Here is a 46,606-nt window from a genome sequence, read left to right on the forward strand (position 1 = left end):
CCAACTGGACCGCGTCGGCTTTGAACTCCGGCGTGAACGTCCTGCGATTCGTAGACATGATTCCCTGTCGTGCCTTCCTGGTAACGACTGTCTACGAGAAGTGTCACACCCCATGGGGGCGCAGGCGACGATGCCGTCCGCGAGGTCGGCGGTCAGTGCTGGCTGGGGGACCCAGGCGCGCCGGTGATCCGGGCGGGCAGGATCGGCTGCCGGTGCCCGGGGTGTCCATCACGTCGTGAAGATCGTGTCCTGCCACGCGTGATGCGGATCCTCATGCTGGTCGACGAAGACGTGTTTGATCTGGGTGTACTCGTCGAACGAGTACTGGCTCATGTCCTTGCCGAACCCCGAGGCCTTGTACCCGCCGTGGGGCATGTCGGAGACGATGGGGATGTGCTCGTTGATCCACACGCAGCCGGCCTCGATGTCCGCGGCCGCCCGCAGGGTGCGGTTCGTCGACCGCGTCCACGCGCTCGCCGCGAGACCGTACGGGGTGTCGTTGGCCAGCGCGATCGCCTCGTCATCGGTGTCGAAGGGGACTGCGACGAGCACAGGTCCGAAGATCTCCTCGCGCCACACCTCGGCGTCGGTGCCGATGCCGGTGATGAGCGTCGGCGCGTAGTACGCGGTCGTCTCCGGGGTCCCGGGCAGATCCTCGCCGAGGTGGTTCGTCGTCGGGATCGTCCCGCCGGTGCGGATCGTCGCCCCATGGTCCCCGGCGCGGGCGACCATGGCGGCGACCCGGTCGCGGTGGGGGAGTGAGATGAGCGAGCCCATGTCCGTGGCCGGGTCGGCGGGATCGCCGAGGCGGACGCCGCCCATGAGCTCGACGACCCGGTCGGTGAACGCCTCGAAGTGCTCGGCGGCGACGATCGCCCGGGTCGCAGCGGTGCAGTCCTGCCCGGAGTTGATGAGCGAACCGGCCACGGCGCCGCGGGCGGCTGCCTCGATGTCGGCATCGGCGAAGACGACGAGCGGGGCCTTGCCGCCGAGCTCGAGGTGGACGCGGCTGCCCTTGGCGGCGGCGAGCTCCATGATCCGCCGGCCGACCGGTGTCGACCCGGTGAAGGAGGTCATGACGACGTCGGGGTGGGTGACGAGGGTTTCGCCCGCCTCCCGGCCGTCACCGGCGATGACGTTGATGACCCCGGGCGGGAAGCCCGCTGCGGTGGCCGCCTCGGCGAGGATGAGCGAGGTGCCCGGCGTCATCTCCGAGGTCTTGAGCACGATCGTGTTGCCCGCCGCCACGGCGGGCAGGATCTTCCATGCCGCCATCTGCAGCGGGTAGTTCCATGGGGCGATCGAGCCGATGACGCCGAGGGGCTCGCGGCGGATCATCGACGTCGACTGCTCCCAGTACGTGCCCGCCGACAGCCCGGTCAGCTGTCGGGCGGCTCCGGCGAAGAAGCGCGCGTTGTCGATCGAGCCCGGGACGTCGAATTCGGTGGCGAGGCGGATCGACTTGCCGGTCTGCTGCGATTCGAGCGCGGCGATCTCGTCACTGCGCTTCTCGAGTTCCTCGGCGAGGCGCAGCAGGAGCTCGGCGCGTTCGCCGGGCGTCAGCGCCTTGAAGCCGGGGTAGGCGGCTTTCGCCGCGGCGACGGCGTCGCGGACATCGGCGGCGTCGGCGAGTGCGTACTCGCCGGTCGTCTCACCGGTGGCGGGATTGGTGAGGGTGAACGGTGCTCCGCGTCCCTCGTGGTGTTCGCCGTTCCAGTAGTGCATGCATATCGATTCCCGCCTTGTGCGTGTCGACCCGATGCCGACGGAACGTGTGGCACGGATCACTGTTGCCGATCACTGTAACGGATTTCGATGGTGAGGTCTACTAGATCCGTTGTGCGAGACAAGGCGCCCGCTGTGAACAGTGACGGTCCGCGCCGAACACCTGCGAAACCAGTGGCACCGCGCAGCTCCGGCGCCGCGTGGGCCGGCGAGGCGGCCGCGAACCGCCCCTCAACAGACTTCAGGACGCAGAGTGTCGACCGCGCGCGCCGCGGTCGACACTCTGCGCCCTGAAGTCGGGCTCAGGCGGGGAAGGTCTCGCCGGTGAGCGTTTCGAAGGCCTCGATGTAGCGTGCGCGGGTCTTCTCGACGACCTCCGCGGGCAGAGCCGGCGGGGGAGTGTCCGACGCCCGGTCCCAGCCGGACTCCGTCGTCAGCCAGTCGCGGACGAACTGCTTGTCGAAGCTCGCCTGTGCGGTGCCCGGGGCGTAGCTGTCGGCGTCCCAGAAGCGCGAGGAGTCGGGAGTGAGCACTTCGTCGGCGAGGACGATCGTGCCGTCGGGCAGGGTTCCGAACTCGAACTTCGTGTCGGCGAGCACGATGCCCCGCTCCCGGGCGATGATCTCGGCGCGCCGGTAGATCTCGAGGGTGAGGTCGCGGATCGCGCTCGCCTGCTCCTCGCCGATGGTCTCGGCGACCTCGTCGAAGGAGACGTTCTCGTCGTGGTCGCCGAGCGCGGCCTTCGTCGCCGGGGTGAAGATCGCCGGTTCGAGCCGGTCGGCCTCGTCGAGCCCGGCGGGCAGGGCGACTCCGCACACGGCGCCGGTCGCCCGGTAGTCGGTGAGCCCTGAGCCCGTGAGGTACCCGCGGGCGACGGCCTCGACGGGGATCATCGCGAGGTTGCGCACGATGAGTCCGCGTCCGCGCACCGCGTCGGGGACAGCGGAGCTGATGACGTGGTTGCCGATGACGTCAGCGAGCTGGTCGAACCACCACAGGCTCAGGCCCGTGAGCACGCGGCCCTTGTCGGGGATCTCCGAATCGAGCACCCAGTCGTAGGCCGAGATCCGGTCGGAGGCGACCATGAGGAGGCGGTCGGCCGAGGCGATGTCCGCGGCGTCCTCGGGGATGTAGAGGTCGCGGACCTTGCCCGAGTACGCGTGCGTCCACCCGGGCAGCGTCGGGGCGTCCGCGTCGAGGCCTGCAGAAGGGGCTTTGCCCGCGGCAGGAGCGGCATCCGACGACGCAACGGCACCCCCGTAGATGGGAGCGAGCGCGATCCGTCCCCGGGCGGCCGCCTCGGCGATGTCATGGCGGTGCTGCTCACCGTCCCACGAGATCTCAGCGACCGCGGCATACGCCCGGGCCCGCGCCTCGTCGAGGTCGGTTCCGAGCGCGACGACGGAGAGGACCCGCCCGCCCGCGGTGACGATGTCCCCGGTCTCGGCGACGTCCTCGGTGATGATCGTGTCCTCCGGCGCGTACCCGGCGCCGGGCCCTGTCGCGAGCGCCGTGCCGGCGTGGAGGACATCGATGCCCTCGCGCGCATCGGCGGCGTCGAGACCGCGGATGATGTCCCCGGTCGTCGGCCGGTCGGGGTAGTTCTCGGCGGCCATGACGACGGTCACCGAGGTGCGCGGATCCCAGTCGAGCTCCCCGACCTCGTCGAGACGGCCCTCGGCGGCGGCGAGCAGCGTCTGCCCGAGCGGGGTCCTCAGGCGGGCGAGGACGGACTGGGTCTCGGGGTCGCCGAAGCGGACGTTGAACTCGACGACGCGCAGGCCCTTCGAGGTCAGCGCGAGACCGCAGTAGAGGAGGCCGGAGAACGGGGTGCCGCGGCGGGCCATCTCATCGACGACCGGCTGGGCGACGGTGGTGACGATGTCGTCGACCATACCCGCAGGCGCCCACGGCAGCGGCGAGTAGGCGCCCATGCCGCCGGTGTTCGGTCCGGTGTCGCCGTCGCCGATGCGCTTGAAGTCCTGTGCCGGGGCCAGGGGGACCGTCCGGGTGCCGTCGCAGAGGACGAAGAGGGAGACCTCGGGGCCGTCGAGGTAGTCCTCGATGACGACGCGGTCGGAGACCTCGAGGCACGAGCGGGCGTGGGCGAGCGCTGCCTCCCGGTCGTCGGTGACGACGACGCCCTTGCCCGCGGCGAGACCGTCGGCCTTCACGACGAAGGGGGCGCCGAAGTCGTCGAGGGCAGCGGCCGCCTCGTCGAGGGTGTAGGCGACGACGGTCCGGGCCGTCGGCACGCCAGCAGCCTCCATGATCTCCTTCGCGAACGCCTTCGACCCCTCGAGGTGCGCGGCGGCCGCGCTCGGACCGAACACGGGGAACGAGGCCTCCCGCAGGGCGTCGGCGACACCGGCGACGAGCGGGGCCTCGGGTCCGACGACGACGAGATCGACGTCGAGGCGCTCGGCCAGCGCGGTCACCTCGGCGGCATCGGAGGCGTCGACGTCCGCGGTGTGCGCAATCGCCGCGATCCCCGGATTCCCGGGGGCGGCGATGACGGCGTCGACCTGGGGGTCGCGGCTGAGAGCAAGGACGAGGGCGTGTTCGCGGGAGCCCGACCCGATGACGAGAACCTTCACACGACCAGCCTATAAGGTCGTACGCTTGAGTGCGTGAGTCTCTCCACCTTCACGCCCGCCGAGGCGGCCTGCCTCGCCGTCGTCGAACGCAGCGGATTCGTCGAGTCACGCCACATCGGGTCCGCCGTCGTCGTCGGCCCCGACGGCGACGAACTCCTCCGCCTGGGCGCCCCGCAGGCCCCGGTGTTCACCCGCTCGAGCCTCAAACCGCTCCAGGCGCGCGCCGCGCTCTCCCTCGGCGCGCAGCTGGCAGGTCCGGCTGCCGCTCTCGCCACCGCCTCCCACCGCTCCGAGGCCGGACACGTCGCCGTCGTCGAGGAGATGCTCGCCTCCGGTGGCCTCAGCGCCGCCGACCTCCGGTGCCCGTCCGTCCATCCCGCCGACGGGGCCTACCGCCGCAGCCTCGCCGCGGCCGGCGATCCCCGCTCTCCGGTGCACTTCAACTGCTCGGGCAAGCACGCCGCGTTCCTGCTCGCCGCCCGCGCCCAGGACGCCGACACCGCGACCTACCTCGACCCGTCCCATCCCGTGCAGCAGTGCGTCGCCGAGGTGGTCGCCGACTTCGCCGGCGAGACCCCCGCCGCGGTCGGCGTCGACGGGTGCGGGGCGCCTGTGTTCGCGCTCAGCCTCACCGGCCTCGCCCGCGCCATCGGCCGGGTCGTCGGCCCCGGCGCCGACGCGGACTCTCGGACGATCACCGACGCGGTCTTCGCCGACCCGTGGGCGATCGAAGGGCACGAGCGACCGAACACGACGGTCATCGACCACCTCGGAGTCTTCGCCAAGGGCGGCGCCGAAGGGGTCATCGTCATGGCCACCCGCGACGGTCACGCCGTGGCGCTCAAATGCCTCGACGGGTCCTCACGGGCCACGGGGCTCGTCGCCCTCACCCTGCTCGACCGGGTCGGGGCGCTGTCCGACATCGCCGCGGCCGACCTCGCCGAGGTGGCGGCGGCGATCACCGACCCCGTCACCGGCGGCACGGATTCCGAGGGGCGGACAGCTGTGGTCGGCACCGTGCGGGTGAGCGAAGATGCAGCTGAAGGAGCGAGGTTCTGACGATGGCGATTCGACGACGAATAGACCCTGAACAGGGACGACGCGCACTCGAGATGTGGGTGGCCCAGGGCGATGCCGACGGCGCGCCGGCGGACCGGACGACGGTGGCGACCGCGGTGCGCTTCACCCTCGAGGAGCTCGCCTCCCGCGCCGAGGGCAACAGCGTCGAAGTCCGCGTGCCGCCCTTCGGGGTCACCCAGTGCATTCCCGGCCCCCGGCACACCCGCGGCACCCCGCCCAATGTCGTCGAGACCTCCGCCGAGGTGTGGCTCGGCCTCGTCACCGGACGGGTCGGCTTCGCCGAGGCGCTCGCCGCCGGCACGGTCGATGCCTCGGGCACACGCGCGGATCTCAGCGGCTACGTGCCGCTGTTCACGACCGCGGACCTGGAGGGACCCCGATGAGTGCGCAGATCACCCAGACGACCTCGTTCATCGGCGGCCGACATGTGCCCTCCCTGACGACGTACGCGAACATCGACCCGGCCACCGGCGACCACCTCGGCGATGTCTCCCGGGGTGGGGCCGAGGAGATCGATCGAGCGGTGACGGCCGCGGCGAAGGCCCAGCGGGAGTGGCGGCGCTCGAGTCCCGAGCAACGCTCCCGCCTCCTCGTCGCCACGGCCGCGGCGATCGGCGCCCACCGCGACGAGCTCGCCCGGATCGAATCCGAGGACACGGGCAAACCGCTCACCCAGGCCTATGCGGACGTCGACGTGTGCGCTCGCTACTTCGAGTTCTACGGGCACACGATCGAGGCCTACCACGGGCAGACGATCCCGCTGAGCGACGACATGCACGCGTACACCCGCCGTGAGCCCTACGGGGTGACCGGGCACATCGTCGCGTGGAACTACCCGCTCCAGCTCATCGGCCGGGCCGCGGCGACGAGCCTCGCCACCGGCAACTGCGCGGTGGCCAAACCCGCCGATGAGACGCCGCGCTCGACCGTGCGGCTGGCCGAGCTCATCCACTCCGTCGGCTTCCCCGCGGGCGCCTTCAACGTCGTCACCGGCCTCGGCGCCGAGGCGGGTGCGGCCCTCGCACAGCATCCCGGCATCGCGCACCTCGGGTTCGTCGGGTCGACGCAGGTGGGTGCGCAGATCGCCCACGCCGCCGCGGATCGCGTCGTGCCCACCGTCCTCGAACTCGGCGGCAAGTCCGCGAACCTCGTCTTCGCCGACGCCGACGTCGACGAGGCGATCCCCTCCCTCGTGCGCTCGATCATCCAGAACGCCGGACAGACGTGCTCGGCCGGATCCCGCCTCCTCGTCCACCAGGACATCCACGCCGAGGTCATCGAGAAGACGGCGGCGGCACTGGCCGAGGTGACGATCGGCCACGGCCTCGACGACCCGATGCTCGGCCCGCTCATCTCGACCCGGCAGCAGGAGCGCGTCGAGGGCTTCCTCTCCGACGTCGGCGCCGCCCGCATCGTCACCGGCGGCTCCCGCCCGACCGGGCTCGCCGCCGACCTGGAAGGCGGCGCGTTCATCGCCCCGACGATCGTCGACAACGTCGCCCCGGGGTCGACGATCGCCCAGCAGGAGGTGTTCGGCCCCGTCGTCGTCGCGATGACCTTCGCCGACGACGATGAGGCGGTGGCCCTGGCCAACGGAACCGACTACGGGCTCGTCTCCGCGCTGTGGACCCAGAGCCTGTCCCGGGCGCATCGGCTCGCCGCCGAGGTGGAGGCCGGGCAGGTCTTCGTCAATACCTACGGGGCCGGTGGGGGAGTCGAACTGCCCTTCGGCGGGTTCAAGAAGTCCGGCTACGGTCGCGAGAAGTCGATGGAGGCCCTCGACGAGTACACGCAGACGAAGACCGTCGTCGTCAAGCTCTGAATGGCTCTGTTCGTAGCGGCCCTGCCCGCGCGGGCTCTGCCCACCTCACGGCACTGCGGGCGCAGTTGACGCCGGGAGTCCTCGCGCTCGTCCTCGGGGCCGCGGTCGCGCACGCTCTGTGGAACCTCGCGGCGAAGACGGTGGCCGGCCGTGGCTACGCGTTCGTCCTCGCCTACCACGGCCTCAGTGCGCTTCTCCTCGCCCCGGTCGCGATCTGGCTCATCGCCTCCGGTCGTCAGTCGATCGACGGGAGCCTGCTCGCCGCGGCCCTGCTCAGCGCACTCCTCCACATCGGGTACTCGGTGTCGCTGCAGGCAGGCTACGATCATGCGCCTCTCGGCGTCGTCTACCCGAGCGCCCGCGGCATCGGGCCGGTGCTCACGATCATCGTCGCCGTCACCGTCCTCGGGGAGCGGCTGAGCGCCGTCGAGATCATCGGGGCGCTCACCGTGCTCGCCGGCATCGCCGTCGTCACCGTGCGGCCGCGTGGCGGCGTCGACCCGTCCGGCGGGGCTCAACCGTCCGGCGGGGTGGCCCGCGGTCTCGCGTGGGGTGCCCTCATCGGGACATTCATCGCCGGGTACACGCTGTGGGACGACTTCGCCGTCAACCACGTGACGACCTCGCCGCTGCTCTACTTCGCCGTCTCCGAGGCCGTCGTCGCCGGTCTCATGGGCGCCGGTCTCGTCACGCTGCCCGGCGGCCGCGCCAGACGCGCCGACCTCCGGGCCGTCGTCGGGGAGCATCGGTGGGCGCTCGTCACCGTCGCGGTGCTCTCACCCCTGGCCTATCTCCTCGTCCTCTACGCGATGCAGTCCGCGCCCGTCGCCCTCGTCGCGCCCGTGCGGGAGACCTCGATCATCATCGGCACTCTGCTCGCGTGGTGGCTCTTCGGGGAGCGGAACATCGCCGCGAAGCTCACCGGCGCCGTCATCGTCGTCGGCGGCATCGGACTCATCGCCCTCGGCTGAGCGCAGCATCGCCCTCGGCTGAGCGCAGGCGAGGGTCTCAGCCCTGGGCGGCCTTCGGGTGCTTGTCCGCCTTCGTCCGCCGCCCCACCCGGACGACTCGGGTCGGGCAGAGCGAGTGGGCGAGCACGCCCTGCGAGGTCGACCCGAGGAGGGTCGCGACGAAGCCGCCGCGCCCCCGGGAGCCGATGATCATCTGGTCGGCGGTCTGCGACGCGGACACGAGCACCTCGGTGGCCGGGGCATCGAAGACTGACCAGCGGATGTCGAGGTCGGGGAACTCGTCGCGCAGGGTCGCCACGGCGAGTTCGTCGGCCGCGGCCGCCTCGTCGTAGAGCTTCGTCAGGTGCTCTTCGCTCGGCAGCCACTCGGGGGAGAGGATGTGCGCGGCGGTGACGCCGACGATGTGGAGCGGCTTGCCGTAGAGCTGCGCCTGGACCGCGGCCTCCCGGAGCACGGGGCTGTCGGTGTCGAACGGGTCGACGCCGGCGACGATCTGACCGGTGAAGTCGGGGCGCTCCTTCGAGTCCTGCGAGGCATCGACCCGGGGACCGTCCTGCGAGGTGCGCACCGGCTGGTCGATCGGCTGGTGCTCGTCGGCGGCGGGACGATCGGGCCACGTGCTCGGGATGACGACGGTGGGGCTGTGGGCGTGCGCGGGCATCGCGAGCGCGACCGAGCCGAGCAGCCGACCGGAGAACCCGCCGTGTCCGCGGGCCCCGACGACGGCGAGATCGGCCGTCGACGAGCTGTCGATGAGGACTCCCGAGGCGTCACCGACGGCGACGATCGTCGTCACGGGCACACCCGCCTGCCGGGCCACCTCGGCGGCGGACTCGCAGAGCTGCCGGGTCGAGTCCTTGACGGAGTTGTCGAAGTCGGCCGGGTAGACGATGTCGGCGCGGCTCATGTTCATGCCGGGCACGGTGTAGGCGGCGACGAGGCGCAGCTGGGCACCGGTGAGCTTGGCGTGCTCGATCGCCCATTCGAGGGCGCAGCGGCTGTTGGCGGAACCGTCGATTCCGACGATGATCGTGTGTGACATGTCCACCCCTGTGTGTGAGAGCCCATCCGTGTCCTCCTGCCAGTCTATGGGAAGAGTCGGTCGCTGTGGGATTGTCTGGGAGCGGGTCTGCGGGGCCTCGTCTAGACTGGAGCCGATCGAACTCGCTGACCTTGCCCCAAGGAGATCATGAAGGACCAGATCGACGTCTCGGTGCGTCGCAGCCCCAAGTTCGCGGCATTCATGGCCGCCGGTGCGATCGCCGGCGTCCTCCTCGCGGGACTGCTCACCCTGGTCATCGACCCCAGCGAGGTCCCCGCCGAGTACACGGTGGCCAAGGGCGCGGGTCTGCTCCTCGTCGTCCTCGGCGTCGGCGGTCTCTTCGTCGGCGGCCTCGTCGCCCTCATCCTCGACTGGCGGGGGCGCAAGCGGGCCCGCGAGTACCGGGTCGAGGCGCAGATCGACCTCGTCGATGATCCGAAGGTCATCGCCCAGCGTCGGATCGCTGAGATGCGGGGTGAGGAGATCCCCGCCGAGGCGGCCGCGGAGACCCCTGCCGAACCGTCGTCCGCGACCCCTGCCGAACCCCTTGCCGACGACCGGCGCACCACCGGTGACCAGGGCGGCTCCACCCGCCCAACGACCGGGGCCTGAGGCGGCCGTCAGCCCCTTCGCGCGCGTGTGAGACAATTCTTTCCGTGGCAAGAGGAGACGGGCAGCTGACCCACGAAATCGACCCCCTGGACCGCGGACCGCAGGATGCCTGTGGGGTATTCGGAGTCTGGGCTCCGGGCGAGGAGATCGCCAAACTCACCTACTTCGGGCTCTACGCCCTCCAGCACCGCGGGCAGGAGTCCGCGGGCATCGCCGCGAGCAACGGCAACCAGATCCTCGTCTACCGGGACATGGGCCTCGTCTCGCAGGTGTTCCACGAACGCGACCTCGAACTCCTCCAGGGCCACATCGCCGTCGGCCACACCCGCTACTCGACGACGGGATCGCCGTCGTTCGAGAACGCGCAGCCGACGCTCGGCCCCACCCCCTTCGGCACCGTCGCGCTCGCCCACAACGGCAACCTGACGAACTTCGACGAGCTCGAGCAGCTCGCCGACTCCCGCCGCGACCACGCGAACAAGGTCGTCGCCGAGGCGACGAAGAAGCGCAGTCGCACCCGCGCCTTCCGCGACTCCTCGAACGACACCTCACTCGTCACCGAGCTCTTCGCGACCGAACAGGGCGAGGACCTCACCGACGCCGCGCTCAAGCTGCTCTGCGAAGTCGACGGGGCGTTCTCACTCGTCTTCATGGACGAGAACACCCTCTACGCCGCCCGCGACCCGCAGGGGGTCCGCCCGCTGTCGCTGGGCCGGCTGTCCAACGGCTGGGTCGTCGCCTCGGAGACTGCGGCCCTCGACATCGTCGGCGCCTCGCATGTGCGCGACGTCGAACCCGGTGAGCTCATCGCCATCGACGAGGACGGGCTGCGCTCGTTCCGCTTCGCCGAGGCGAAGCCGGCCCGCTGCGTCTTCGAGTACGTCTACCTCGCCCGCCCCGACAGCGTCCTCGACGGGCAGATCGTCCACGGCGCCCGCACGGAGATGGGGCGCAAGCTCGCCCAGGAGTTCCCCGTCGAGGCCGATCTCGTCATCGCCACCCCGGAGTCGGGCACCCCCGCCGCCGTCGGCTACGCCGAGGAGTCGGGCATCCCGTTCGGCCAGGGACTGATGAAGAACGCGTATGTCGGCCGGACGTTCATCCAGCCCTCGCAGACGCTGCGGGAGCTCGGCATCCGCCTCAAGCTCAACCCGATCCGCGAGAACATCGAGGGCAAGCGCCTCGTCGTCGTCGACGACTCGATCGTGCGCGGCAACACGCAGCGTGCGCTTGTGCGGATGCTCCGGGAGGCCGGTGCCAAGGAGATCCACATCCGCATCTCGTCTCCGCCCGTGAAGTGGCCGTGCTACTACGGCATCGACTTCGCCACCCGGGCCGAACTCATCGCCAACGGCCTGAGCACCGAGGAGATCTGCACCTCGCTCGGTGCGGACTCGCTCGGCTACATCTCGCTCGACGGGATGATCGAGGCGACGAAGCAGGAGCGCAGCCAGCTGTGCACCGCGTGCTTCTCCGGCGAGTACCCGATTCCCGTCAACACCACCCCCGCCGACAAAGGATGCTGAGTTGAGCCCAGACGAGACCGACACCGCGAAGACGACGACCTACGCCGCCGCCGGCGTCGATGTCGAGGCCGGCGACAGGGCCGTCGAGCTCATGAAGTCAGCGGTCGCCGCGACCCACAACGCCAACGTCATCGGCGGGGTCGGCGGCTTCGCGGGCCTCTTCGACGTCTCCGTGCTCAAGGACTACGAGCGCCCGCTGCTCGCCTCGTCGACCGACGGCGTCGGCACGAAGGTCGCGATCGCCCAGGCGCTGGACAAGCACGACACGATCGGCTTCGACCTCGTCGGCATGGTCGTCGACGACATCATCGTGTGCGGGGCGAAGCCGCTGTTCATGACCGACTACATCGCGTGCGGCAAGGTCGTGGCCGAGCGCATCGCCGACATCGTCCGCGGCATCGCCGAAGCGTGTGCGCAGGCCGATGTCGCCCTCGTCGGCGGTGAGACCGCGGAGCACCCTGGCCTCCTCGGCGTCGACGAATACGATGTCGCCGGGGCCGCCACGGGCGTCGTCGATGCCGACAAGCTGCTCGGACCCGACAAGGTCGAGGCCGGTGACGTCCTCATCGCGCTGCCGTCCTCGGGCATCCACTCCAACGGGTACTCCCTCGTCAGGCACATCATCGCCGAGGCGGGCTGGGACCTGGGCCGGGAGGTCCCGGAGTTCTCGCGCAGCCTCGGCGAGGAGCTCCTCGTTCCCACGCATGTCTACACGGGCGAACTCAACGCCCTCTTCACGGCGCTGCCGGGTGCCGTCCACGCCGTCTCCCACGTCACCGGCGGAGGCCTGTCGGCGAACATCGCCCGGGTGCTGCCGCCCGGTCTCGTCGCGACGATGTCACGGGACTCGTGGGAGATCCCCCCGGTCTTCACCGTCCTCGGCGACCTCGGCGGGGTGCCGCGCGCGGACCGCGAGCGGACGTGGAACCTCGGTGTCGGCATGGTGCTCGTCACCGCCGCCGATCGCGTCGACGAGGTGCTCGCGGCGAGCCCGGGATCGTGGATCCTCGGTGAGGTGCGCTCCGATGACGGTTCGCTGTCCGGGGAGCTCGACTACGTCCAGGGCGCCAAGGGCGTCGACGGCGGGGCCGCGATCCTCCGCTGAGACACATGATCCGCTGAGACACATGAGGAGGGGCGGAGACTTCACGTCTCCGCCCCTCCTCATGCGTCTGGGGTCAGCTCAGGAGCGGCGCTCCGTGTACTCGTCGTCGCCGTCTTCGTCGTCGACGTTGTACTTGTCCGCGTACTCCGAGTAATCGGGTTCGTCGTCATAGGCGTCGGTTGAGGAGGACTCATGGGAGTCCGTGCCAAGTTCCTGTTGGAGACGATTGAGATCAGTGTCGGGGCTGTAGTACTTGAGCTTCCGAGCTACCTTGATCTGCTTTGCCTTTGCGCGGCCGCGACCCACTGGCGTGACCCCCTCCGTCGTCATGTGGGGCAGCTCGCCCCAGACTAGATCTCTGCTATGCGCTTAAATCCTACCTGTTCGCGGTGGGAAGTTCCATTTCGGGAAGCGACCTTGGATAGGCTGAACCCATGTCCTACAGTCGCGAATATCTCGTCTCCCTGCGGATCTTCGAACCCACGGTGGTTCATTCCGAATTGCAAGACAGGCAGGTCGAGGACAACCGTGCGCGCATCGAAGCGCAGGTGGCGGCGGACGCGGATCAGCGCTTGATCTCGCTTCCCCCGAACCCGGTGGCCGAGTCGTTCCGCAACACCCCGATCTTCCTCCCGGCGTCTCAGACCCCGGACGGGGTGGACCGCTTCAGCCCCACCCAGGAGGACATCCGCGGGTGGGAGGCGCTCGAGTCGCTGACCGAGCACACGTCGAAGGCGACCCTTGACATCATCGCCCCGAAGTCCGCCCGACGGCGGGCGGCCGGCCACCGCGCCGAGTGGCTCCAGGACACGAAGGACACTCGCATCTTCACCCGGGTCTCGGCCTGGGACGTGCCCCCGGCATGGTGGCTCTTCTTCTCCCTCGGGGAGGACCAGGTCATCACCGAGGAGACCGAGGCCGGGATGCGGGTGCTCATCCGCACCGACATCCTCGCCGCCTCGGCGCGCATGGAGTGGGCCGCGGAGACCATCGCGGAGAAGTCGAAGGTCGTCGACATGGTCGAGCAGACCGGGGTGCTCGCGCAGTGGATCGACAGCTTCGACATGAACTCGATCCTCGAACTCGACCTCGGCGGGATGAGCGAGGTGCTGTGGCCGAACGAGGGCCCGGAGCTCGTCGACTCGTGGGTGACGGCGCTGAGCAACGACGACATCGAGTCCGCGACCGCGGCGTTCCAGAAGTACGCCGCGGCGTGGGAGCAGCTCAACCTCTACGCCCGCGGTTCGTGACCGCCCCCCTCACTTGCTGAGAAGGCCACCCTCCGGCCACCGGTGCGCCGCTTGCTGAGCGTCGATGCTGGTGCGGGACGCTACGATTGTCTCCGAGATCGCCGAGGTGTCCGCCCCGGCATCGTCTGAGCAGACCGTCCGCGCACCCAGAGTGCCGGACCGGGCGACCGACCGCGGCACGAGAGGATGAGCCCCGCAGCACATGGACGAGAAGAAGCGCCGACTCCTCACGAACACCCCGCCGGGCAGCGCGACTGAACCCGCTGACGCACCCGAGCCCGCTGACGCGACCGGGCCCGCTGACGCACCCGAGCCCGCGACCGCCTCGGCGAGGGCACCGCTGTCGCGGATCGGGACGGGGTGGCGGATCGCGGTGACCGCGGTCGCCCTCGTCATCCTCACGGCGGGGCAGTTCCTCAACACGAACGACTTCTTCCCGCTCGGCTCCCTCACCCAGTATGCGACGGCGAAGGATCTCAACGGCGAGGTCAACTCGACGTGCATCGCCGCCCGGTTCCCCGGTGAGGACGAACCGACCCGGCTCGCGTTCAACACGGCCACCGTCGGCATCGAGCGCGGTGACGTCGAGTCCCAGCTGCAGCGGGTCATCGACAATCCCGAGCTGCTCCAGACGCTCGCCGACTCCTACATCCGGCTCCATCCCGGTCAGCCCGAGCCCGAGGAGATGATCCTCTGCCGTGACACGACGCAGCTCGACAACGGCCGCAGCGTCGGCGAACCTGTGACCCGGACCCTCGCGACGTGGGAGGTGCAGTGACCATGGCCTCCTCGACCACGACCGCGACGACCGCCGGGACTCTGTCGCCGACCCTGCCCGACCACCGCAATGCCTTCCTCCGCTGGTTCATGCCGCAGGTGCCGCTGGCGCGGGTCGCGGTGTTCCGCTTCATCATCTACGTCTTCATCATCATCGACGTCCTCACGATCTCCGGTGACGTCATCCCGCACGGGTGGACGCCCGAGCTCTACCAGCCGCTGTGGCTGGCCCGGGTGCTCGGCATCCCACCGGTGAGCGTCCTCGGCGCGCAGATCCTGCTCGCCCTCATCATCACCTTCTGCGTGCTCGCCGCGATCGGGATCCTCCAGCGCACGAGCGGGATCATCGTCGCGATCACCTTCGGGGCGTGGATGTTCTACACGCAGGGCTACGGGTACGTCGCCCACGATCACATGGCGCTCGTCATCGCCGCCGTCGTCCTCCCCACGGTCGGCGTCGCGAGGTTCCGGGAGGTGGGGACCACCTCGGCGAAGGCAGGCTGGGCGCTGCGGGTCGTCCAGATCTCCGTCGTCCTCACGTACTTCTACTCGGTGCTCATGAAGTGGATCGCGTCCGGCGACATCACCGACTGGGCCAACGGCGCGGTCATCATCTGGGCGCTCATGCGCCGCGGGGCGGAATGGTCGAAGCCGTTCCTCGAGATGCCGGGACTCCTCATCGCCGCCCAGTGGGCGACGCTCGTCTTCGAGTTCCTCTCGCCGGTCGCGCTGTTCGTCAAGGGCAAGGCGATCTACTTCATCGTCGCCTTCTTCTGCCTCTTCCACCTCATGACGTACTTCGCGCTCGGGATCCACTTCCTCCCGACCGTCATCTGCTGGGCGGCGTTCCTGCCTCTGGAGAAGCTCGTCCCTCGTCGCTTCGCGTCAGCGCGTCGAGCACGCGCCTGACCGCGACGCGTTCGGCGGTGTCCGGGCGCATGACGGCGACGACCCAGCGCATCGTCGTCACCCCCGACAGCGGGACGAGGGTGAGCCCGGCGTCCCGCGGCGTCGTGAACCGGGGGAGGAGGGCGAGCTGATCGCTCGAGGCGACGATCGCCTCGATGAGCCGGTTGTCGCGGATGCGCTGGACGACGTCGAGGTCGCGGCCGGTGACGTGGGCGAGGGAGAGCAGCACCGAGTTGAACGGGTACCCGTGCGGCACCCCGACCCACGGCCAGTCGACGACATCGTCCGGGGTGAGCTCGGTCCTCCCGGCGAGCGGGTGGGCCGTGGCCATCGCGACGTCGATCGGCTCCTGCGCGAGCGGCACGACGGTGAGTCCGTCCGTGCCGGCCGGGCGGTCGGAGACGAGGCTGTGGGCGATGACGATGTCGACATCACTGGTCAGGGCCGCGAACTCGTGTTCGGCGAGGTCGACATCCGAGGTCCGCAACCGCAGACCCGGGTGCGTCCGGTGGAGTTCGCGCAGGGCGTCGGGCAGGAGGTAGGTGAGCGCGCTCGGGAGGCCGGCGAGGGTGATCTCCCCGACGGGCTCGCCGAGGTGGCCCTCCCAGTCCGCCTGCACGCGTGCGAGCGTTCGGGCGAGGTCGCGTCCGCCCGCGGCGAGCAGCCGCCCCGCCGGGGTGAGCGCGAGTCCGCGTCCGGCCGGTTCGACGAGGGCGTGCCCGAGCTCCCGGGTCGCCTGCCGCAGCTGCTGGGAGACCGCCGAGGGGGTGCGGTGCGTGACGCGCGCGACCTCGGTGACGCTGCCGCGCTCATCGAGGAGGCGGAGGAGCTCGAGGTGCCGCGGGTCGATGACCATGAAGCAATGCTACAAGGACAGTTCAGATCTTTGCGATTGTGCTCATGAATGAGCCGGCCAAGAATGGAGTCATGACGTTCCGACACTGTCTCCTCGCCGCCTCGGTGGCCGTGATGTGGGGACTGAACTTCCTCGCGATCGACCTCTCCCTCGACCAGTTCCCGCCGTTCTTCCTCGTCGCGCTGCGCTTCTCCCTCCTCGCGATTCCCGCACTCCTCTTCGTTCCCATGCCGCGGGTGCGGTTCCGGTGGATCCTCGGCTACGGGCTCGGCTTCGGCATCCTCCAGTTCGCGTTCCTCTACTGGGCGATGGCCGCCGGCATGCCCGCCGGACTCGCCTCCCTCGTCCTCCAGGCTTCGGGGCCATTCACCGTCCTCCTCGGGATGACGGTGCTGCGGGAGCGGGTGCGCGGCTCGCAGATGGCGTTCCTCCTGCTCGCGATGGCCGGACTCGGTGTCGTCGGGTGGCAGCGGCTCGACTCGAGCGCGAGCTTCCTGCCGTTCCTCCTCACGCTCGCCGGCGCCTTCGGCTGGGCGATCGGCAACATCTGCAACCGGCAGGCGCATTCGGTCGAGCCCGTGAAGTTCACGATGTGGATGTCGGTCGTCCCGCCCGTGCCCATGCTCCTCCTCGCCCTGCTCGTCGAAGGCCCTGACCGGATCGGGGCCTCTCTGACGACGCTGGCGACGCCGACCGGTCTGCTCGGCATCGCCGGGCTCGTCTACACCGTCGTCATCGCCACGGTCATCGGGTCAGGCGTGTGGTCGTGGCTGCTCTCGCGCAACCCCGCCGGCGTCGTCGCACCGTTCTCGATGCTCGTGCCCATCGTCGGCATGAGCGCGGCATGGTTCGTCTTCGGGGAGACCGTGACCGTCGGCGAGCTCTGCGGGGCAGCACTCGTCATCATCGGCGTCCTCGGCGCGGGGCTGCGGGCAGGTGCCGGGCAGCGGGCAGGTGCCGGACTGCGGGCAGCCAAGGGGACGATCGCCGAGGCGGTGCCCGATCCCGTGCCCATCGTGCCGGAATCGGCCGGCCCCGTAGCTGGTGTCGGGTCCGAGACCGAGTCACGCCGCGCGTCTGAGGCTCGTTCAGCGCGGCAGTGCACTCCCGCCGTCGAGTAGGGCATCTCTGACTGCGGCGACGGCACGGCTCGGGGTGCAGTCGTGGGTGAGAAGGGTGATGTCACGATGGGCGGCAGGGGTAAGCCGGCGGTAGACGATGTCCTCCGCATCGGCCGGGGGAGAGCTGAAGGGCAGGCAGGCGAGCCCCAGCCCCTGTGCAACGAGCGTCTTCTGCGTGTGAGGGTCGGCGACGAAGTGTCGGATGACCGGATCGACCCCGGCGGCGCGGGCGATCTGCACGAGCGCCGCGTGGTCGCGGGAGTCCCGTGCGCAGGTCGACCAGACCTCGTCGGCGACATCGCGGATGTCGACGGTCGCGTGTGCGGACGCAGGATGGTCGGCGGGCAGCGCGAGGTAGCCGCGCTCGCGGAACAGCACGGCGGCGGTGACACCGGCCGGCAGGGGCAGCGGGGCCGCGCCCCACGATTCGGCGATGACGAGATCGAGACTCCCGCGCGTCAACCGGTCGAGGTGGGCATCGGTCTCCCCGTCCTCGAGGGTGACGACGACACCGGGGTGCACCGTTCGCAGGGCGACCAGCTCAGGTGTGAGGAAGCCGCGAATCGCCGAGGCGATCGCCCCGATCCGCACCGTGCCCGAGAGATCGGCGCCGTCATCAAGATCGTTCTTCGCTTGCTGGGTCAGCTCGGCGACCTGGGCCGCGCAGTCGGCCAGGAGGCGTCCCGCGTCGGTGAGCTTGACTCCCCGCCCAGCGGCGACGACGACCGGTCGGCCGATCTCCGCCTCGATCCGACGCAGCTGCTGGGAGACGGCAGGCCCGGTGAGGTGGAGCATCTCGGCGGCGTGCGTGACCGATCCGGTGCGCGCCACCGCGTCGAGGATCCGCAGGCGGCTCCACTCGAGATCCATCGGTCGTCCCCTTCGCCTCAGTCCGTTCGCGTCGATAGTTCGACTACTAAGAAATTCCTATCATCCTAGGTAATGAATGAGAAGTAGTGCTGATCAGTCAATGAGCCTAGTGTCGAATCATGAACGACAACGGGGCACCGTCGGCCCAGGCAGACACTGAGTCGGCTCGCGGCACCGGCTGGGCGGTTGCCGCGGTGCTCAGCGGCGCGGTCTGCCTGTCCGTCTCGGCGGTCGTGGTCAAGCTTGCCGGCATCGACGCGGCGACGACGGCAGTGCTGCGCTGTGCGATCGCCATCGTCCCGCTCATTCCCCTCGCCCTGTGGGAGGGGCGCCGCAAGACTCGGCTCACGGCCCGGGGCATCGCGTGGTCGATCGCGGCGGGGGTGGCCCTCGGCATCGACTACAGCGCGTGGACGGCGTCGATCTTCCTCGTCGGCGCCGGAGTGTCGACAGTGCTCATCAACATCCAGGTCATCGTGCTCCCGCTGCTCGCGTTCCTCATCGATCGCGAACGCCCGCGGCGGCGATTCCTCGTTGCGGTGCCGCTCATGCTCGTCGGCGTCGGCCTCGTCAGCGGCCTGGGCGGCAGCGGCGGCGAAACGATCGGCGGACCGGGACCCGGCGGGATCCGCATCGATGGCGTGCTCCTCGGTCTTCTCGCCGGGCTCGGCTACGGAACCTACCTCTTCCTCAACCGCCGGGCGACGGGGACCGGTGCGCGCCTTGCGCTCCAGCCGCTCACCTGGGCGACCGGGGCGGCCGCCCTTACCTCGGCGGGCATCGCCCAGTTCTCCGGCGGACTGCAGTTCTCCGGGATCTCACCGAGGTCGTGGGGCCTTCTCATCGTCCTCGCCCTCGTCGGGCAGGTCGCGGCCTGGCTGTTCATCCACCACGGCAGCGCGCGACTGTCGGCGAGCGTGACAGCGAGTCTTCTCCTCCTTCAGCCGGTGCTCGCTCTGGCGGCAGCGGCGATCGTCCTCGGAGAGAGGTACGGACGCGACCAGCTCCTCGGTGCCGCGCTCGTCGTCGGGGCGGTGGCCGTGGTCACCGGCGCCGTTCCGCGACGCCGACCCCGGCGCCGGCCTCACCGTCCGTAGGTGAGCCGGCGCAGCACCACCTCGGCGGGGCCTTTCGCATTCTTCCTCTCCAACCACGTCGCGAGGCCGAGCGAGACGAGCCACACGCCGATGGCGAGGAGGAACGCCGGGGTCGTGTTCCACGTTTCACCGAGGCCGACACCCCACGCGGCGAGCAGCGGGGCGAAGACCACCGACTGGAGCAGGTAGAAGCTCAGCGAGCGTTTGCCGAGGTAGGCCACGGGCAGCAGCAGTCTCGGCGGGCGGTTCTGGACGCGCAGCCCGATGAGGCCGAACAGAGCCGCGTACCCGATGCCGGCGCAGGCGCCGGTGAGGGCGCCGAGACCGCCGAAGAGCTGTACGAACGCCGCGTCCTCCGGCACCCAGCCGAGGTACGCGAGAGCCCGGGGCAGCGCACCGAGGACACCGACGGGAATGCCGATCGCGGCGACGAGGCCGAGACGGGGACGGCGGACCGCCTCGGCGTCGGGTGCAATCCCCGGCACCGCCGGTCGCGGTTCGATCCACCAATGCCGGGCGGCGAGTCCGCCGAGGATGATGGCAATGGGCACGGTGAGCGCGAGCATGCCGAGCACGGTCGCCATCACCCAGACGAGGAGGCGGATGCCGATGGTCATCAGGTAGTTCGGTTCGTCAGCACCCTGGGTGAGCATGCTGCTGAGGATCGCGTTGGCGGCGACGAAGTCCTCCCCATCGGACTCAGCGGCCACCTCGGTGCCGGCCCCGCCTCCCAAGGCCAGCGCCAGTGCGACGAACCCGATCTGGGCGAGGATGAAGAGGACGAGGACGCCGGTGAGCACCCACACGGTGATGGTGAGGATGCGGTCGCGCGCGTTGACGATGAGGTAGCCGAGGACGAGCCCGCACAGGCCGTACGCGCCGAGGATGTCGCCGCCGAAGAGGAGCGCGGCGTGGACGAAGCCGAAGATGACGAGCCAGAGGTGGCGGTGCAGGAGCATCCGCGTGACCGACTGGGGGCTGTCGCCGGCGGCGGTGCGGTTGCGGGCGAACTGGACGATGCCGTAGCCGAAGAGGAACGCGAACATCGGGTAGATGCTGCCGTCGACGAAGAGGATCGTGAGCACGGACAGCACGACGTCGAGGGCAGAGTCGCTCGGCGGATGGCCGGACAGGGAGTTGACGCCCGACGTGCCCCACAGGTAGGTCGAGACATTGGCGATCCCGATGAGGCAGAGCATGAAGCCGCGGGCGAGGTCGGGGGCGAATGCGCGCCGAGGCGGTGCCGCGGTCGGTGGGGGAGCGGGGTGTGGGTGGGGCTGTGGGCTTGGCGGGATGTGCGGCTGGGGCGGATGGCTCATGCGGTGCCTAACGTGCGGGGATGGGCAGAGTCAGAGTCGTTGGAAGGGCAGGGGCAGTTGTCGGTGGTGCGGGGGTGCGGTCGTCGCCGGCGCGGCTACCGGGTGACGGTCTCCGGGGCGAGGCTCGGGGTCTCGTCGATGCCGAAGCGGTGCTTGAGCGCGCGCTGGGCGGCGAACCAGCCGTTCATGCCGTGGACGCCGGGGGCCGGTGGGGTGGCCGCGGAGCAGAGGTACGCGCCGGGCACGCCGAGGCTGTAGTTGTCCCAGTTCGTCCGCGGGCGGGCGAGCATGCGGTAGAACGTGATGATGCCGGTGGCGATGTCCCCGCCCTGGTAGTTCTGGTTGTGCTCGGCCATCTGAGAGGCGGGCACCGATCGGTAGTCGACGATCGTGTCGCGGAAGCCGGGGGCGAAGCGCTCGAGCTGCCTGATGATGTAGTCGGCGGGGTCGATCGGGCAGTCGAAGGGGACGTGGCAGTACGTCCACAGCGGCCGCAGTCCGTTCACCTCGCGGGAGGGGTCGAAGACCGTCGGGTCGGAGACGAGGCAGACGGGGTGGGCAGGCATGCGGCCGGCGACGACGTCGCCCTCGGCCTCGGCCATCTGCGCCCGGGTGCCGCCGAGGTGGACGGTGCCGGCGCGGGCGACGTTCGGGTCGGCCCAGGGGACGGGGCCGCCCAGCACGAAGTCGACCTTCGCCGCGGCGTTGCCGTGTTTGAACGCCCGCAGGGCGCGGTCGACGTGGGCGGGCAGGAGGCCGGAGAAGATCTGGGCGGCATTCAGCGCCGAGGTGTCGAGGATGTAGGCGCGGGCCGCGGGCATATCGGAGACGTGGCTGATCCGGGCGTCGGCGGTGACCCTGCCGCCGTGGGCTTCGAGGTCGGCGACGAGTTCGTCGGTGATCGCCTGCGACCCGCCGATCGGGGAGGGCCAGCCGCCGGCGTGGGCGATCGTCGCGAGCATCGTCGCCGTGGCCGCGGTGCCCATGCCCGGCAGGGGGCCGATCGCGTGGGAGCCGACACCGGTGAAGAGCGCCTGCGTGGTCTCGTGGGAGAGCGGAATGTTCCACGCGGGACTCGCCTGCGAGAGCAGCCGCATCCCGAACTTCACGATGTTCGCGACCCCGTCGACATCGCGCAGGGTCGGGGGAATCGAACGCTTGTCGCCGAGGGAGAGCCAGATCGTGTCGTCGACGCGCTCGAGGAGGGGACGGAAGAACCGGTCCCATTCCGGGCCGGCGTCGCCGAGGTGGTCGACCGTCGTCGCGAGATCGTGGAACGCCAGCGCGGCGGGCTGCCCGTCGAGCGGTTGGGCGTAGGAGATCTCCGGGGTGGTGAACTTCAGGCCGCGGGCGCGCAGGTCGAAGTCGACGAAGAAGGGGCTGGCGATCGCGAGCGGGTGGACGGCCGAGCAGATGTCGTTCGTGATGCCCGGTGCGAGCCCGAGGTCGAGGGTGCGCGCTCCGCCGCCGATCGTCGGCTGGGCCTCGAAGACCTCGACGGACAGTCCCGCCCTGGCCATCGTCACGGCGGCGGCCAAACCGTTGGGACCCGATCCGACGACAGCGACATCCAGCTCAGTGCTCATGGCTTCAGTCTCTCATGTCGGGATCGGGGTGGCGCGTGGAGCGCAACCGCGGTCGGGTGAGGTCGGTGTTGTCAATGACCCAGGTCGCTCTCTCCCAGGGAGCGCACTCCTCGAAGTAGAGGCGTTGTCCTCCGACGTAGCGATGGTTCGAGGCACCTTCCGGGTCGGGATCGTGGTCTCCGGTGAAGCGTTCGCTGCCGCGCGGGACGGATACGTCGAAGGGGACGTCGATCCAGATGCTGGCGTCCCAGAGTTCGCGCAGCTCGGGGCGGTGGAGGAAGATGCCGTCGACGATGAGCACGCAATCGGCTGGCAGAGACAGCCGTGTCGTTGGCATTGGTTCATCAGCGTCGACATCCCAGATCGCCCGGACGGGCGACTCGCCTGCGCGGAATGGAGAGATGACGGAGTCGACGAACGCGTCATAGTCGTACGAGTCACGGTAGAACGATTCCGGGCCCATCCCTTGCGCGTATCGACGTGCCTTCGGGAAATGGAACCCATCGATGCTGAGATTCGCCAGGCGCCGCCCGTCGTCCTCCGCGGCGAGCTCCTCGAGCTCGTCGGCAAGCATCGTCTTCCCCGCACCATCGACCCCATCGACGGCGATGACGGCGCGGTTGCCGGGACGGACGCCGCGGATACTCCTGACTAGCTGCCAGAGAACTGTCTGCCGGGTGGTCACCACACGACTGATGCTAACGCTCCCCGGTTGAAGAATACGCCGAAAGCGTCAAAGCTTCGGCCGGTGCTCGTCGGAGGATCCGGAGGATTGGTCACACCGGTCAGAACTCGCCGAGGCCGTTCTGGAGAAGGTCGCGCAGAGCCGAGCGGAGGAGGCCGAGCTCTTCGAAGCCGTCGAACTCCTCATCGCCGATCGCGACCGCATCCGGTGTCGTCACCCAGTCGCAGAGGACGGTGCTCGACCCGAGACGATCGGTGCCGAAGAGGAGGAGACTCGCGGCGATCGGGGTCTCGCCGGCGGGCAGGGCCCGAGTGGCGAGCGTGGCGACCCGCGGATCGAGCGGACGCGTCGGTGAGTCGTCGGGGACGAGGGAGCTGAGTTCGGGCAGTGTCTCCCGCATCAGACGCGTGGGGTCGTCGTCATCGTCGAAGCTGTCGAGGAGTCGCGCCTCGACCTCGAAGGTCATCCGTGCCAGGGCACCCGCGAGGACATTCTCATCGAGCAGGGGCGTGCGCCGGGTGTACCGCTGGATGCCGCCGTCCGAGTCGGTGGCGAGGAGGAGCGACCAGACGGCGCTGACATCGGCGTCCTCCGGCAGCGGCAGGAACACCCAGCCGGCGAAGAGCTCGCCGAACGTCGTCACGTCCGGCAGGGACGTCACGGGCGAGTCCGCGCTGCCCTCGTTGTCCTCCGATTCCTCGTCGTCGTCATCGAACGGACTGAACGAGAACGTCTCGGCGAACCGCGCCCGAGCCACCCGGAGCAGCCCCTCGACGAGATCGCTGCTGACGTCCTCGGTGAGGAGTTCGACGTTGCCGGACTCGAACGGATCGTCATCGCAGATGAGGGCGACGTAGCGGCCGGTGGCCTCGTGCCCGTCAGGGAACGGGTACACCATGAGGTTCGACAGCGCCGCAGAGGCCTCTGCGACGAGGACGTCACCGCTGGACACCGGCGCGATGGGAACGTCAGGGTCATCCGCATCATCGTCATCGACCGGCACTTCGTCGTCGACCCACGCATTCGCGGCTTCGGTTTCGACGAGGAAGCCCGAGATCTGCGAGAGGATCGTCGCGTACGACGCCCCGTCGGAGGTGCGCTCGATCCACCCGGTCTCCCCGTCCGCGTTCTCCGTCTCGAAATACCCCCACACGGCGGTGGGGAAGAACCTCGGCGGCACACTCTCGATGATCTCAGGGCAGAGCAGCCCGAACGGGATGCGCTCGGACTCGACAGGGGAATCGTTCATCGGACAATAGTGCCACGTGGTGCCCGGCATGACCGGACGTTAGGCTGGCCGTCATGAACGCGTTCTTCGTCTCGTCCACCCCGATCCCCTCAGCGCTGGCCGGGTTCGCCCGGGCCCACGGGGACCTCGTCGCGCTCAACACCGACCCGCTCTACGTGAGCGCGACAGCGCAGTCCCCGACGCGGACGGTCGGCCTCGTCTCCGGCGGCGGCTCCGGTCACGAACCGATGCACGTCGGTTTCGTCGGCCCGGGCATGCTCGACGCCGCCGTCCCCGGCGAGGTCTTCGCCTCACCGCACAACGCGCAGATCTTCGCGGCGTCGAAGGCGGTGGCCGGTCCCGACGGCGTCCTCCACATCGTCAAGAACTACACGGGCGACGTCATCAACTTCGGCATCGCCGCCGAACGTCTCCGCGCCGCCGGTATCCCCGTGGCGACGGTGCTCGTCGACGACGACATCGCCACCGACAGCGACGACACCGAGACCGGTCGACGCGGCACCGGCGCCACCGTCATCGTCGAGAAGATCCTCGGTGCTGCCGCCGACGCCGGATGGGGTCTGGACGACCTTGCCGATCTCGGCGCCGAGGTGGTCGCCCGCTCCCGGAGCCTCGCCGTGGCCGCTCGCGCCCAGACCGATGCCCACACTGGTCGACCCGCGTTCGACCTTCCCGAGGGCACCCTCGAATACGGCGTCGGCATCCACGGTGAGCGCGCCGCGACCTCGATTCCGCACGACGGCTTCGAGAGCCTCATCGACCGGATGTGCCGTGAGCTCCTCGCCGCGGTTCCCGGCACCCCGGCCGACGGCGACCTCCTCGTCCTCGTCAACGGCCTCGGCGCGACGACCCAGATCGAGCTCCTCAACGTCTACGACGCCCTCGGCGCCGCGCTTGAGACCGCAGGCGAGTCGATCGCCGCCTCCCTCGTCGGCAGCTTTGTCACCGCGCTCGACATGACCGGGTTCTCCCTCACCCTCACGCGCCTGCAGCCGTCCTGGCTCGACTGGTGGACCGCCGCCTCCCGCACCGCGGCGTTCCCGGCACTCGGCGGTGAGCCCACGCACGCCGAGGCGGTGGCGACGACAGCGGCGACGCGGAGTGCGCAGGAGCCGACGGCTCCCGCCGTCTCTCTGCGGCAGCGGACGGCAGCTGGTGGGGACGCGGATCTCGAGACCGCTGTGCTCCGTCGGTTCGCCGAACTCGTCGAGGAGCAGCACGCCCACCTGACGGAACTCGATCAGGTCGGCGGTGACGGGGACTTCGGGGACAACCTCCGCGGTGGACTGCGCCACGCGACTCGACTCGTCGACTCCTCCGAGGCCGCGGGCTTCGCCGCGGCCGAAGCGGCATTCCTCGGCGGCGTCGGCGGCACGAGCGGACCGCTCCTCGGACTGCTCTTCCAGGAGCTCAGTGCCGGTTACGCCGAACTCGACCCCGACACCCACCGCGAGACCGCACAGGTCCTCTGGGAGCGGGCGACGGCGGCCGGATGCGAGGCGATCCAGCGCGTCGGCGGCGCAGAGACCGGAGATCGGACAGTCGTCGACGTCCTCCATCCCACCGCCTCGGCGTTCGGGAAGGGATTCGCCTCAGCCGCGCAGACCGCCGCCGAGGCCGCACAGGCGACGGCCGACATGCAGGCGAGGCGGGGTCGGGCGAGCTACGTCGACGGCCGTGGAGCCGGCACCCCCGACGCCGGGGCCGTGGGCATCTCGCTCCTCTTCTCCGCTGCCGCCGAGGTCTACGAGAAGTAGCCTGGCCGGTACGAGAGGCAGCCTGGACCCGGCAGCGCGGTCACCGGTACGCCTCGTCGAAGAAGGCGCGCTCGAGCCCGACGGCCCGCTGCCACAGATCGGCCAAGCGCTGCCGGGCGGCGGCCGACGCCGCATCGTCCCCGCGCGGGTACACCCGTTCGAGTTCGTCGACGAGGAACTGCACCCAGCCGGTGAAGGCCTCTCCGCGGTGGAGGTCGATCCAGTCGGTGTGGAGGTCGCGGCTCGGCATGGCTCGATCCTGCTCACCCCACTCGAGATAGAGCCATTCGGCGATGACGAGGACGACGAGGACGTCGGGATACGACGCCGCGGCGACCGCCTCACGCATGACACCGCGGAACCCCGCGGTCACCTCGGTGAGCTGGGGATCGGTGTAGTCCGCAGGCTCCACCCCCACCTCGGCGAAGGCGCGGAGGAAGTACGAATCCTCATCGGCGGCGAGGAACCCGAGCTGCTGGGCGAACCGGAGCTTCGCGGAGATGGTGTCGGCGTGGGCGACGCTGGCGCCGAGCATCGAGAGGAAGTCATCGAAGAACTGATAGTCCTGGACGAGGTACTTCGCCATCACCGCGTCGTCGACGGTGCCCGCGAAGAGCTCGGCGACGAACCGGTGATGGGTCGCCGCGGTCCACTCCGCTTCGGCACTCGCCCGCAGTCCGGCCACGGCCCCGCCGGTCGCGACTGTGATCGTGATGAGCCTCCATCTTCCTCCGCCGGTGTCACCCGGATCAGGTTCAAAGGGTCTGCGTGCGCACTCTCAGCGCCGGTCGCGGCGCTCCCCTGTGGTGGTTGAAGACTATCAGCCGACGGGTGCCGCCTCCGCTGCGTCACGACGAACGGCTGCGAGCTTCGCGCCGAGCACCTCGGCGATCCGGACAGCGGCAGGCTGGCGGCCGGCCGCACGCTCCCCGGCCTCGACCCCGGCGTTGTAGTTCGTGTTCGTGTTGATGTCGTAGACGACCTGCCGGCCATCGGCCGTGTCGATGAACTCGACTCCGGCGAAGTCGATGCCGAGCTCGGTCAGCAGCGCCTCGAGTCGACCGATGAGCGGGGTGTCGGCGGTGATCTCCTCGCGCCGGGTGAACTGACTGCCGCCGAGGCTGCCGGCCGTGCCCGGAATGACGCAGGCATCGGCGGGGCAGAGTTCGAAGGATCCGGCGGAGACGTCGACGGCGACCGCGTAGTGGAAGCGGCCGCCGATGAACTCGGCGCGCGTGATGAACGGCGCGGCCGGCTGCAGATACTCCTGGACGAGGGTGATGCCGTCGATCGCCTCGGTGGACCCGCCGGGGGCGAAGTCGGCCACCGCTGCCTCGAGCTCGGCGTGCGAGTCGAAGCGGCGCACGCCCAGTCCCTTGCCGCCCTGGTTGTGCTTCGTGATGAACGGGGGCGTGAACCCGGCAGCCACCTCGGTGATCGCCGCTGATCCGAAGGCCGCCGAGGTGGTCGGCACGTCGATTCCGTGCGCGGCGAGGGCGCGGTGCTGGCGGATCTTGCTGACCTCGAGCTCGAGGACCTGCGAGCCGTTGACGACGGCGCGGCCGGCGGCCTCGAGCCACGCGAGGACCGCTCGCCCGTACTCCTTGACGTGGGGGTCGGTGCGGGTGTGCGAGGATGCCGAGAGTCGGGACCAGAAGACGCCCTCGGGCGGGGCGGCGGCGAGGTCGATCGCGGCACCGGGCAGCAGCCATTCGACGAGCTCGACGCCGAGTTCAGCGAAGGCGTCGGCGAACGGCGGGATCCACTCGGGATTGTCGTGGATGACGTAGACCGCGGGACCGTCCGCGACCGGCAGGGTGTGCGTGCTCATCGATGTCCTCTCATGGGTGTATTGCTCAACAATTCTATCGAGACGGTGATTCCCTGGGTCGTGTCGGCCCTGCGGCGTAGACTCGGGACCATGGCTATCGCAAAGCAGCCCGTGGTCGTTCTCGATGCTCCGGATGCTGGTGAGCTCGCCCAGTTCTACGGCGAACTCCTCGACTGGCAGGTCCGCGTCGACGACGACGGCACATGGGCAGAGATCACGTCCGATTCCTGGCCGCCCATTTGCTTCCAGCAGGTCGAGGACTACCACGCCCCGAGCTGGCCCAGCCAGGAACACCCGCAGCAGATGCACATCGACGTCATGGTCGATGACCTCGATGCCGCCGAGGCGCAGGTCATCGGACTCGGCGCCGGGAAGGCCGCCGTCCAGCCGGGGGAGACGTTCCGCGTCTTCCTCGACCCGGCCGGTCACCCGTTCTGCCTGTGTGTCAACTGAAACACTGCGTCAACTGAAACGCTGCGTCAGCTGAAACGCTGCGTCAACTGAGGCTCAGTGACGCCGGAGACCCAGCACGTCGTCGACGGCGTCGACGACGGCATCGGGGCGTTCATGGGTGATGAGGTGCCCGGCATCCTCGAGGACGACGAGCGTGCCCTGCGGCATCGCGTCGGCGATCGCGGCCGCCGCCGCGTTCTGCCGCGTGCGCATCCTCCGCTCGAGCAGTCCCCGCTGCCGGCCGCCCTGGAGGACGACGCCGGGCACGTCCGGTCCGCCGTCGCGTTCGAGCATCCGGATGAGCGCGATCGACGAGGTGACGTGCCGTTCCTCGCTCAGCGCCATGCGCATCGCCCGCTGGGTCAGCGAGTCGCGCCAGAACAGGGCGAGGTCTGCCTCGGTGATCTGCGGTGATGCCCCGTCGGGCAGGAGCGTCCGGGTGAAGCGATCGCCCTGGCCGGCCCGGATGAGCAGCGACCCGAGCCGCATCGAACCGGCGTTGAGGGCTGCGACTGCGGGGGAGAGGATCGCCGAGGCGGTCGCATCGACGAGCACCATCCCGGCGACCCGGTCGGGGTTGAGGTGCGCGAAGAATCTCACGATCGGTCCGCCCCAGCTGTGGCCGACGAGGACGACCTGCTCGTTCCCGGCGACCCGGTCGACCACCTCGGCGAGGTCATCGACGATCCGCTCGAGACTGCGCGGACTCCGGTCGTCAGCGCTGCCGCCGATGTTCGAGCGGTCGTAGGACACGGTGCGGGCGCGGGTGGCGACCTCCCGTTGGATGTGCGTCCAGGCGGCGGCCGAGGCACCCATGCCCGCCTCGAAGACGACGCACGGACCGGGCGCATCACCTGCGGTGACGGTGCGGATGCGACGGCCATCGGTGAGCGTGACGACCTCCTCGGTGAGGCCGACACCGGGATCGAGGTGCGGCGAGCCTGACATGTCAGACGAGTCAGGGCGGGGTTGAACGGTCATCGCTGCTTCCTTGCCGGAGGTCCGTGTGCTCCCAGGCTAGCCCCTCGCCCGTGATGGCCGCTGACGAGGAGGCCGCGCTGACGACGGGAGGCGACCTACGATGGACGGCATGGAGATCATCGCGTCGTTCGTCGATATCGTCCCTGTTCCCTGGGCCAACGGCGCGGGCGAGACGACCGAGCTCGTCTCCCTCGACGCCTCCACGGCGCTCACCCCCGACCGGCGTCCGTGGCGGCTGAGCATCGCCCGCCTCGAGCGGACCGGTCCGTTCTCGTCCCTGCCCGGCCTCGACCGGACGTTCCTTCCCACCGACGCCGAGGTGGTCCTCGACATCGCCGGCACCGCGCACCGGGCCGGCCCGGGATCTCCGCTGCGCTTCTCCGGGTCCGACGCCGTCGCGCTCACCGACCTCGCGGGCCCGACCTTCGCCGTCAACCTCATGGTCGTCGCCGATGAGGCGGCGCTGCCGCCGCTGACGATGACCCTCGATCCCGAGGCGGCGGGGACGAGTGAGTCCGCTCGCCCGCGGTTCGCACTCGCCCTCGCCGACGGTCCGGATTGGCGCCGCTTCGATCTCCTCCGCCTCGGCGACGGCGATGCCGTGGGGCCGGGGGACCGCCTCGGCGGGATCGGATTCGCCTGACGCCTGACGAATGACAAGGTTCCTGGACAAACCATGTCAGTCGGCTGTTCCGCCCGTCACACGACCGCGCATCGGTCCAGGTCATGGGGGACGGGGCGGAGATCGGCTTCCAGACGGTTCACAGGTTCAGGGGACCCCGGTCAGCGTCTCCGGACCTCGGCAGAGAATACTGGGGAGAGTCACACAGTCTTGGAGGTACGTTGGCGCCGCAGAACAGAGATCCGCACGACCAGAACGATCCCGCAGCGGGATCGACTCCGCAGGAGAGCCAGCCGTCCCAGGCCCTGCCGATGGTCACGGAGGAGATGACGGCTGCCCATCAGCCGGTCCTGCCGCCCAACCCGATTCGCCGTGACGCTCCCGCCACGGAGAGCCGGCCGACGCAGACCGAGCCGGTCGACGCCCAGCCCACGGCAGCACAGCCGACGAGCACACAGTCGACATCCGTCGCGCCCGCAGTGGCCGCGGAGACGACGAAGCTCGACACCGCCGACGGCGACGGGGACACGGACGAGAAGAAGGAGAAGGGCGGCAACGGGATCTCCGCGACCCAGCTGCTCGCCGGCGCCGGTGCGGCCGCGACGTCGTCGATCGTCGGCGGTCAGCTCGGTGTGGCCGGAACCGTCATCGGGGCGGGCATCGCGAGCATTGTCACTGCGCTCGCCGTCAGCCTCTACAGCAAGAGCCTCGAGAAGGGCAAAGAGGCGGTTCGGGAGGTCGGGTCGAAGCTCGCTCCCGCCGTGAAGAAGGGCGCGACCCTCCCACTCGTCGGCCCTGGCGCCGGTGCCCCCGGCACCGCGAACCCCGACGCTCCCGGCACCGGCCAGAACGACAGCGGTACCGGCCAGAACGGCAGCGGCCAGCCCGGAACCGACCAGACTGCCGTCTACGGTACGGTTCCCGGGAGCACAGCACCCGGCAGCACAGCACCCGGCAGCACCGCACCCGGCAGTACGGCACCCGGCAGTGCGGACCCGGACGCCACAGCGGTCTACGGTGCGGTCGACGGCGATCCGTCGCGCACCGACTCGGCGTTCGGCAACCTCGACGAGACGGAGGCGAACACCGAGGCGGCCGCGGGCACGGACACCGACGACGAACCGAAGTCGTGGCTGCAGAAGCTCAAGCGCAAGCGCGTCCTCTACCCGGTGGCCATCGGCGTCGCCGCGTTCGGCATCGGCCTCGGCGGCGTCGTCATCGCCGAGAACCTCACGCAGGCCGACATCTCGCCGGGCACCTCGCAGATCTCGCGCTCGGTGACCGGTGACTCCGGCAGCGGCGACGAGTCCGGATCGTCATCGAGCGACGGCGGCAGCGACGGCGGATCGAACTCCGGGAACTCAAGCGGGGAGAGCGGCAGCAGCGACAGCAGCTCCTCGACGTCGGCGGAGAGCGATCAGAGCTCGACCTCTTCGTCGAACAGCGACCAGACCGGTGCGGATCAGGGCACGAACTCGAGCAGCGACACGAGCGGCACGTCCTCGGACACCTCGGGGTCGAGCAGCTCGAGCTCGGACTCCTCGTCGACCTCGGACGGCTCGGGCAGCAGCACGAGCGGCGACTCGGGAACCTCCGGCTCGGGCAGCAGCGGCAGCGGCTCGGATTCCGGTGGCAGCGGGTCGAGCAGCGGCGGGTCCGGATCCAGTTCCGGCTCGAGCGGCAGCGGCTCAGGCGGATCGGGCGGTTCCGGCAGCGGCGGCTCCGGGTCCGGCAGCAGCGGCTCCGGCGGCAGTGCCGCCGGCTCCCAGGGCTGAGCCGCTCCGGGGCTCAGCTAGCCCCGGAGCTCAGCTCGCCCCGGAACCCGGCCAGGCCCCGGGACGTTGCTGTTCCACCACGCCCCCATTAGCCTTGGACGCGTGAGCACACCAGAAGCATCCAGGACCGGGCTGTCGGCACGCCGATAGCCCGGAGATCCTCATCCCGGCACCGGCAGTGCCAGACGGTTCACCCCTTACGCTGCTGTGTCCGAAAGGCTGCTTCATGCCTGTGCTGCTCTATCTCCTTGCCCTCGCCGTGTTCGCGCAGGGCACCTCCGAATTCGTCCTCGTCGGTCTGCTCACCGACATCTCCCGTGATCTCGACGTCTCCCTCGCCGAGGCGGGCCTGCTGACCACCGCATTCGCCGTGGGCATGGTCGTCGGCGCCCCGGTGATGGCGGCGGCGAGCCGCCGGTTCTCGCCGCGGTCGGCGCTGACGGGCTTCCTCGTCGTCTTCGTCCTCGCGCACGTCGGCGGTGCGCTCACCGACTCGTTCCCCGTCCTCGTCGCCACCCGCAGTCTCGCCGCTGTCGCCAATGCGGGGTTCCTCGCCGTCACACTCGCGCTCATCCCCCGACTCGTCGCCCCCGGGCGGCAGGGACGGGCGATCGGGGTCGTCCTCGCGGGGACGACGCTCGCGCTCATCGCCGGGGTGCCGGCAGGGGCGTTCCTCGCCGCCGGCTTCGGCTGGCGGTCAGCGCTGTGGGTGATCGCCGCACTCTGCGTGCCCGCTCTCCTCGGTGTGCTCGCGGCCGCCCCAGGAGGGACCGCGCACGCGGGCGAACGGATTCCGCTGCGCGCCGAGCTCGCGACGCTGCGCTCCCCGGACCTTCTCATCGTCATCGCCGTCGCGGTGCTCGTCAATGCTGCGACGTTCGGCGCGTTCACCTATCTCGCGGCGATCGCCGAGGCGGCATTCGGACTCTCCGGGGCTGCCGTGCCGGTGCTTCTCGCAGTGTTCGGCATCGGCGCCTTCTGCGGGGTCAGCATTGCCGGACGGTTCGCCGATGCGCAGTGGAGGCGGCTCCTCTGGGTGCTCGGCCCTGTGCTCGTGCTCACCTGGGTCGGGGTCGCCCTCACGGTCACGGGGCCGGAGACGGACGGCCGCCTCGGCGCGGTGATGTTCTGGGCGCTCACCCCGCTGGTCGGATTCCTCTCGTTCGCGACCGGTAGCACTCTCATTGCGCGCATCGTCGCCACTGCCGCCGGTGCACCTGCGCTCGGCGGATCGTTCGCGACGGTCGCGCTCAACCTCGGTGCGGCGGTCGGACCCATCCTCACCGGGCTCGCCTTGCAGCGGTTCGGTCCGGTCGGGCCGTTCGGCGTCAGCGCCGTCTGCGCAGGTCTCGGTCTGGTCGTCATCCTCCGGCGGCTCGCCCTTGTGCGCGACTGAGGCGGGGGCATACTGGACTCATGCCGGAACTGCCCGAGGTCTCAGCGCTCGTCGACTTCCTCACCCCGCGTCTCGTCGGTGAGTTCATCGCGCAGGTCGACATCGCCGAGCTCTCGCTGCTCCACACCGCCGACCCGCCGCTCGACGCCGTCATCGGACTCGAGATCACCGGGGTGAGGCGGGTCGGCAAGGCGCTCGTCATCGACTTCGACGGGCTGTCGCTGGTGTGCCGATTCGCGCGCGCCGGCTGGCTGGTCTGGCACGATGCCGTTCCGTCGGCGCCGGTGCGGATGGGAAAAGGGCCGTTGGGGATGCGGGTCACGCTCGCTTCTGGCTCAGGGTTCGACCTCACGGAGGCGGGGACGAAGAAGAACGCGTCCGTGTCCCTCGTCCGCGACCTCGGCGACGTCGCTGCGCTCGCCGGCGCGGGTCCCGACGCCCTGGAGATCACGGCGGAGCAGTTCGCCGCCGCGCTCGCCAGCACGACCTCGCGGATCAAGACCGTGCTCGACGATCAGAGCGTCGTCGCGGGAATCGGCAACGCCTTCTCCGACGAGATCCTCCACACCGCGAAGATCTCCCCGTTCGCGACGGCGAACAAGGTCGATGCCGAGGCTGTGTACGCGGTGATGACCTCGGTGCTCGGAGCGGCACGGGACGCGCTCTCGGGGCTGCCCCCGGCGAAGATCAAGTCCGCGAAGAAGAAGCTGCTGCGCGTGCACGGGAGGACCGGTCAGACGTGTCCGGTGTGCGGCACGACGATCGCCGAGGTCTCCTTCGCCGACCGGTCGCTCCAGTATTGCCCCGGATGCCAGACCGGTGGGAAGCGACTGAGCGACCGGCGCATGGACCGCCTCCTCAAATAGCGGCGGCTGACGGTGCAGTGATCCCGTCGGCGATGCTCCCCCTCACTCCGCGCAGCAGTGGCTGCCGGACTCGGGGGCCGGCACGTCGAGGACCGGCGAGCGGTCGAAGAAGCCCTCGGGGCGCAGCTTGAAGCCGACGGTGTCGACGGGCATGATCGGCCAGTCCTCGACGCGCGGGAAGTGCGTGAGCCCGAAGGTGTGCCACACGACGATGTCCTCACCGTCGACGCTGCGGTCGGCTTGCGTCCACGTCGGCAGACCGGCATGACCGGCGTGCTGGTTGGGAAAGTCGCCGGTCGGGTACCGTTCGTCGACGTCGTACTGGCTCACCCACAGCGCCTTCGACGCGAACGTCGCCCGCTTGTGGACCGAGGATTCCTCGGCGGCGAGCAGCGTCGGCAGGCCGGCCGGGTGGAGTTTGTAGGCGACGGGTTCGCCGAGGCGGTTGATCGACTCGGGATTCGACACCACCCACGTCCTCGCCACCGACTGGTCGGCGTCGCGCTGGGCCTCGAGCTCCGTGGCGAGCAGGGTGCGCTTGCGGGTGAAGGCGTTGCCGCGCGGGTTCTCCTCCGAGACCGGCAGCCGGACGACGTCCTCCTCCTCGACCCGGCAGCCACCGCCGTCGAGGGCGAAGTCGAGACGGGCGCCGAAGAGATGCTGGTGGAACGGGGCGCCGAGGCCCGGCGCGATCTCCGAGGCGAACTCCGTCGACCCGTGCGGCAGCGCCGAGGTGAAGACCACGCCCGTCGCCTTCGCCTCGAACTCGATCGTCCCGTCGAGGTAGAGGTACCAGTAGAAGCCGTAGTCGTAGTTGCCGACGGTGGTGAAGAACGAGACGACGAAGCGCCGATTGCGCCGCGTGTAGGCCACTCCCGACCACAGATCCGAGTGCTTCGCGAGCACCCCGGCGTCCTCTTCGTGCATGCAGATGCCGTTCCGGATCTGCCGCGGCTCGCCGAGGTTGTTGACGACCCACGGGGAGAGGTAGGTGATGTCGCCGAGGCAGTCGCACCCGAGTTCGAGCGAGTTCGCCCACTGGCCGACGAGGTATTCGCCGGTGTCGAAGTAGTTCTGCCACGACCGCACGGGGGAGGGGTCGCCGTAGGGGACGACCATCTCCGCGATCGCCGCCCGGTCGAGGATCCGCCGGGTCTCATCCCCGTCGGTGAAGGCGATGTTGTGGAGGACGAGGCCCTCGCGCATGTCGAAGCCGACGTCGAAGGACCACTTCTCCCAGTCGATGTGGTTGCCTTCGGTGACGGTGAAGCTCGGTCCCTCGGGCTGGGTGATTGAGATCGGCTTCTGCGTCGTGCGCAGCGGACCGGTGAGGTCGGGGTCGGTGTAGTTGCCGTGCTCGGCCGGGATGGGCACGTCCTCAAGGTCGAGGACCTGGTCGACGCTGCGGTTCGTCACATCGACGTAGGCGACGAGGCCGTCGATGGGGTGCGCCCACGCGCTGTCGGACGGGTGCTGCTGGTGGAAGGCGAGCCCGCGGAGGATCCGCCGTCCCGCCTCATCGGGGTATTCGAAGACACCGGCCGACAGGGGCGCGACCCTGACCTCGTCAAGGGCGAGACCGCGTCGGGCGATCGCCTCCTGCCACGCGGGATCGGCGGCGAGCACCTGCTCGACGACCTCGAACTCCTCTTCCATGACGGGGAACTCACCGGCGACGGAGGAGTCGACCTCGGTGACGGATTCGACGCTGCGCCGGGTTGCGGACACGACGATGTCACGGGCGGTGCCGGCCTCCTTGTCGCTGACGAGGACGCGGAACCGGCGGTCGACATGGGTGGCATCGCGGGGTGTTCCGCGGACGGGATCGAGGAGGCCGAGGTAGGCGATCCGCGCCGCGGCGGGGAAGAGGTCGGCCTCACGGAGCGTGTCGATGACGGTCGTCATCTCGTCATCGGTGGCCAGGGAGTAGGGGGTCTGGGCAGACATCGTGCACCTTTGCATTCCGAGGGTTCACTGCATTGCGGGGTTGGCGTGAGCCGGATCACGTTATAATCTACACTCGTAGGAAATAAAGTCAATGGAGATGGAGCAACGGTGCCCAAGATCGTCGACTACGCCCAGCGTCGCCGCGACATCGTCGAGGCGACGCTGCGGATCATCGCGCGCCAGGGCCTGCCGGGAGCGACGATGCGCGACATCGCCGCCGAGGCCGGATTCGCCAACGGCGTCGTCAAGTCGTACTTCGGATCGAAGGCCGACCTCCTCGCCGCGACCTACGTCGATGTCTATGAGGCGACGAATCGCCGCGTCGTCATCGCCACGGCCGGGCGCACCGGGCTGACCGCCCTGCAGGCGTTCGCCGCCGAGGTCGTTCCGCTCACCCCCGAACTCCGCGACGAGGCCCGCGTCGTCCTCTCCTTCCTCGCCGAGGTGGCCCAGGATCCCGTCCGGGCCCGCGAGGTCCGCGCGACGATGGCCCGCTGGCGCGAGTGGATCCGCGGGTGGCTCGCCGAGGCGGCCGCTGCGGGAGAGATCTCCGACGACGTCAGCATCGACGTCGAGACCGACATCCTCGTCACGTACCTCTACGGGGCGCAGACGACGTCGATCCTCGGCGGGGAGAGCTTCGACTTCGAGGGCTTCCGGACTCAGCTGAGCTACCTCATCACGCGACTCGGATCCACCGGAACGCGTGAACCCCGGACAACAGCACAGGCAGGCAGGTGAGAGCGATGACGCTGCTGGAGAGCACGGCCGCGGACTTCGACGATTGGCGGAGCCTCGTCTCCGACTCGTTCGTGCCCTTGGAGACCGAGCCGCAGCGCCGCGGCGGCTTCGCCGGGTCGATCAGCGCCCGCGACTACGACGCCGTCGTCATGTCCCACATCTGCGCGAACCCCCACGCGGTGCTGCGCACCCCGCGGCTCATCGCCGGTGGGGGAGAGGACTACTACAAGGTCTCCCTCCAGGTCAGCGGGCATGGTCTGCTCATACAGGACGGCCGGGAGGTGCCGTTGGCCCCGGGCACGCTCGCCCTCTACGACACCTCCCGACCGTACACGCTCAGCTACGACACCGACTCGACGTCGTACGTCATGATGTTTCCCCAGTCGCGGGTCACCCTGCCGCAGGACAGCGTCGCTCAGCTCACGGCCACGGCGATCGGAGCCGGCCACGACCTCGGCGCCGTCGCCTCGGACGTCATCGTCCGTGCGGGCACGCTGCTGCCGACCCTGACCCGCGCAGTCGGGATCCGGTTCGCCGGGAACATCGTCGACCTGCTCACGACCGTCATGGCCGATGAGCTCAGCGTCGGCGCCGAGGTGCCCGATGAGCGGCAGCAGCTGTGGGCTCGGGTGATCGCCCACATCGACGACCACCTCGGCGATCCGACCCTGTCACCGGCGACGATCGCGGCGGCGCACTTCATGTCCGTGCGCGCCCTCCACCAGCTCTTCGCCGGTGGCGAGAGCGTGGCCGGGGAGATCCGGCGCCGGCGCATCGACCGCTGCCGGATCGACCTCGCCGATCCCCTCCAGAAGCACGTGCCCGTCGCGGCCATCGGTGCGCGGTGGGGGCTGCCGGACCCCGCGCACTTCTCCCGACTCTTCCGCAAGGTCGTCGGCCAGCCGCCGGCGGTCTACCGGCGGACGCATCTGGGCTGAGCTCTGTGCACGGGAGGTCAAGGGGACTGCTCGGAAAGCCAAGACGCGCCGGTCCGCGGTGCGGCAGGGTGAGGAGAACAATGACGTCTGTGAGGTGAACGACATGAGCGCTGCCACCGGGAACTCCCACGGCACCGGCCAGTCCAGCGGCCCTGGTGGTCGAAGCGGCACCGGTCACCCAAGCGAATCCGGGCGCTCGCACGGTCACGGGCCGGCGGCTGCGAGCCTCGATGCGCGGCGGATCGGCACCCCGGCACTCGTCTTCATGATCATCGCCGCCTCGGCGCCGCTGACGGTCGCCGCCGGCGGACTGCCGAGCAACTTCGCCGTCACGGGGCTCCTCGGGATCCCGCTGTCGTTCATCGTCCTCGGCGTCATCCTCATCCTCTTCGCGATCGGCTACGGAGCGATGAGCCAGCACGTCCACAACGCGGGAGCGTTCTTCGCCTACATCGCCAAGGGGCTGGGCAAGCGGATCGGCGTCGGAGCCGCGCTGACGGCGCTGATGTCGTACAACGCGATGCAGATCGGCATCGTCGGGATGTTCGGCTTCGTCTTCTCCTCACTCCTGAACTCGTTCTTCGGGCTCACCGTCTCGTGGGTCGTGTGCGCGCTCATCGGCTGGGTCGTCGTCGGTCTCATGGGCATCGCCCGGGTCGACTTCTCCGCGAAGATCCTCGGCATCATCGTCACCACGGAGTTCCTCGTCGTCGTCATCTACGACGTCATCGGACTCTCGAACAGCCCCGAGGGCCTGTCGACGGCCGGCTTCGTCCCCGGTGACCTCTTCGTCCCCGGGATCGGCGCGGTGCTCGCGTTCTCGATCGCGGCGTTCATGGGCTTCGAGTCCGGGGCGATCTACAACGAGGAGGTCAAGGACCCCAAGCGCACGGCCGGACGGGCGACGATCATCGCGGTGTGCCTCATCGCCGTCTTCTACGCCTTCTCCGGCTGGGCGATGGTCATGGCCGAAGGTCCCTCGCAGCTCGTGCCCCGCGCCCAGGAGCTCGGCCCCGACCTCATGTTCGCCTACCTCGGCGAGCACGCCCCGGTGTGGTTCGTCGACCTCGCGAACCTCCTCTTCCTCACCTCCCTGCTCGCCGCTCTCGTCGCATTCCACAACATCGTCGCCCGGTACTTCTTCGCCCTCGGCCGCGACCGGGTGCTCCCGTCGTTCCTCGCCCGCACCTCACGGCGTTCGGGCGCCCCGGTCGCCGGATCGCTCACACAGTCGGCGCTCGCCCTCATCGTCATCCTCGTCTTCGCGGCCGCCGGCGCCGGCAGCACGGACCCGCTCTTCCCCGTCGTCACCCTCTTCACGTGGCTGACGAACATGGGAGCGTTCGGCCTCGTCCTCCTCATGGCGCTCACCGCGCTCGCCGTCATCGGGTTCCTCCGGACCCAGCGCGGGGAGTACTCGACGTGGGTTCGGCTCATCGCCCCCGGCATCGCGGCCATCGGACTCTTCGTCCTCTTCTTCGCGATCGTCGCGAACTTCGACGTCCTCATCGGCACGACCGAGCCGACCGTGCTCTCGTGGCTGCTGCCGCTCCTCGTCCTCGTGCCCGGGCTCATCGGCACCCTCTGGGCCTACTGGCTGCGCGGCAGCCGGCCCGAGCTCTATGCAGGAATCGGATCCGGTGGAAGTCTGGGATGAGGACCTGGATGAGAACTTCCGATCCTGACCGCCTGCTTCCGCCTGACCGCCTGCTTCCACCTGACCGCACCCGTCCCACTCACCGAATCCGAACCGAAGGAGCATCATGAGCACCGACCTCACGACCTACGATGGACTGCTCGCCGCGATCACCGACCCGGCGGGTCGCGAGATCACCGACCCGGCGACCGGCGATGTCATCGGCCGCACCCACGAGGGCACCGTCGCCGACATCGACGCGGCGGTCAGCGCCGCGGTCGCGGCGCAGCCGGCGTGGGCCTCGCGCCCCGTCGCCGAACGCAACGACCTGCTCAACAAGGCCGCCGACGCCGTCGAGGCCTCCGCCGAAGCGCTCGCGCAGCTGCTCTCCCGCGAGGCGGGCAAGCCGCTCAACGGGCCCAACGCGCGCTTCGAGGTCGGAGCCTGCGCGGCATGGCTGCGGGCGAACGCGGCCTTCGTCCTCGAACCCGAGACTCTCGTCGACGAGGACGGCACGCACGCCGAACTCGTCTATGACCCGGTCGGCGTCGTCGGCGCTGTCGGTCCGTGGAACTGGCCGATGATGATCACCGTGTGGCAGCTCGCTCCGGCCCTGAAGATGGGCAACGCCGTCGTCGTCAAGCCCTCGGAGTACACCCCGCTGTCGGTCCAGGGCCTCATCGCCGTGATCAATCAGGTGCTGCCCGCCGATGTGCTCTCCGTCGTCGCCGGTGACGGGGCCGTCGGTGCGGCGCTGACCGACCACGACGACGTCGACAAGATCATGTTCACCGGCTCGACGAAGACCGGCCAGGCGATCATGCGCTCGGCCGCCGACAACCTCGCCCGGCTCACCCTCGAACTCGGCGGCAACGACGCAGGCATCGTCCTCGAGGACGCCGACCCCAAGGCGATCGCCACCGATCTCTTCTGGGGTGCGTTCATCAACACGGGTCAGACCTGTGCGGCGATGAAGCGACTCTACGTGCCCGAGTCCCTCTACCAGGAGGTCTGCGACGCCCTCGTCGAGGTCGCGGCGCAGATGCCGATGGGTGTCGGCCTCGATGAGAACAACGTGCTCGGTCCCCTGCAGAACAAGCAGCAGTACGACATCGTTGCCCGGCTCGTGCAGGCGGCGAAGGACGGGGGAGCGACGGTGCTCGTCGGCGGAGACCCGCAGGAGGGGCAGCCGGGGTACTTCTACCCGACGACGATCGTCGCCGACATCGACAACGACAACCCGCTGGTGGCCGAGGAGCAGTTCGGTCCCGCCCTGCCGATCATCAAGTACACCGACCTCGATCAGGCGATCACCTGGGCCAACGAGCTCGAAGTGGGGCTCGGCTCCTCGGTGTGGGGATCCGACCTCGAGGAAGCGAAGAAGGTGGCTGCCCGGCTCGAGGCCGGGTCGACGTGGATCAACAAGCACGGCGCCGTCGATCCCCGGGTGCCCTTCGGCGGGGTGAAGAAGTCCGGATACGGCCTCGAGTTCGGTGTCGAAGGCCTCAAGCAGGTGAGCGTCCCGCACGTCATCTCCTGGTGACCAATCCGCTGTTGCGCAGCAGTCGAGGCCCCCGGTCGGGTGCCTCGACTGCTGCTTCGTGAGCGAGGGTCGTTCTCAGAACGGCGGCGGCTCGCCGCTGTCCCAGACCCATTCCTGCTGATGGGCCGTCGTGCGCCGGGTGCTTCTCGTGCGTTTGACCCAGCCAGGTCTCCCGATCTCGCCCTGCGCGCCGGGACAGTCGTCGGAGATGCGCGTGTCACCCGGTTCCGGCGGGGGCGGCCCGGGCAAAGGCGGTTCGGGCAAAGGCGGCTCCGGCGGTGGCGGCTCCGGCGGGGATGGCTCGGGCGGTGGCTCGGCGGTGGCGAACTGCCGGGCGTGCTCGGCGTTGACAGGGTTGTCCCCTGCGGTGAGAAGCGCGCTCACTCCGTGGGCGAAGCGGTACCGGAGGAGGCCGGCGGACTCCATCCACACGGCGTACTTCCTGTCCGTCTTCGCCTGGTGGTGCGATTTGCAGAGGGGATGGAGGTTGCCGAACACGGTGAGCCCGCCGTGTTCGGGGTCATCGTGGTCGAACGGAATGATGTGGTCGACTTCTGAGGATTCCGCTCGCCGCCGGCATCCGGGGACGGTGCACGACTGCCATTGGGCGATGAGCGTCTGTCTCACCGTCTGCGGAATGTAGTAGCTCTTGGCCTGGGCATCGACCGGAGTGCCGGTGGCGGGGTCGGTGAGGATCCGCGACCACGTCGAGCAGTGGCCGGCGACGCGTCGCGCCATGTCCGCCGGAACCGGTGAGCCGTCGGAGAACGTCCCCGGAAGCTCGGATTGGTCGAGCAGTGACATGAGCGGCACCGTCATGATCATCCGGGCCTGATTGGCGAACCAGAACCCTGTGGTCGGCAGGGAGAGGTTGAGACCGAGGAGAGGGCGACCCTCCTCGTCGCGGTCGACGTCGGCCGCCTCCTCGAACCGATCGGCCACCGCGGTGAGGGCATCGGCGATGTCGGCGACGCTGCGCACGTGCTCGGTGTCGAAGGGGATCTCCCGGGTGGTGACCTCACCGGTGTCGGTGTCGTGGGCCCGCACCTCGATGCCGACCTGGGGCCTCGTCTGGGTGAAGATGTCGAACATCAGAGCCATGATCGTGCGGTCGTCTTCGATGACGGCACCGGACGGGAGCATGTCGGCGAACGGTGCCGTGCTGTTGTTCCGGATCGCTTTGGCGAAGGCTTCGATGCGGAGGAAGCAGGCTTGGAGTTCCGCTGAGGGGCCGGTGATCGTCAGGCACGACGTGCCGTCCGGATGGGTGGTGAGGTCGACGCGGCGGTGGTCGAAGGCACGCTCGCTGCGCTCCTCGACGGGTTCGACCACGCTGATCTTCATGGCCAGGGACTTGCGGAAGGTCTCGATCGTGACATCGGCTCGCCGCCGCGCGAGGTAGCAGTCGATCTCCGGCAGGTGGGCGAACCCGATGTCCTTGCACAGGCGCGCGGCGGCGATGACGTGGGCGTAGGTGAAGTCGCCGGCGAGGCAGCGCTCGTGGAACTTCGGCAGTCCGTGGATGAGAAGCATCGCCGTGGTGATGTGGGTGTAGGTCGTGGTGATCGAGTTGCCGAGGATGGTCGCGAGCTCCGCGATGTCCTCGGCGTGGGAGTGCGCATGGACCCAGCCGTCGATCGACTGGGTCTCGCGGAAGCGCGGGAAGCCGGGCAGGAATGCCGTGTCAGGAAGTTCCGCAGAGCCGAGTTCTCCGGCATCGCCTTCCGCCGCCGCACTGGCACTGTCCACTACCGCATCACCCTGGTCGTCGCGGGTGCGCGCCCGCGCGAAGCGCCGAGCGGTCTCGGTCAGGCTCGCGTGCCGGTACGGTTCGTTCGCATCGGGATTCATGAGGTTGAGGTGGTCGATGACCTCGTCGTGGAAGAGCGCGGCAGTCGTCTCGAGCGCGCTGAGCTGAGCGCGATCGCACGCGGAGTAGACGTCGACGGCAGCGGCGAAACGGGAGTCCGGATCGACGTCGATGCGCCGGCTGTTTCGGCCAGGCTGGGCTCCGGAGGGGACTGATTCGGTTGTGTCGGTCACGGGGATTCACCTGTCTTCCCACGTCAACGTGGTTAATGACATCAGTGTAGTTCACGACGCAAGCGAAGTCAATGGGTTTCTCGAAACTGATTCGAACGCAAAAATCGATAGATTCTCTGTGCTCAGCGATTTTCGGAGCCCGCGATGACATGCGAACGCCCTCCCACCTCGGCGAGCGAGGGGAGAGGGCGCGCGGATGGGAGGGGAGGGTCAGTCCTCCCGGTAGGCGTTGTCGATCGTCTCCGGCATGCCGTCGATGACGTCGACCTCTTCGACGTGATCGTCGGCGAGGGCGTCGACGTCGAGATCGTCGCCGCTGAGCTCGGCGACCTCGGAGTCGTCGTCGCCGTACGAGACCATGTCGTCCCCGTCGCGGTTGCCCTGCTCGGCGGCGGTCGTCGGGTCGGTGTCGAGGTCGCCGTCGAGCGCGGGGGCGTCCTGTTCGTCGTCCCAGCCGGCGTCGGCGATGAGGGCGTCGTCGGCGCCTTCGATGCCGGTGCCCTCGGGCCCTTCGGCGCCAGGTTCGACGTAGGGCTCGCTGTCCTCGTCGTCGATCTCGTCGAAGTCGTCCGATTCGGCGTCGTCCTCGGCTTCGTCGGCGGTCTCCTCGAGACTGGTGAGGTCGACCCCGGTGGGCTCGGCGTCGTCCTCTTCGAGCTCTTCCTCGTCGAACTCGTCGTCCTGCGTGAGGAAGTCGTTGTCAGCGGGATCGGTGTCGTCTGCCCAGGTGTCGCCGGTGCTCATGGTCGCTCCTTGGTTCGGGTCGGTACATCCTTATTCTTGCACCGTTGCGCGGCGGTGGGCACCGGCGGCGGAAAGTGCCCGGGAATCGGTCGCGCCGGACGGATCCCCTGCAGAGATCTCCGGGATCTCCCCAGCTCGCCGAGGTGGTCCCGCGATTCCCGCGCCCGCCCGGTCCGGGGCCGGCGCGGTCCGGAGCCGGCGCGGTTGGGGAAGCTCCGCGCCGGGCCCTCTCCACGTCTCGAGCGTCCTCAGACGGTCACGCCGTTGACTCCTGCCGCTGCGACCCCGTTCGACTCGGATGCGCCGAGGCGCGACCCTGACCCCGCAGCCGACCCTGACCCCGCACCCTGAGACCCCGGCGTCACTGCGAGCAGCGAGTCGAAGACCCGGCCTAGTTCGCGGTCGGCGTCGGGCACGCCGGCGACCGAGCGGTAGGCGACGTAGCGGTCGGGGCGGACGATGACGACGCCGGAGGAGCTGATGCCGCGGTTCTTCATCCACGCCATCCGCACGTCGACGAAGTCGCAGCCCTCGAGGCCGACGGTGTGCGCTCTCAGCGGCAGGCCGCGCTCGGCGGCCAGCCGGTTCGCGGCATCGACCCATCCCTGGCCGTCCTCGCCGGCGAGGACGAGGAAATGCCCGCCGGCGACGAGGTCACCGAGCGCGATGCGCTCGTTCGACTTCTCGACGAAGGCGTGGGGGAGCGGGTGCCCCGGTTTGGTCGAGGGCTCGTAGAGCCGCACGGGGTCGATGGGGGAGTAGTCGGGCGACCCGTCGGAGACGATGGCCGCGGAGTCGTACCGATACCCGAACTCGACGTTGTGATGGCGGAACTCCATCGTCTGCGTCCCGATCGCCTTGTTGAGCGCGTGGCGCTTCTCCGCGGCGTTGGGCAGCGAGTCGTCCCAGATCGGCTCGAGTTCGGCCCAGTTGTCCGCAGCGGAGGCCTCGGGGGAGAGATTGAGCGCCTTGTCGATCGTGAAGTGATTCATCGCCGAGGCGACCGCGGCGTCGACATTGTCCTGATCGACCGGCTGGCGCTCGGCTTCGTAGGTGTCGAGCAGTGCGTCGTCGGCCTTGCCTGCGAGGACGAGGGAGAGCTTCCATGCGAGGTTGTACCCGTCGTGGATCGCGGAGTTGAGCCCGAGTCCGCCGGTCGGCGGGTGGCGGTGGGCGGCGTCGCCGATGAAGAAGACGTCGCCGGCCCGGAACTTCTCGGCCACGACTCCCTCCATGATCCACGGCGAGACCTTGTGGACCGTGAGCGCCGAGCGGTCGACGCCGAGGACGGTGCACAGGCGCTCGATGACGAGATCGTCCCTGAGCGCGTCCTTGTCGTGCGTCGCGTAGTCGAGGTGCACGACCCACTCCTCCGAGGTCGTGCCCCAGTGCTCCGGTCCCATCGCCACGAGGACGCCGGAGGACCACGATCCGCCGAACTCCGGATTGACGAGCCAGCGGATGAGCACATCGTCGTCGCGGGCCGACTGGGAGAGGTCGGCGGAGAAGTGGACGGAGACCATCATCATGAGGTCCGTCGGGCCGGTCATGCCGACGCCGAGGGCCGGGCCGATCGTGCGCCCGCGGTCGGCGGCGATCGCATAGCGGGCGCGCACGGTGTACTCGGTGTCGGTGTCCTTGTCGAGCACCGTCGCGCGCACTCCCTCGTCGAGCTGCTCGATCGCGGTGACCTCGTGATTGAAGCGCACGCCTCGGGGGTCGGGATGGAGCTTCCGGGCGTGGTCGAGGAGGAGCGGTTCGAGCCGGAGCTGGGGCAGATTGCACGTGCGCTTCGCGCTCGCCGCGATGTAGTCGGGGTCGGTGTAGCCGCCGCCCCATACCTCGAGATGGCCGAGTCGGCGCCCGGAGTACCGGTGGTCGCCGACGAGGCCGGCGTACCACCCGGTGGCCTTCATGTGCTCGGCGGGCGTGCTGCGCTTCTCGACCTCGGGGGCCACGCCGACCTCCTCGAAGATCTCCATCGTGCGCTGATTGAGCACGTGGGCCTTCGGCAGCTTCGAGGTGTAGGGCAGCGAGCTCACGAGCAGGTGATCGACGCCGAGCTTCGACAGGTTCATCGAGGCCGAGAGTCCGGCTCCGCCGCCGCCGATGATGAGAACGGGTACTTCGATATCAGCCATGGTGCCTCCTTGCATCCCGGCATCGGCGTTGCGATGCCACAGGCTCTGATCCGACTTCTGCGCCACGATCGGTCGTCGCGTGGTGTCCACCGTATGAGCTGAATCACGACATTGCAAGAGAAAAAAGATATTTTCAGCAAACGTCGACAGATGGCTGTTCCATCTATACTGGCGCTATGCCTGCACCTCGAGCCGGAAGCACGCTCTCCGCGGAAGCCTATGATCGCCTGCGCGCCGAGCTGCTGCGCGGAAGCTTCACCCCGGGATCGAAGCTGCGCATCGGCGAGATCGCCCGCGGATTCTCCGTCAGCGCCTCGGTGCTGCGGGAGGCGATGACCCGACTGGCCCAGGACGGGCTGCTCAGTGCGAGTCCGCAGCGCGGCTTCTCGGTTCCCGAGCTCACCGTCGGAGCGCTCGAGGATCTCACTCGGGCCCGCCGGATCATCGAGGCCGCCGCCCTGCGCGAGTCGATCGCCGATGGGAGCCTGTCGTGGGAGTCGGATGTGCTCGCGGCTCACCACATGCTCGAGCGCACGCCCTTCACCGACGGGGGCGGGCACATCACCGAGGAGTGGGGGCATGTGCACCGGGCGTTCCACGAGGTGATCCTCGCCGGCGGCCGCAGCGAGACGCTGGCGAAGGTGGCGACGGACCTGCGGGCGCGTTCGGCGCTCTTCGTCCACTGGTCGCGCGAGCTCGTCGTCGACGAGTCCCGTGACGTCCCCGCTGAGCACCGGGAGATCGCCGAGGCGACAGTGGCCCGTGATGTCGAGCGCGCCGTCGATGCCCTCGAGTGCCATATCCAGCGGTCGGCCGATGTGCTCATCGCCAGCGTCACCGCGAAGGCGAGTGCCTGAGCCTCGCGCCTGTGGCAGCCGCAGGGTTATAGGCCAAAATGTGTGTACAGGATGGTCCGCTCGCCCAGTAGGCAGTAGGGCAAGACCGAGTTGAACATGCCCTGCAACCATGTTCAGTGCCCAATCCCAGAAATCA

General features: G+C 69.5%; 40 protein-coding genes and 1 riboswitch. Of the genes, 23 read left to right on the plus strand and 17 right to left on the minus strand.

Annotation, left to right across the window (positions count from 1 at the left end; genetic code table 11):
* Positions 1-228 precede the first annotated feature (228 nt).
* Both FFS20_RS10675 and purD read right to left on the minus strand, forming a co-directional pair.
* Complete coding sequence (locus FFS20_RS10675) at positions 229-1,725, minus strand: aminobutyraldehyde dehydrogenase (RefSeq protein WP_137825834.1); 1,497 nt, start codon at positions 1,723-1,725, stop codon at positions 229-231.
* 302 nt (positions 1,726-2,027) lie between these two features.
* The gene (purD, locus tag FFS20_RS10680) at positions 2,028-4,322 is read right to left on the minus strand and encodes a phosphoribosylamine--glycine ligase (RefSeq protein WP_137825835.1); all 2,295 of its coding nucleotides are present in this window, start codon (positions 4,320-4,322) and stop codon (positions 2,028-2,030) included.
* A 33-nt stretch (positions 4,323-4,355) separates the two neighbouring features.
* Between purD and FFS20_RS10685 the strand changes: the two genes are divergently transcribed.
* From FFS20_RS10685 to FFS20_RS10700, 4 genes are all read left to right on the plus strand, one after another.
* Positions 4,356-5,381 (plus strand): asparaginase, encoded by a 1,026-nt coding sequence (locus tag FFS20_RS10685; protein WP_137825836.1) that lies wholly within the window; start codon positions 4,356-4,358, stop codon positions 5,379-5,381.
* Positions 5,382-5,383: 2 nt separating this feature from the next.
* The gene (locus FFS20_RS10690; protein ID WP_137825837.1) at positions 5,384-5,785 is read left to right on the plus strand and encodes a sterol carrier family protein; all 402 of its coding nucleotides are present in this window, start codon (positions 5,384-5,386) and stop codon (positions 5,783-5,785) included.
* Positions 5,782-7,224 (plus strand): aldehyde dehydrogenase family protein, encoded by a 1,443-nt coding sequence (locus FFS20_RS10695; protein ID WP_137825838.1) that lies wholly within the window; start codon positions 5,782-5,784, stop codon positions 7,222-7,224. Before FFS20_RS10690 ends, FFS20_RS10695 begins: the two co-directional genes overlap by 4 nt.
* 65 nt (positions 7,225-7,289) lie before the next feature.
* Positions 7,290-8,195, plus strand: a complete 906-nt coding sequence (locus FFS20_RS10700) for a DMT family transporter (protein WP_137825839.1) — start codon at positions 7,290-7,292, stop codon at positions 8,193-8,195.
* A 37-nt stretch (positions 8,196-8,232) separates the two neighbouring features.
* On the opposite strand, the gene FFS20_RS10705 is transcribed toward FFS20_RS10700, so the two are convergent.
* The gene (locus FFS20_RS10705) at positions 8,233-9,237 is read right to left on the minus strand and encodes a universal stress protein (protein ID WP_137825840.1); all 1,005 of its coding nucleotides are present in this window, start codon (positions 9,235-9,237) and stop codon (positions 8,233-8,235) included.
* A gap of 147 nt (positions 9,238-9,384) precedes the next feature.
* Between FFS20_RS10705 and FFS20_RS10710 the strand changes: the two genes are divergently transcribed.
* Genes FFS20_RS10710 through purM form a run of 3 tightly spaced genes read left to right on the plus strand, consistent with a single transcriptional unit; the run spans position 9,385 to position 12,480 of the window.
* A complete protein-coding gene (locus tag FFS20_RS10710) occupies positions 9,385-9,849 on the plus strand; it encodes a hypothetical protein (RefSeq protein WP_137825841.1) in 465 nt (154 codons plus the stop codon).
* Positions 9,850-9,893: 44 nt separating this feature from the next.
* Positions 9,894-11,375, plus strand: a complete 1,482-nt coding sequence (gene purF, locus FFS20_RS10715) for an amidophosphoribosyltransferase (RefSeq protein ID WP_137825842.1) — start codon at positions 9,894-9,896, stop codon at positions 11,373-11,375.
* Position 11,376: 1 nt separating this feature from the next.
* Positions 11,377-12,480, plus strand: a complete 1,104-nt coding sequence (gene purM, locus FFS20_RS10720) for a phosphoribosylformylglycinamidine cyclo-ligase (protein WP_137825843.1) — start codon at positions 11,377-11,379, stop codon at positions 12,478-12,480.
* Between the two features lie 78 nt (positions 12,481-12,558).
* On the opposite strand, the gene FFS20_RS10725 is transcribed toward purM, so the two are convergent.
* Entirely contained in the window at positions 12,559-12,786 is a 228-nt protein-coding gene (locus tag FFS20_RS10725; RefSeq protein WP_137825870.1) for a DUF3073 domain-containing protein, read from the minus strand.
* 128 nt (positions 12,787-12,914) lie between these two features.
* Between FFS20_RS10725 and FFS20_RS10730 the strand changes: the two genes are divergently transcribed.
* From FFS20_RS10730 to FFS20_RS10740, 3 genes are all read left to right on the plus strand, one after another.
* Positions 12,915-13,730 (plus strand): hypothetical protein, encoded by an 816-nt coding sequence (locus FFS20_RS10730; RefSeq protein ID WP_137825844.1) that lies wholly within the window; start codon positions 12,915-12,917, stop codon positions 13,728-13,730.
* A gap of 202 nt (positions 13,731-13,932) precedes the next feature.
* Positions 13,933-14,508: a hypothetical protein gene (locus tag FFS20_RS10735; RefSeq protein WP_137825845.1), complete on the plus strand. Its 576-nt coding sequence runs from the start codon at positions 13,933-13,935 to the stop codon at positions 14,506-14,508.
* Positions 14,509-14,510: 2 nt separating this feature from the next.
* Positions 14,511-15,416: a hypothetical protein gene (locus tag FFS20_RS10740; RefSeq protein ID WP_137825846.1), complete on the plus strand. Its 906-nt coding sequence runs from the start codon at positions 14,511-14,513 to the stop codon at positions 15,414-15,416.
* Here FFS20_RS10740 and FFS20_RS10745 read toward each other — a convergent pair.
* The gene (locus FFS20_RS10745; protein WP_284711263.1) at positions 15,337-16,272 is read right to left on the minus strand and encodes a LysR family transcriptional regulator; all 936 of its coding nucleotides are present in this window, start codon (positions 16,270-16,272) and stop codon (positions 15,337-15,339) included. The two genes, FFS20_RS10740 and FFS20_RS10745, sit on opposite strands and share 80 nt — an antisense overlap.
* 71 nt (positions 16,273-16,343) lie before the next feature.
* Here FFS20_RS10745 and FFS20_RS10750 point away from each other — a divergent pair, with 71 nt between their 5' ends.
* Complete coding sequence (locus FFS20_RS10750) at positions 16,344-17,393, plus strand: EamA family transporter (protein WP_137825847.1); 1,050 nt, start codon at positions 16,344-16,346, stop codon at positions 17,391-17,393.
* On the opposite strand, the gene FFS20_RS10755 is transcribed toward FFS20_RS10750, so the two are convergent.
* On the minus strand, positions 17,361-18,263 hold the full coding sequence (locus FFS20_RS10755; RefSeq protein WP_137825848.1) for a LysR family transcriptional regulator: 903 nt from the start codon (positions 18,261-18,263) through the stop codon (positions 17,361-17,363). The two genes, FFS20_RS10750 and FFS20_RS10755, sit on opposite strands and share 33 nt — an antisense overlap.
* A 119-nt stretch (positions 18,264-18,382) precedes the next feature.
* Here FFS20_RS10755 and FFS20_RS10760 point away from each other — a divergent pair, with 119 nt between their 5' ends.
* Entirely contained in the window at positions 18,383-19,360 is a 978-nt protein-coding gene (locus FFS20_RS10760) for a DMT family transporter (RefSeq protein ID WP_137825849.1), read from the plus strand.
* Here the strand turns inward: FFS20_RS10760 and FFS20_RS10765 are convergent.
* The 4 genes from FFS20_RS10765 to FFS20_RS10780 form a co-directional block, all read right to left on the minus strand.
* Positions 19,348-20,679 (minus strand): DUF418 domain-containing protein, encoded by a 1,332-nt coding sequence (locus tag FFS20_RS10765; protein WP_137825850.1) that lies wholly within the window; start codon positions 20,677-20,679, stop codon positions 19,348-19,350. The genes FFS20_RS10760 and FFS20_RS10765 overlap by 13 nt on opposite strands.
* 95 nt (positions 20,680-20,774) lie before the next feature.
* A complete protein-coding gene (locus FFS20_RS10770; RefSeq protein ID WP_137825851.1) occupies positions 20,775-22,265 on the minus strand; it encodes an NAD(P)/FAD-dependent oxidoreductase in 1,491 nt (496 codons plus the stop codon).
* 4 nt (positions 22,266-22,269) lie between these two features.
* Positions 22,270-22,950 carry a uridine kinase gene (locus FFS20_RS10775; protein ID WP_249356798.1) on the minus strand — a complete coding sequence of 227 codons (681 nt, stop codon included), beginning with the start codon at positions 22,948-22,950 and terminating at the stop codon, positions 22,270-22,272.
* Positions 22,951-23,050: 100 nt separating this feature from the next.
* Positions 23,051-24,199: a hypothetical protein gene (locus tag FFS20_RS10780; protein WP_137825852.1), complete on the minus strand. Its 1,149-nt coding sequence runs from the start codon at positions 24,197-24,199 to the stop codon at positions 23,051-23,053.
* 53 nt (positions 24,200-24,252) lie between these two features.
* Between FFS20_RS10780 and FFS20_RS10785 the strand changes: the two genes are divergently transcribed.
* Positions 24,253-25,956: a dihydroxyacetone kinase subunit DhaK gene (locus tag FFS20_RS10785; protein ID WP_137825853.1), complete on the plus strand. Its 1,704-nt coding sequence runs from the start codon at positions 24,253-24,255 to the stop codon at positions 25,954-25,956.
* A 40-nt stretch (positions 25,957-25,996) separates the two neighbouring features.
* Here the strand turns inward: FFS20_RS10785 and FFS20_RS10790 are convergent, their stop codons facing one another.
* Positions 25,997-26,641, minus strand: a complete 645-nt coding sequence (locus FFS20_RS10790; RefSeq protein WP_249356800.1) for a TenA family protein — start codon at positions 26,639-26,641, stop codon at positions 25,997-25,999.
* A gap of 23 nt (positions 26,642-26,664) precedes the next feature.
* Positions 26,665-26,769, minus strand: a riboswitch (TPP riboswitch).
* Between the two features lie 7 nt (positions 26,770-26,776).
* Positions 26,777-27,787 (minus strand): alpha-L-glutamate ligase, encoded by a 1,011-nt coding sequence (locus tag FFS20_RS10795; RefSeq protein ID WP_137825855.1) that lies wholly within the window; start codon positions 27,785-27,787, stop codon positions 26,777-26,779.
* Positions 27,788-27,877: 90 nt separating this feature from the next.
* Between FFS20_RS10795 and FFS20_RS10800 the strand changes: the two genes are divergently transcribed.
* Positions 27,878-28,240: a VOC family protein gene (locus FFS20_RS10800; RefSeq protein WP_137825856.1), complete on the plus strand. Its 363-nt coding sequence runs from the start codon at positions 27,878-27,880 to the stop codon at positions 28,238-28,240.
* A 54-nt stretch (positions 28,241-28,294) separates the two neighbouring features.
* Here FFS20_RS10800 and FFS20_RS10805 read toward each other — a convergent pair whose 3' ends face one another.
* Positions 28,295-29,221: an alpha/beta fold hydrolase gene (locus FFS20_RS10805; protein ID WP_137825857.1), complete on the minus strand. Its 927-nt coding sequence runs from the start codon at positions 29,219-29,221 to the stop codon at positions 28,295-28,297.
* A gap of 109 nt (positions 29,222-29,330) precedes the next feature.
* Between FFS20_RS10805 and FFS20_RS10810 the strand changes: the two genes are divergently transcribed.
* The 4 genes from FFS20_RS10810 to FFS20_RS10825 all read left to right on the plus strand — a co-directional run bounded on the left by FFS20_RS10810 (position 29,331) and on the right by FFS20_RS10825 (position 33,880).
* Positions 29,331-29,864, plus strand: coding sequence for a HutD family protein (locus tag FFS20_RS10810; RefSeq protein ID WP_171007056.1), 534 nt, complete (start codon positions 29,331-29,333; stop codon positions 29,862-29,864).
* Positions 29,865-30,064: 200 nt separating this feature from the next.
* Positions 30,065-31,618: a hypothetical protein gene (locus FFS20_RS17955; protein ID WP_171007057.1), complete on the plus strand. Its 1,554-nt coding sequence runs from the start codon at positions 30,065-30,067 to the stop codon at positions 31,616-31,618.
* Positions 31,619-31,844: 226 nt separating this feature from the next.
* Positions 31,845-33,014: a Cmx/CmrA family chloramphenicol efflux MFS transporter gene (locus tag FFS20_RS10820; protein WP_137825859.1), complete on the plus strand. Its 1,170-nt coding sequence runs from the start codon at positions 31,845-31,847 to the stop codon at positions 33,012-33,014.
* A 20-nt stretch (positions 33,015-33,034) separates the two neighbouring features.
* Positions 33,035-33,880, plus strand: a complete 846-nt coding sequence (locus FFS20_RS10825) for a DNA-formamidopyrimidine glycosylase family protein (protein WP_137825860.1) — start codon at positions 33,035-33,037, stop codon at positions 33,878-33,880.
* 42 nt (positions 33,881-33,922) lie between these two features.
* Here the strand turns inward: FFS20_RS10825 and FFS20_RS10830 are convergent, their stop codons facing one another.
* On the minus strand, positions 33,923-35,827 hold the full coding sequence (locus FFS20_RS10830) for a primary-amine oxidase (protein WP_137825861.1): 1,905 nt from the start codon (positions 35,825-35,827) through the stop codon (positions 33,923-33,925).
* 108 nt (positions 35,828-35,935) lie between these two features.
* Here FFS20_RS10830 and FFS20_RS10835 point away from each other — a divergent pair, with 108 nt between their 5' ends.
* The 4 genes from FFS20_RS10835 (at position 35,936) to FFS20_RS10850 (ending at position 40,685) form a co-directional block, all read left to right on the plus strand.
* Positions 35,936-36,568: a TetR/AcrR family transcriptional regulator gene (locus FFS20_RS10835; protein WP_137825862.1), complete on the plus strand. Its 633-nt coding sequence runs from the start codon at positions 35,936-35,938 to the stop codon at positions 36,566-36,568.
* 5 nt (positions 36,569-36,573) lie between these two features.
* Positions 36,574-37,506, plus strand: coding sequence for a helix-turn-helix domain-containing protein (locus tag FFS20_RS10840; RefSeq protein ID WP_137825863.1), 933 nt, complete (start codon positions 36,574-36,576; stop codon positions 37,504-37,506).
* Between the two features lie 103 nt (positions 37,507-37,609).
* Positions 37,610-39,163, plus strand: a complete 1,554-nt coding sequence (locus tag FFS20_RS10845) for an APC family permease (protein WP_137825864.1) — start codon at positions 37,610-37,612, stop codon at positions 39,161-39,163.
* Between the two features lie 106 nt (positions 39,164-39,269).
* A complete protein-coding gene (locus FFS20_RS10850; RefSeq protein ID WP_137825865.1) occupies positions 39,270-40,685 on the plus strand; it encodes an aldehyde dehydrogenase family protein in 1,416 nt (471 codons plus the stop codon).
* 75 nt (positions 40,686-40,760) lie between these two features.
* Here the strand turns inward: FFS20_RS10850 and FFS20_RS10855 are convergent, their stop codons facing one another.
* The 3 genes from FFS20_RS10855 to FFS20_RS10865 all read right to left on the minus strand — a co-directional run bounded on the left by FFS20_RS10855 (position 40,761) and on the right by FFS20_RS10865 (position 45,613).
* Positions 40,761-42,728 carry an HNH endonuclease gene (locus FFS20_RS10855; RefSeq protein ID WP_249356801.1) on the minus strand — a complete coding sequence of 656 codons (1,968 nt, stop codon included), beginning with the start codon at positions 42,726-42,728 and terminating at the stop codon, positions 40,761-40,763.
* Between the two features lie 210 nt (positions 42,729-42,938).
* Positions 42,939-43,472 carry a hypothetical protein gene (locus tag FFS20_RS10860; RefSeq protein WP_137825867.1) on the minus strand — a complete coding sequence of 178 codons (534 nt, stop codon included), beginning with the start codon at positions 43,470-43,472 and terminating at the stop codon, positions 42,939-42,941.
* Positions 43,473-43,720: 248 nt separating this feature from the next.
* Entirely contained in the window at positions 43,721-45,613 is a 1,893-nt protein-coding gene (locus tag FFS20_RS10865; RefSeq protein ID WP_137825868.1) for an FAD-dependent monooxygenase, read from the minus strand.
* Between the two features lie 176 nt (positions 45,614-45,789).
* Here FFS20_RS10865 and FFS20_RS10870 point away from each other — a divergent pair, with 176 nt between their 5' ends.
* Positions 45,790-46,470, plus strand: a complete 681-nt coding sequence (locus FFS20_RS10870; protein ID WP_137825869.1) for a GntR family transcriptional regulator — start codon at positions 45,790-45,792, stop codon at positions 46,468-46,470.
* Positions 46,471-46,606: the final 136 nt, after the last annotated feature.

This window comes from Brevibacterium sp. 2SA, assembly GCF_005502845.1.
Lineage (GTDB): Bacteria > Actinomycetota > Actinomycetes > Actinomycetales > Brevibacteriaceae > Brevibacterium.

Excerpts from the sequence above, each read along its gene's own strand:
- FFS20_RS10675 (WP_137825834.1), bottom strand. The coding sequence starts at position 1,725 with ATGCACTACTGGAACGGCGAACACCACGAGGGACGCGGAGCACCGTTC.
- FFS20_RS10690 (WP_137825837.1), top strand. The coding sequence starts at position 5,384 with ATGGCGATTCGACGACGAATAGACCCTGAACAGGGACGACGCGCACTC.
- FFS20_RS10695 (WP_137825838.1), top strand. The coding sequence starts at position 5,782 with ATGAGTGCGCAGATCACCCAGACGACCTCGTTCATCGGCGGCCGACAT.
- FFS20_RS10705 (WP_137825840.1), bottom strand. The coding sequence starts at position 9,237 with ATGTCACACACGATCATCGTCGGAATCGACGGTTCCGCCAACAGCCGC.
- FFS20_RS10710 (WP_137825841.1), top strand. The coding sequence starts at position 9,385 with ATGAAGGACCAGATCGACGTCTCGGTGCGTCGCAGCCCCAAGTTCGCG.
- FFS20_RS10730 (WP_137825844.1), top strand. The coding sequence starts at position 12,915 with ATGTCCTACAGTCGCGAATATCTCGTCTCCCTGCGGATCTTCGAACCC.
- FFS20_RS10735 (WP_137825845.1), top strand. The coding sequence starts at position 13,933 with ATGGACGAGAAGAAGCGCCGACTCCTCACGAACACCCCGCCGGGCAGC.
- FFS20_RS10740 (WP_137825846.1), top strand. The coding sequence starts at position 14,511 with ATGGCCTCCTCGACCACGACCGCGACGACCGCCGGGACTCTGTCGCCG.
- FFS20_RS10745 (WP_284711263.1), bottom strand. The coding sequence starts at position 16,272 with ATGGTCATCGACCCGCGGCACCTCGAGCTCCTCCGCCTCCTCGATGAG.
- FFS20_RS10750 (WP_137825847.1), top strand. The coding sequence starts at position 16,344 with ATGACGTTCCGACACTGTCTCCTCGCCGCCTCGGTGGCCGTGATGTGG.
- FFS20_RS10755 (WP_137825848.1), bottom strand. The coding sequence starts at position 18,263 with ATGGATCTCGAGTGGAGCCGCCTGCGGATCCTCGACGCGGTGGCGCGC.
- FFS20_RS10760 (WP_137825849.1), top strand. The coding sequence starts at position 18,383 with ATGAACGACAACGGGGCACCGTCGGCCCAGGCAGACACTGAGTCGGCT.
- FFS20_RS10765 (WP_137825850.1), bottom strand. The coding sequence starts at position 20,679 with ATGAGCCATCCGCCCCAGCCGCACATCCCGCCAAGCCCACAGCCCCAC.
- FFS20_RS10770 (WP_137825851.1), bottom strand. The coding sequence starts at position 22,265 with ATGAGCACTGAGCTGGATGTCGCTGTCGTCGGATCGGGTCCCAACGGT.
- FFS20_RS10780 (WP_137825852.1), bottom strand. The coding sequence starts at position 24,199 with ATGAACGATTCCCCTGTCGAGTCCGAGCGCATCCCGTTCGGGCTGCTC.
- FFS20_RS10785 (WP_137825853.1), top strand. The coding sequence starts at position 24,253 with ATGAACGCGTTCTTCGTCTCGTCCACCCCGATCCCCTCAGCGCTGGCC.
- FFS20_RS10795 (WP_137825855.1), bottom strand. The coding sequence starts at position 27,787 with ATGAGCACGCACACCCTGCCGGTCGCGGACGGTCCCGCGGTCTACGTC.
- FFS20_RS10800 (WP_137825856.1), top strand. The coding sequence starts at position 27,878 with ATGGCTATCGCAAAGCAGCCCGTGGTCGTTCTCGATGCTCCGGATGCT.
- FFS20_RS10805 (WP_137825857.1), bottom strand. The coding sequence starts at position 29,221 with ATGACCGTTCAACCCCGCCCTGACTCGTCTGACATGTCAGGCTCGCCG.
- FFS20_RS10810 (WP_171007056.1), top strand. The coding sequence starts at position 29,331 with ATGGAGATCATCGCGTCGTTCGTCGATATCGTCCCTGTTCCCTGGGCC.
- FFS20_RS10820 (WP_137825859.1), top strand. The coding sequence starts at position 31,845 with ATGCCTGTGCTGCTCTATCTCCTTGCCCTCGCCGTGTTCGCGCAGGGC.
- FFS20_RS10825 (WP_137825860.1), top strand. The coding sequence starts at position 33,035 with ATGCCGGAACTGCCCGAGGTCTCAGCGCTCGTCGACTTCCTCACCCCG.
- FFS20_RS10830 (WP_137825861.1), bottom strand. The coding sequence starts at position 35,827 with ATGTCTGCCCAGACCCCCTACTCCCTGGCCACCGATGACGAGATGACG.
- FFS20_RS10840 (WP_137825863.1), top strand. The coding sequence starts at position 36,574 with ATGACGCTGCTGGAGAGCACGGCCGCGGACTTCGACGATTGGCGGAGC.
- FFS20_RS10845 (WP_137825864.1), top strand. The coding sequence starts at position 37,610 with ATGAGCGCTGCCACCGGGAACTCCCACGGCACCGGCCAGTCCAGCGGC.
- FFS20_RS10850 (WP_137825865.1), top strand. The coding sequence starts at position 39,270 with ATGAGCACCGACCTCACGACCTACGATGGACTGCTCGCCGCGATCACC.
- FFS20_RS10860 (WP_137825867.1), bottom strand. The coding sequence starts at position 43,472 with ATGAGCACCGGCGACACCTGGGCAGACGACACCGATCCCGCTGACAAC.
- FFS20_RS10865 (WP_137825868.1), bottom strand. The coding sequence starts at position 45,613 with ATGGCTGATATCGAAGTACCCGTTCTCATCATCGGCGGCGGCGGAGCC.
- FFS20_RS10870 (WP_137825869.1), top strand. The coding sequence starts at position 45,790 with ATGCCTGCACCTCGAGCCGGAAGCACGCTCTCCGCGGAAGCCTATGAT.